This is a genomic window from Pseudomonas sp. E1BtOHC1 (assembly GCF_058744285.1).
In genome coordinates this window covers 5,794,271-5,851,033 of the sequence record NZ_CP196023.1, presented here as the reverse complement: position 1 = coordinate 5,851,033, position 56,763 = coordinate 5,794,271, and the positions used below count along the sequence as shown (strand labels likewise).

General features: G+C 62.8%; 48 protein-coding genes (2 of these 48 only partly in view). 17 read left to right on the top strand and 31 right to left on the bottom strand.

Translation table 11 applies throughout. From position 1 onward, the window contains the following. Positions 1-261: the 5' portion of a crotonase/enoyl-CoA hydratase family protein gene (locus tag ACSSVC_RS26235; protein WP_492611674.1), read on the bottom strand. It extends 531 nt beyond the left edge of the window; only the first 261 of its 792 coding nucleotides appear in the window; the start codon lies at positions 259-261; its stop codon lies off the left edge, out of view. A 420-nt stretch (positions 262-681) separates the two neighbouring features. On the opposite strand from ACSSVC_RS26235, the gene ACSSVC_RS26230 reads away from it, so the two are divergent. Beyond that, positions 682-2,355, top strand: coding sequence for a DEAD/DEAH box helicase (locus ACSSVC_RS26230; RefSeq protein ID WP_016968524.1), 1,674 nt, complete (start codon positions 682-684; stop codon positions 2,353-2,355). A 98-nt stretch (positions 2,356-2,453) separates the two neighbouring features. Here ACSSVC_RS26230 and ACSSVC_RS26225 read toward each other — a convergent pair whose 3' ends face one another. Continuing rightward, positions 2,454-3,221, bottom strand: coding sequence for a DODA-type extradiol aromatic ring-opening family dioxygenase (locus ACSSVC_RS26225; protein WP_346632160.1), 768 nt, complete (start codon positions 3,219-3,221; stop codon positions 2,454-2,456). 102 nt (positions 3,222-3,323) lie between these two features. Between ACSSVC_RS26225 and ACSSVC_RS26220 the strand changes: the two genes are divergently transcribed. Beyond that, on the top strand, positions 3,324-3,989 hold the full coding sequence (locus ACSSVC_RS26220) for a thiopurine S-methyltransferase (RefSeq protein WP_346632159.1): 666 nt from the start codon (positions 3,324-3,326) through the stop codon (positions 3,987-3,989). Between the two features lie 68 nt (positions 3,990-4,057). On the opposite strand, the gene htpX is transcribed toward ACSSVC_RS26220, so the two are convergent. Beyond that, a complete protein-coding gene (gene htpX / locus ACSSVC_RS26215; protein WP_016965069.1) occupies positions 4,058-4,945 on the bottom strand; it encodes a protease HtpX in 888 nt (295 codons plus the stop codon). 316 nt (positions 4,946-5,261) lie between these two features. After that, complete coding sequence (locus tag ACSSVC_RS26210) at positions 5,262-6,473, bottom strand: pyridoxal phosphate-dependent aminotransferase (protein ID WP_123727067.1); 1,212 nt, start codon at positions 6,471-6,473, stop codon at positions 5,262-5,264. Between the two features lie 224 nt (positions 6,474-6,697). Between ACSSVC_RS26210 and msrB the strand changes: the two genes are divergently transcribed. From msrB to ACSSVC_RS26195, 3 genes are all read left to right on the top strand, one after another. Then, complete coding sequence (gene msrB / locus ACSSVC_RS26205) at positions 6,698-7,090, top strand: peptide-methionine (R)-S-oxide reductase MsrB (protein WP_123727068.1); 393 nt, start codon at positions 6,698-6,700, stop codon at positions 7,088-7,090. A gap of 102 nt (positions 7,091-7,192) precedes the next feature. After that, the gene (locus tag ACSSVC_RS26200; RefSeq protein WP_492611673.1) at positions 7,193-7,678 is read left to right on the top strand and encodes a glutathione peroxidase; all 486 of its coding nucleotides are present in this window, start codon (positions 7,193-7,195) and stop codon (positions 7,676-7,678) included. After that, entirely contained in the window at positions 7,675-8,136 is a 462-nt protein-coding gene (locus ACSSVC_RS26195) for a MarR family winged helix-turn-helix transcriptional regulator (RefSeq protein WP_346632158.1), read from the top strand. Before ACSSVC_RS26200 ends, ACSSVC_RS26195 begins: the two co-directional genes overlap by 4 nt. Here ACSSVC_RS26195 and ACSSVC_RS26190 read toward each other — a convergent pair. After that, on the bottom strand, positions 8,120-10,441 hold the full coding sequence (locus ACSSVC_RS26190; RefSeq protein ID WP_346632157.1) for a hybrid sensor histidine kinase/response regulator: 2,322 nt from the start codon (positions 10,439-10,441) through the stop codon (positions 8,120-8,122). The two genes, ACSSVC_RS26195 and ACSSVC_RS26190, sit on opposite strands and share 17 nt — an antisense overlap. Positions 10,442-10,606: 165 nt before the next feature. Here ACSSVC_RS26190 and ACSSVC_RS26185 point away from each other — a divergent pair, with 165 nt between their 5' ends. Both ACSSVC_RS26185 and ACSSVC_RS26180 read left to right on the top strand, forming a co-directional pair. Next, on the top strand, positions 10,607-11,497 hold the full coding sequence (locus ACSSVC_RS26185; RefSeq protein WP_123727072.1) for an ATP-binding protein: 891 nt from the start codon (positions 10,607-10,609) through the stop codon (positions 11,495-11,497). Continuing rightward, positions 11,494-11,976 carry a GAF domain-containing protein gene (locus ACSSVC_RS26180; protein WP_346632156.1) on the top strand — a complete coding sequence of 161 codons (483 nt, stop codon included), beginning with the start codon at positions 11,494-11,496 and terminating at the stop codon, positions 11,974-11,976. Before ACSSVC_RS26185 ends, ACSSVC_RS26180 begins: the two co-directional genes overlap by 4 nt. Positions 11,977-11,979: 3 nt before the next feature. Here ACSSVC_RS26180 and ACSSVC_RS26175 read toward each other — a convergent pair whose 3' ends face one another. From ACSSVC_RS26175 to ACSSVC_RS26130, 10 genes are all read right to left on the bottom strand, one after another. Further along, positions 11,980-14,931, bottom strand: a complete 2,952-nt coding sequence (locus ACSSVC_RS26175; protein WP_492611672.1) for an HD domain-containing phosphohydrolase — start codon at positions 14,929-14,931, stop codon at positions 11,980-11,982. Between the two features lie 184 nt (positions 14,932-15,115). Further along, the gene (locus tag ACSSVC_RS26170) at positions 15,116-16,834 is read right to left on the bottom strand and encodes a response regulator (RefSeq protein WP_346632154.1); all 1,719 of its coding nucleotides are present in this window, start codon (positions 16,832-16,834) and stop codon (positions 15,116-15,118) included. A 43-nt stretch (positions 16,835-16,877) separates the two neighbouring features. Next, positions 16,878-17,504 carry a response regulator gene (locus tag ACSSVC_RS26165; protein ID WP_404937435.1) on the bottom strand — a complete coding sequence of 209 codons (627 nt, stop codon included), beginning with the start codon at positions 17,502-17,504 and terminating at the stop codon, positions 16,878-16,880. Positions 17,505-17,753: 249 nt separating this feature from the next. Beyond that, positions 17,754-22,712 carry a hemagglutinin repeat-containing protein gene (locus ACSSVC_RS26160; protein ID WP_492611671.1) on the bottom strand — a complete coding sequence of 1,653 codons (4,959 nt, stop codon included), beginning with the start codon at positions 22,710-22,712 and terminating at the stop codon, positions 17,754-17,756. Between the two features lie 101 nt (positions 22,713-22,813). Further along, the gene (locus ACSSVC_RS26155; protein WP_446439276.1) at positions 22,814-24,538 is read right to left on the bottom strand and encodes a ShlB/FhaC/HecB family hemolysin secretion/activation protein; all 1,725 of its coding nucleotides are present in this window, start codon (positions 24,536-24,538) and stop codon (positions 22,814-22,816) included. A 767-nt stretch (positions 24,539-25,305) separates the two neighbouring features. Next, on the bottom strand, positions 25,306-26,637 hold the full coding sequence (locus tag ACSSVC_RS26150) for a deoxyguanosinetriphosphate triphosphohydrolase (protein WP_492611670.1): 1,332 nt from the start codon (positions 26,635-26,637) through the stop codon (positions 25,306-25,308). 237 nt (positions 26,638-26,874) lie between these two features. Continuing rightward, positions 26,875-28,038 carry an EAL domain-containing protein gene (locus ACSSVC_RS26145; RefSeq protein ID WP_346632151.1) on the bottom strand — a complete coding sequence of 388 codons (1,164 nt, stop codon included), beginning with the start codon at positions 28,036-28,038 and terminating at the stop codon, positions 26,875-26,877. Between the two features lie 212 nt (positions 28,039-28,250). Beyond that, entirely contained in the window at positions 28,251-28,592 is a 342-nt protein-coding gene (locus ACSSVC_RS26140; protein WP_346632150.1) for a hypothetical protein, read from the bottom strand. Beyond that, positions 28,589-28,978, bottom strand: a complete 390-nt coding sequence (locus ACSSVC_RS26135; RefSeq protein WP_123727081.1) for a phage holin family protein — start codon at positions 28,976-28,978, stop codon at positions 28,589-28,591. The genes ACSSVC_RS26140 and ACSSVC_RS26135 overlap by 4 nt, the downstream gene beginning before the upstream one ends. 1 nt (position 28,979) lies before the next feature. After that, a complete protein-coding gene (locus tag ACSSVC_RS26130; protein WP_011062506.1) occupies positions 28,980-29,294 on the bottom strand; it encodes an ElaB/YgaM/YqjD family protein in 315 nt (104 codons plus the stop codon). Between the two features lie 333 nt (positions 29,295-29,627). On the opposite strand from ACSSVC_RS26130, the gene ACSSVC_RS26125 reads away from it, so the two are divergent. Next, a complete protein-coding gene (locus ACSSVC_RS26125) occupies positions 29,628-30,836 on the top strand; it encodes an ammonium transporter (RefSeq protein ID WP_346632555.1) in 1,209 nt (402 codons plus the stop codon). Positions 30,837-30,886: 50 nt separating this feature from the next. Here the strand turns inward: ACSSVC_RS26125 and ACSSVC_RS26120 are convergent, their stop codons facing one another. Further along, positions 30,887-32,842 carry a monovalent cation:proton antiporter-2 (CPA2) family protein gene (locus tag ACSSVC_RS26120; protein ID WP_346632149.1) on the bottom strand — a complete coding sequence of 652 codons (1,956 nt, stop codon included), beginning with the start codon at positions 32,840-32,842 and terminating at the stop codon, positions 30,887-30,889. A 212-nt stretch (positions 32,843-33,054) separates the two neighbouring features. Between ACSSVC_RS26120 and ACSSVC_RS26115 the strand changes: the two genes are divergently transcribed. From ACSSVC_RS26115 to ACSSVC_RS26090, 6 genes are all read left to right on the top strand, one after another. Beyond that, positions 33,055-34,149, top strand: a complete 1,095-nt coding sequence (locus tag ACSSVC_RS26115) for an acyltransferase family protein (RefSeq protein ID WP_492611669.1) — start codon at positions 33,055-33,057, stop codon at positions 34,147-34,149. 37 nt (positions 34,150-34,186) lie between these two features. Beyond that, positions 34,187-35,158, top strand: a complete 972-nt coding sequence (locus ACSSVC_RS26110) for an acyltransferase family protein (RefSeq protein ID WP_346632147.1) — start codon at positions 34,187-34,189, stop codon at positions 35,156-35,158. Positions 35,159-35,227: 69 nt separating this feature from the next. Further along, entirely contained in the window at positions 35,228-35,464 is a 237-nt protein-coding gene (locus ACSSVC_RS26105; RefSeq protein ID WP_102860924.1) for a glutaredoxin family protein, read from the top strand. Between the two features lie 111 nt (positions 35,465-35,575). Continuing rightward, complete coding sequence (locus ACSSVC_RS26100) at positions 35,576-36,022, top strand: S24 family peptidase (protein WP_404937430.1); 447 nt, start codon at positions 35,576-35,578, stop codon at positions 36,020-36,022. A gap of 40 nt (positions 36,023-36,062) precedes the next feature. Further along, on the top strand, positions 36,063-36,383 hold the full coding sequence (locus tag ACSSVC_RS26095; protein WP_102860926.1) for a transcriptional regulator: 321 nt from the start codon (positions 36,063-36,065) through the stop codon (positions 36,381-36,383). A gap of 77 nt (positions 36,384-36,460) precedes the next feature. Continuing rightward, entirely contained in the window at positions 36,461-37,351 is an 891-nt protein-coding gene (locus ACSSVC_RS26090) for a pseudouridine synthase (RefSeq protein WP_492611668.1), read from the top strand. 72 nt (positions 37,352-37,423) lie between these two features. On the opposite strand, the gene ACSSVC_RS26085 is transcribed toward ACSSVC_RS26090, so the two are convergent. Next, positions 37,424-37,645: a YgdI/YgdR family lipoprotein gene (locus ACSSVC_RS26085; RefSeq protein WP_015636515.1), complete on the bottom strand. Its 222-nt coding sequence runs from the start codon at positions 37,643-37,645 to the stop codon at positions 37,424-37,426. Between the two features lie 284 nt (positions 37,646-37,929). On the opposite strand from ACSSVC_RS26085, the gene moaB reads away from it, so the two are divergent. Together moaB and ACSSVC_RS26075 are read left to right on the top strand one after the other, a co-directional pair. Further along, positions 37,930-38,469, top strand: coding sequence for a molybdenum cofactor biosynthesis protein B (moaB, locus tag ACSSVC_RS26080; RefSeq protein ID WP_346632144.1), 540 nt, complete (start codon positions 37,930-37,932; stop codon positions 38,467-38,469). 22 nt (positions 38,470-38,491) lie between these two features. Continuing rightward, positions 38,492-39,679 carry a molybdopterin molybdotransferase MoeA gene (locus ACSSVC_RS26075; protein WP_346632554.1) on the top strand — a complete coding sequence of 396 codons (1,188 nt, stop codon included), beginning with the start codon at positions 38,492-38,494 and terminating at the stop codon, positions 39,677-39,679. 43 nt (positions 39,680-39,722) lie between these two features. Here the strand turns inward: ACSSVC_RS26075 and ACSSVC_RS26070 are convergent, their stop codons facing one another. The 13 genes from ACSSVC_RS26070 to ACSSVC_RS26010 all read right to left on the bottom strand — a co-directional run bounded on the left by ACSSVC_RS26070 (position 39,723) and on the right by ACSSVC_RS26010 (position 55,251). Beyond that, the gene (locus ACSSVC_RS26070) at positions 39,723-39,977 is read right to left on the bottom strand and encodes a hypothetical protein (protein WP_346632143.1); all 255 of its coding nucleotides are present in this window, start codon (positions 39,975-39,977) and stop codon (positions 39,723-39,725) included. A gap of 128 nt (positions 39,978-40,105) precedes the next feature. Then, a complete protein-coding gene (locus ACSSVC_RS26065; RefSeq protein WP_346632142.1) occupies positions 40,106-41,032 on the bottom strand; it encodes a glycosyltransferase family 2 protein in 927 nt (308 codons plus the stop codon). Between the two features lie 16 nt (positions 41,033-41,048). Beyond that, entirely contained in the window at positions 41,049-42,464 is a 1,416-nt protein-coding gene (locus ACSSVC_RS26060; RefSeq protein WP_346632141.1) for a lipid II flippase MurJ, read from the bottom strand. A 9-nt stretch (positions 42,465-42,473) separates the two neighbouring features. After that, positions 42,474-43,295: an acyltransferase gene (locus ACSSVC_RS26055; protein ID WP_346632140.1), complete on the bottom strand. Its 822-nt coding sequence runs from the start codon at positions 43,293-43,295 to the stop codon at positions 42,474-42,476. Next, the gene (locus ACSSVC_RS26050) at positions 43,292-44,710 is read right to left on the bottom strand and encodes an O-antigen ligase family protein (RefSeq protein WP_446439280.1); all 1,419 of its coding nucleotides are present in this window, start codon (positions 44,708-44,710) and stop codon (positions 43,292-43,294) included. The genes ACSSVC_RS26055 and ACSSVC_RS26050 overlap by 4 nt, the downstream gene beginning before the upstream one ends. Next, on the bottom strand, positions 44,710-45,810 hold the full coding sequence (locus tag ACSSVC_RS26045) for a glycosyltransferase family 4 protein (RefSeq protein WP_346632138.1): 1,101 nt from the start codon (positions 45,808-45,810) through the stop codon (positions 44,710-44,712). Before ACSSVC_RS26045 ends, ACSSVC_RS26050 begins: the two co-directional genes overlap by 1 nt. After that, positions 45,801-47,018: a glycosyltransferase family 4 protein gene (locus tag ACSSVC_RS26040; protein WP_492611667.1), complete on the bottom strand. Its 1,218-nt coding sequence runs from the start codon at positions 47,016-47,018 to the stop codon at positions 45,801-45,803. The genes ACSSVC_RS26045 and ACSSVC_RS26040 overlap by 10 nt, the downstream gene beginning before the upstream one ends. Positions 47,019-47,020: 2 nt before the next feature. After that, complete coding sequence (locus tag ACSSVC_RS26035) at positions 47,021-48,322, bottom strand: cellulase family glycosylhydrolase (protein WP_346632136.1); 1,302 nt, start codon at positions 48,320-48,322, stop codon at positions 47,021-47,023. Beyond that, the gene (locus ACSSVC_RS26030; RefSeq protein ID WP_346632135.1) at positions 48,306-49,502 is read right to left on the bottom strand and encodes a glycosyltransferase; all 1,197 of its coding nucleotides are present in this window, start codon (positions 49,500-49,502) and stop codon (positions 48,306-48,308) included. The genes ACSSVC_RS26035 and ACSSVC_RS26030 overlap by 17 nt, the downstream gene beginning before the upstream one ends. Then, positions 49,502-51,496: a GumC family protein gene (locus ACSSVC_RS26025; protein WP_346632134.1), complete on the bottom strand. Its 1,995-nt coding sequence runs from the start codon at positions 51,494-51,496 to the stop codon at positions 49,502-49,504. Before ACSSVC_RS26025 ends, ACSSVC_RS26030 begins: the two co-directional genes overlap by 1 nt. A gap of 18 nt (positions 51,497-51,514) precedes the next feature. Then, positions 51,515-52,291 (bottom strand): polysaccharide biosynthesis/export family protein, encoded by a 777-nt coding sequence (locus ACSSVC_RS26020; protein ID WP_346632133.1) that lies wholly within the window; start codon positions 52,289-52,291, stop codon positions 51,515-51,517. 68 nt (positions 52,292-52,359) lie between these two features. After that, positions 52,360-53,817 carry a mannose-1-phosphate guanylyltransferase/mannose-6-phosphate isomerase gene (locus ACSSVC_RS26015; protein WP_404937425.1) on the bottom strand — a complete coding sequence of 486 codons (1,458 nt, stop codon included), beginning with the start codon at positions 53,815-53,817 and terminating at the stop codon, positions 52,360-52,362. Next, entirely contained in the window at positions 53,818-55,251 is a 1,434-nt protein-coding gene (locus ACSSVC_RS26010) for an undecaprenyl-phosphate glucose phosphotransferase (RefSeq protein WP_404937424.1), read from the bottom strand. It lies immediately after the preceding gene. A 435-nt stretch (positions 55,252-55,686) separates the two neighbouring features. Between ACSSVC_RS26010 and yegS the strand changes: the two genes are divergently transcribed. Continuing rightward, positions 55,687-56,586, top strand: coding sequence for a lipid kinase YegS (gene yegS, locus ACSSVC_RS26005; protein ID WP_346632130.1), 900 nt, complete (start codon positions 55,687-55,689; stop codon positions 56,584-56,586). Between the two features lies 1 nt (position 56,587). Here the strand turns inward: yegS and ACSSVC_RS26000 are convergent, their stop codons facing one another. After that, positions 56,588-56,763, bottom strand: the 3' portion of a protein-coding gene (locus tag ACSSVC_RS26000) for a response regulator (RefSeq protein WP_346632129.1). It continues 484 nt past the right edge of the window; the window shows 176 of its 660 coding nt (coding positions 485-660); its start codon lies off the right edge, out of view; the stop codon is at positions 56,588-56,590.

Here is a 56,763-nt window from a genome sequence, read left to right as displayed (position 1 = left end):
GCCGCCGGGAGGTGCCTGCCAGCCCTGTGCCAGGGTGGCGCCGACATTGGCCAGGTCCAGCCCCGCGGTAAAGTGTTCGCCGTGGCCGAATACCACGGCGATGCGGGCTTCGCTGCTGGCTTCGAACTCACCATAGGCCAGGCTCAACTGGTTGAGCAGTTCAAGGTCGAAGGCATTGCGCTTGGCGACCCGGTCCAGGCCGATTAGAAACAGGTGACCGCGTTGTTCGCGGCTGACACGGCTGGCACTGGGCTGATTCATGGGCGCGATCCTCATGGGGGAAGCAGGGAATGTGCAGGAAGGCTTTCAAGCACAAAGGTGAATCGTTTTAGCGTTACGACCAACAGCTGCGGGCCTGAGCAAAATAGCGCGCCGTCCGAGTCTGCGCAAAGCCCGTGACCATCGGGCGTTCAGCGGAGTTTTCCGATAAAAAAAACTCCCTTTTTTGAGTAATTCCGGTATAGTGCGCGCCGGCCTTTAGCCGGGCCACGTTTAGGTAATGCAATTCCCCGAAGTCAGCTTCGGCTGCTTGTCCGCTGCGCGGACTATCCTTGACGATCCATTCATCCAATCGTTTTCGCAAATCCCCGCCGACAAAGCTGCCAGGGTGACTCTTGAGTCTTACACGGCATGCGCAGCTTTGGAGCATGGGTCTTTGCGGATGCACTTAGAGGCAGACCCATGACCCAGGAAATCGGCGGCTTCGCCGCTCTTGAACTTCATCCCAATATTGTCGCTGCAGTAGTCGCTACCGGCTATGAAGAGCCTTCGGCTATTCAGCAGCAGTCGATCCCGATCATCCTTGCCGGTCACGATATGATTGGTCAGGCGCAAACCGGTACCGGTAAAACCGCTGCCTTTGCCCTGCCTATCCTGCACCGCATTGATCCGTCCAAGCGCGAGCCGCAAGCTCTGATCCTGGCCCCAACCCGTGAGTTGGCGCTACAAGTTGCAACCGCTTTCGAAACCTACGCCAAGCAAATGCCGGGCGTGACTGTTGTGGCCGTCTACGGCGGTGCGCCGATGGGCCCACAATTGAAAGCAATCCGTAATGGCGCACAGATCGTTGTCGCCACTCCGGGCCGTCTGTGCGACCACCTGCGTCGCGACGAAAAAGTCCTGGCCACCGTGAACCACCTGGTTCTCGACGAAGCCGACGAAATGCTCAAGCTGGGCTTCATGGATGACCTGGAAGTCATCTTCAAGGCCATGCCTGAGTCACGCCAGACCGTACTGTTTTCGGCCACTCTGCCGCAGTCGATCCGGGCCATCGCCGAGCGTCACCTGAAGGACCCGAAACACGTCAAGATCCAGAGCAAGACCCAGACTGTCACCGCGATCGAGCAGGCTCACCTGCTGGTTCACGCTGACCAGAAGACCTCTGCTGTTCTGAGCTTGCTGGAAGTTGAAGATTTCGACGCCCTGATCATGTTCGTGCGCACCAAGCAAGCGACCCTGGATCTGGCCAGTGCCCTGGAAGCCAAAGGCTACAAGGCCGCTGCGCTGAACGGTGACATTGCCCAGAACCAGCGTGAGCGCGTCATCGACTCCCTCAAGGATGGCCGTCTGGACATCGTTGTCGCGACCGACGTAGCCGCTCGTGGTCTGGACGTACCGCGCATCACCCACGTATTCAACGTGGACATGCCATACGACCCGGAATCCTACGTGCACCGTATTGGCCGTACCGGCCGTGCCGGTCGCGAAGGTCGTGCGCTGCTGCTGGTGACTCCGCGTGAGCGCCGCATGCTGCAAGTGATCGAGCGTGTGACCGGTCAGAAGGTTGCCGAAGTTCGTCTGCCGGACGCCCAAGCTGTTCTTGATGCTCGCATCAAGAAGCTGACCAACAGCCTGTCGCCTCTGGTAGCTGACGCTGAAGCCACCCACGGTGAGCTGCTGGATCGCCTGACTGCCGATATCGGTTGCAGCCCGCGTGCCCTGGCCGCGGCCCTGCTGCGCAAGGCCACCAACGGTCAAGCGCTGAACCTGGCAGCCATCGAGAAAGAGCGTCCACTGGTGCCCAACAGCGCTCCACGTGGTGATCGTCCTGAGCGTTCCGGTGATCGTCCAGATCGTGGTGACCGTGAGCGTCGCGCGCCAATGCCTCTGGGCGAAGGTCGTGCGCGCTGCCGTACCGCACTGGGTGCTCGTGACGGTATCGCCGCCAAGAACCTCTTGGGCGCGATCCTCAACGAAGGTGGCCTGGCTCGTGAGGCTATCGGTCGCATCCAGGTGCGCGACAGCTTCAGTCTGGTAGAGCTGCCGGAAGACGGTCTGGACCGTCTGCTGACCAAGCTCAAAGACACTCGCGTTGCCGGCAAGCAGCTGAAGCTGCGTCGCTACCGCGAAGATTGATCCGCCCTCGGGCTGATTGATCAGGCATAAAAAATCCCCGACTGGTTCGGGGATTTTTTTTGCCTGGGATTTGCAGGCGTCGGCTTGCCGGAGAGCTATCAGCCGAAGCGATAGATATCCATGCCCAGCGCGCCCATGGTGAACCCCTGGTGGGCCACGCTGAATTCGCCACCGGCACCTCGGGCGAAGTACAGCGGCAGCAGGTGTTCATCGCTCGGGTGGCTGCGCACGGCATTCGGTGCCTGCTGCCGATAGTCGTGCAGGGCTGCTTCGTCGTTGGCCGCCAGTTTTTCGATCATCCAGTCACGAAAGACCTTGGCCCAGGGTTCGACACTTTCCGGGCCAGCGTGCCAGTCCAGTTCCCGCAGGTTGTGGGTAATGCTGCCGGAGCCGATCAGCAACACGCCTTGTTCCCGCAGGCTCGCCAAGGCACGGCCGATGCGGGTCTGCAGGGCGGGGCCCAGGCGACTGGGCAGCGACAATTGGATCACCGGGATGTCTGCTTGCGGGTACATCAGCGACAGCGGCACCCAGGCGCCGTGGTCGAAGGGGCGCTGGTTGTCCAGCTGCGCCGGCAGGCCGTCGGCCTTGAGCAGCTCCACCACTTGTGCCGCCAGTTCAGGATCGCCGGGAGCCGGGTATTGCACGGCAAACAGGGCGGCGGGGAAGCCGCCGAAGTCATGCCAGGTTTCCGGATGAGGGTGGGCGCTGACCCGCAGATCCTGGCTTTCCCAATGGGCTGAAACCACCAGGATCGCCTTGGGGCGTGGCAGCTGTGCCGCTAGGTTGGCCAGGGCGGGACCACTGGCACCGGGCTCCAGGGCCAGCATGGGGGAACCGTGGGAGATAAACAGGCTGGGAAGCATGAAGAAGGTCCTGAAGGTTAAGATGCGCCATCTTCAATCAGATCATTGATCTAAATCTAATATAAGTTTTAGCGCTTTTTGATCGAATTTTAAGGACTTCTCATGCACGCGGACTTTTGGCACAAGCGCTGGGAGCGCGATCAGATCGGCTTTCACCTGGCAGAGGTCAATCCCTACCTGCAACAGTACTGGCCGAGTTTGGGCCTGCCCACGGACGCGCGGGTGCTGGTGCCCCTGTGCGGCAAGAGCCTGGACCTGATCTGGCTTGCCAACCAGGGTTTTCAGGTGCTGGGCATCGAGTTGGCGGAGAAGGCCGTTGAGGACTTCTTTCGCGAGCACAATCTAGAACCGCAGCTCAGCCAGCAAGGCGGCTTCAAGGTCTATGCCCATGGTCCGATCCAGCTCTGGTGCGGCGACTTCTTTACCCTGGCTGCCGAGGATATGGCGGGTTGTACCGCACTGTACGACCGTGCCGCGATGATCGCCTTGCCCCCCGAAATGCGTCAGCGCTACGCCGCGCACCTCAATGCTCTGCTACCTGCGGGCTGCAAGGGGCTGTTGATTACCATGGATTACGATCAGTCCCAGTTGGACGGTCCGCCATTCGCGGTACTCGACGATGAAGTCCGTCAGCGGCTCGGGAGTACTTGGCAGCTGGAGGTAGAGGTTGAGCGCGATATTCTTGGGGAGAGCTGGAAGTTTCTCCAGAATGGAGTCACGCGGCTGGTGGAGCGAGTCTATCGTCTGGAAAAGCAGGGCGGACGCTGACAGGTATTTTCCCGCGCCATGCAAAAGGGCGACTCGCGTCGCCCTTTTGGGTGTTTCCGGTTGGCTGATCAGCCGCGACGACGCAGGGCGTCGATACGCTCTTCCAGCGGCGGGTGGCTCATGAACATACGAGCCAGGCCCTGCTTGATACCGCCGTTGATGCCGAAGGCGTTCAGGGTGTCGGGCATATGCACCGGCAGGCCCTGTTCCGAGCGCAGGCGCTGCAGGGCGCCGATCATGGCGTTGGTGCCGGCCAGGCGGGCACCGGCTTCGTCGGCACGGTATTCCCGCTTGCGCGAGAACCACATGACGATGGCGCTGGCGAGAAAGCCCAGAACCAGTTCGGCGAAGATGGTCGCCACGTAGTAGGCAATGCCCTGGCCTTCTTCGTTCTTGAAGATCACCTTGTCGACGAAGTTGCCGATGATCCGCGCGAAGAACATCACGAAGGTGTTCACCACGCCCTGGATCAGTGCCAGGGTCACCATGTCGCCGTTGGCAACGTGACCGATCTCGTGGGCCAGCACGGCCTTGACTTCATCGGGCGAGAAACGCTCCAGCAGGCCTTGGCTGACCGCCACTAGGGCGTCGTTCTTGTTCCAGCCGGTGGCGAAGGCGTTGGCCTCGTAGGCCGGGAAAATACCTACTTCGGGCATCTTGATCCCGGCTTCGCGGGATAGTTGCTCAACGGTTTGCAACAACCATTGCTCATGGCGGGTGCGCGGTTGAGTGATGATCTGCGTGCTGGTGCTCATCTTCGCCATCCACTTGGAGATGAACAGCGAGAACAGCGAACCGGCAAAACCAAAGACCGCACAGAAAATCAGCAGCTGATTGAGGTTCAGGTCAACCCCATTGGCCGCCATGAACCCGTTGAAGCCGAAAAGGCTCAGGGTGATGCTGGCAATCAGCACGACCGCAAGGTTAGTGGCCAAAAACAGCAGGATTCGCATCATGGTTGTAGAAATCTCCTCAAGCTAAAGATGTAGCGTACTGCGGGGTATATAAGGTGCAGCAACGGCCTATTCAATACGGCTTCTATTTCAAACTGTGTCGCTTGGCCCGGGGCTAGACGCTCGCCTTGCAACTTCATCGGGGATTGTCACAGGCGATTGTCAGGCACGGCCAACCCCCGACTTCGGCGCAGACCTTGTGACAGTGGGCAGGGTGGAAAGTGCAAGCTTATAGAAGGGGCGTGGAGCAGGGCAGTGAAGATGTGTTGCTGAATTAATCGCAGTGCGATCGGGTCAGGATCGCACTGCGTCGTACGGATTACTGGCGGTAGGACTTGAGGAAACTTCCGATCCGACCGATGGCCTGTTCCAGGTCATCTACCCGAGGCAGGGTCACCACGCGGAAGTGATCGGGCCAAGGCCAGTTGAACGCGGTGCCCTGGACTACCAGGAGCTTTTCCGAGAGCAGCAGGTCGAGGACGAACTTCTCGTCATTGTGGATCGGGCAGATCTTAGGATCGATCCGCGGGAAGGCGTACAGCGCGCCCATGGGTTTCACGCAGCTCACCCCGGGAATGTCGTTGAGCAGCTCCCAGGTGCGGTTGCGCTGTTCCAGCAGGCGGCCCGGCGGTAGCACCAGATCATTGATGCTCTGGTAACCGCCCAGGGCGGTCTGGATCGCATGCTGGCTGGGCACGTTGGCGCATAGGCGCATGTTGGCCAGCATGTCGATGCCTTCGATATAGCTCAGCGCATGCTGCTTGGGACCGGAAATGGCCACCCAGCCGGAACGGAAACCCGCCACCCGATAGGATTTGGACAATCCGTTGAAGGTCAGGCACAGCAGGTCCGGCGCCAGGGAGGCGGTGCAGATATGCACAGCGTCATCGTAGAGGATCTTGTCGTAGATCTCGTCCGAGAACACCACCAGGTTGTGCTGACGGGCCAGTTCCAGCATGCCCAGCAGCACTTCCTTGGGGTACACGGCGCCGGTGGGGTTGTTCGGGTTGATGATCACCAGGGCCTTGGTGTTCGGGGTGATCTTGGCCTTGATGTCGGCCAGGTCCGGCCACCAGTTGGCCTGCTCGTCGCACAGGTAGTGCACCGGGTTGCCGCCGGCCAGGCTCACCGCGGCGGTCCACAGCGGGTAATCGGGCGCCGGGACCAGCACTTCGTCGCCATTGTTGAGCAGGGCCTGCATGGCCATCACGATCAGCTCGGAGACGCCGTTGCCCAGGTAGATGTCTTCAATGCCAATGCCTTCCACCTGTTTCTGCTGGTAGTACTGCATCACCGCCTTGCGCGCACTGAACAGGCCCTTGGAGTCGCTGTAGCCCTGGGCGGTGGGCAGGTTGCGGATCACATCCTGAAGAATTTCGTCCGGCGCTTCGAAACCAAAGGGTGCCGGGTTGCCGATATTCAGCTTGAGGATGCGATGGCCTTCCTCTTCCAGGCGTTTGGCGTGCTTGAGCACTGGGCCGCGAATGTCATAACAGACGTTGGCGAGCTTGTTCGATTTGCTGACCTGCATGGCGATGTGTTCCCGAAAATGAACGATCCAGGCGGAGGATGAACTACCGTACTGGGAATCCTGCCGTGTCACACCGGCCTGTAGCCCGCACCGGCTGCGGCAAAATCCGTTTGAATGGGTGTAACGCGGCTGCCAGACTGGCGTCTGACGAGGCGCAATCATACGTGCCGCCCGATCCGTGGAAAAGATACAGATCGGGCTTTTTCCGTTGCAGAGGAAGGACCATGGAAAAGCTGGAAAAAACCCTGGAAGAGTGGCGGGCGATGCTCGATCCGGAGCAGTACAACGTCTGCCGGCTCAAGGGCACCGAACGCCCCTTCTCGGGCAAGTACAACGGCACCAAGACCGATGGGGTCTATCATTGCATCTGCTGCAATGAGCCGCTGTTCGACTCCACGGCCAAATTCGACTCCGGTTGTGGCTGGCCGAGTTTCTTTGAACCCATCGCCGACAGTGCCATGGTCGAGATTCGTGACGTGAGCCACGGCATGATCCGGACCGAAGTGGTCTGTGCCAAATGCGATGCCCACCTGGGCCATGTTTTCCCGGACGGTCCGCCGCCCACCGGCTTGCGTTATTGCATCAACTCGGTGTGCCTGGATCTGGTTCCGCGTTAAGTAACAGGGCGATTCTTCGGAGTCGCCTTTCGATTAATTAAATTGCGCACAATTTAATTGGGCGCTATTTTTCCGCCTCTTATCTTGAATGGAATTGCTGCCATGTCCGATTCGCTGCTGACTATTCCCTGCACCACCATCAAGGGTGAACAGAAGACCCTGGCGGACTTCGCCGGCAAGGCTGTGCTGGTGGTCAACACCGCCAGCAAGTGTGGTTTCACCCCCCAGTACAAGGGGCTGGAGGAGCTGTGGCAGACCTACAAGGACCAGGGCCTGGTGGTACTGGGCTTCCCGTGCAACCAGTTCGGCAAGCAGGAACCGGGCAATGAAGGGGCGATTTCCGAGTTCTGCGAGCTGAACTACGGCGTCAGCTTCCCGCTGTTCAAGAAGATCGAAGTCAATGGCGCCGCCGCCCACCCGCTGTTCGTCCAGTTGAAGAAACGTGCACCCGGGGTCCTGGGTTCCCAGGGCATCAAATGGAATTTCACCAAGTTCCTGATTGGTCAGGACGGCAAGCTGGTCAAGCGCTTCGCGCCAGCGACCAAGCCCCAGGACCTGAGCCGCGAGATTGAAGCCCTGCTCAAATGAACGACCTGTCGGTGGATTCACTGAAACTCGATTCCCAGCTGTGCTTCAAACTGTACGCTGCCTCGCGAGCGGTGGTTCGTGGCTACAAGCCGATGCTCGACTGTCTGGGCCTGACCTACCCGCAGTACCTGGTGATGCTGGTGCTGTGGGAGTGGCAGGCGGCGCCTGTGCCGCAGCCAACGGTGAAGGCCCTGGGGGAGCGTCTGTCCCTGGATTCCGGCACCCTGACCCCGCTGCTCAAGCGTCTTGAGCAGCTGCAACTGGTGCAGCGTCAACGCTCAGGGCGTGATGAGCGGGAAGTGCACCTGAGCTTGAGTGAAACAGGCCTGGCGCTGCGGGATCAGGTGCCGCCGCTCAAGGCGGCGCTGCTGTGCGACAGCGGGGTCGACCTCAACAGTCTGGACCAGTTGCGCGACGGCCTCGATCACCTGCTGCAGCAGATCAAAGCCTTGTCGTAGTGGGCACCCACAGATCCAGCAGGGCGATTAGTTCCTCGCGACGGAATGGCTTGGCCAGGTAGTCACTCATGCCCGCCACCCGGCAGCGTTCGCGCTCCTCGGGCATGGCATTGGCGGTCAGGGCAATGATCGGCAAGTCCGGCCAGCGTCCGCTGCGACGGATCTGTCGACTGGCCTCATAACCGTCCATGACTGGCATGTTGCAGTCCATCAGCACCAAGTCGAAGCGGTTGTGTTCCAGCTGGTTGAGGGCCTCGGCGCCATGGGCGGCCACGGTCACGGCGCAGCCGAGCTTGCTGAGCATGCCTTTGGCCACCAGCTGGTTCACCGGGTTGTCCTCCACCAGCAGGATGTCTGCCCGGCGGATCTGCGCCGGCATTTCCAGCTGGGCGTCATTGAGGGTAATGGTTTCCGCCAGCAACGAGCGGCGCAGGGTCTGATACAAGGCATTGCGCGCCAGGGGGCGAGCCTGTTGCTGCAGCGGCGCCAGGGCGCTGGCCTCTTCGCTGGGCAGGAAGCTGCCATAGGCGGTCACCAGCAGGATCGGCGCGGTAATGGCCGGGCGCAGGCCGAACAGGCATTCCGGGCAATCGGTGATCAGCAGGTCGGGGTCGAGCCCGGCCAGCGAGTCCTCGATGTCGTAGCGCTGGTAGTCGAGCCCCCAGGTCGGCAGCAGGGAACCCAGCAGTTCAGCCAGGCCGCTGCCGGCGTCGGTGATGGCGATGATCTTGCCGGACAGCGCCGGTGGCGCAACGGCCGGGGTGTGGCACGGCAGCGGCAGATCGGCGCAGAACTGACTGCCGAAGCCCACTTCCGAGCTGATGCTCAAGCGCCCGTTCATGGCCTCGCAGAGGTTGTAGGTCAGGGCCAGTCCCAACCCCGTGCCGCCGTATTGGCGAGTGATACCGGCGCCCGCTTGGGTATAGGGCTGGAAGATCCGCACCTGGGCTTCCTGGGCAATGCCGATGCCGGTGTCGCAGATCTCGATACGCACTCCGTCGCCCAGGGTGCTCAGGCGTACATCGACCCGGCCGAAGCGGGTGAACTTGAGGGCATTGGACAGCAGGTTGCTGACGATCTGCCGCACCCGCATCGGGTCCCCCAGCACCAGGGCCGGAAAGTCCGGGGCGATCAGGCAGGCCAGTTCCACGCTGGCTGCCGCGTTCTGCGACAACAGGTTGGCGGTGTCCTCCACCAGCACCCCGAGGTCGAAGGGGATGCGCTCCAGCTCCAACTGCCCAGCGTCGAACTTGGACATGTCGAGAATATCGTTGAGCAGCTCCACCAGGACTTTGCCGGAGTCGTGGGCGATGGACAGTTGCTGGCGCTGTTCGGGGTTCAGCGGGCTGTCCAGGGACAGGGCGATCATTCCCAGCAGGCCGTTGAGCGGTGTGCGGATCTCGTGGCTCATGTTGGCCAGGAACGCAGCGCGGGCCTGGGCCATGTCCAGGGCGGTGCGCCGGGCGACTTCCAGCTCCTCGTTGGACTGGCTGAGCCGGGCGTTGCTGGCCTTGAGTTCGGTGGTGCGTGCCGAGACGATGTTTTCCAGCTGTCCGAGGTATTCGGTCAGGCGGTTCTCGGCATTGCGTCGTTGCTGGATCTCGGTGGCCATGATCTCGAACTGCTGGTTGGCCACCTTGACCAAGACCCCGACTTCATCGTTCTCGTGGCCGTGGGGAAACTCCAGTCTGGTCTGTTGCGGGCTGCGTGGGTCACGGCTGCTGAGCTCGCGGATTACCCCCACCAGGGGTTTGGTCAGCATCACGTAGAACAGGGCCAGGAGAATCCCGGTGAGGATCAGGCTACGGGCGAAGCCGTTGATCAGGGTGACCTCGGCGCGGCGCAGGAAGCGGCTGCCGAAGGCGTAGGTGTCGACGTCCAGGTGCAGGGTGCCGAGAGACTCCTCGGGCAGGTGGCTGAGGTACAGACGGTCCTCGAACTGCCGGTCGGCACCGAACAGGAAGTCGCTGAGGGCCCGGTAACGGCTCTGTTGCGCGGGCCGTTCGACGTTGGCCAACAGGGTATTGTTGTTGTCGATGAGCTGCGCACGAATGATCGCCGGGGAACGCAGCAGGCCCAGGGTCAGTTCCTGGGCCAGTTCGGAGTCGATGTTGTAGGCAATACGTGAGGCCGGGTTGTGACTGATTTCCAGCAGTGACTGAATTTCACGATTGATGGAGGCATCTTCGCTGGCATAATCGATGCCGATTTGCAGCAGACTGAGCGCGGTCCCCAGAATGAAACCCACCAGCACGGTGAGCCGTGCCTGTTTATAGGACAGGCGGTTGGTGAACTTGATATCCATGGGGGGCTGAACCACTTTCGTTTCCCTTCGCTGCGCAAGCATAGCTGATCATCTTTGGTTGCCGGCCTGGCCTGGCAGCAGCTGATAAGGCGATAGACCCTTTGATCAGGACGGCGTTTGGTCTGTGTGACGCATCATTACCTTGAACGTGCCTGAGGAAAAGTCGTGGATGCCCGATTGAATGCATTTCTTGAACGTGCCGATGCTGTCCTGGCCCGGATCGAACCGCTGCTGCCCACCTTGCGCCAGAGCATCGACTGGAACCAATGTCTGGCAGCCCGTTGGCAGCGTGAAGGCCGCAGCGGCTTCCTGCTGCCCCTGGAAGTCAGCCTGGATATGCGCCTGAGCGATCTGATCGGGGTCGACAAGCAGCGCGAGCAGTTGGCACGCAATACCCAGCAGTTCCTCGACGGCCTGCCGGCCAACCATGCCTTGCTCTGGGGCTCCCGTGGCACCGGTAAATCCTCCCTGGTGCGTGCCTTGCTGGCCGAGCACGCCAAGGGCGGTCTGCGGCTGATCGAGATCGAGCGCGATCACCTGGCGGACCTGCCGCGGGTGGTGGAGCAACTGGTCAAGCTGCCCCAGCGTTTCGTGCTGTTCTGCGACGACCTGTCGTTCGAGGCCGGCGAGGGCGACTACCGGGTGCTCAAGAGCGTACTCGATGGCTCCCTGGAGCAGGCTCCGGAAAACGTGCTGTTGTACGCCACCTCGAACCGTCGGCACCTGGTGCCGGAAAAGGAAAGCGACAACGAGAACTGGAAGCGCGTCGACGGCGAACTGCACCCCAGCGAAGCGGTGGAGGACAAAATTGCCCTGTCGGACCGCTTTGGCCTGTGGCTGTCGTTCTACCCTTTCACCCAGGAACACTTCCTCAATGTGGTGGAGCACTGGATCGGCGAGCTGGCGAGCAAGGCGGGCCTGAAGTGGCAGCGCGACGAGGCCCTGGACATTCTGGCGGTGCGCTGGGCCACGGGCCGGGGCAACCGTAACGGCCGTTGTGCCTATCAATTTGCCCGCTATTGGGTGGGTTTGCAGTTGTTGGAGCAAAAAGCATGATCGATTTGCAAAGCGCCGGCCAAGGCCTCAATGGCTATGGGTTGCTGTGCGCACAGCTGGAGTCGCTGTTGGCCGATGAACGCGACTTTATCGCCAATGCGGCGCAGTTCTCGGCGTTCCTGTTCAGCCAGTTGGATGACCTGAACTGGGCGGGGTTCTACCTCAACCGCAACCAGGAATTGGTGCTCGGCCCGTTCCAGGGCCAGATCGCCTGCGTGCGGATTCCCTTTGGCCGTGGGGTGTGCGGCACTGCTGCGGCCACCCTGCAGACCCAACGAGTGGAAGACGTGCATGCCTTTGCCGGACACATCGCCTGTGACAGTGCTTCCAACAGCGAGTTGGTGGTGCCGTTGCTCAAGGATGGCCGGCTGATCGGCGTGCTCGACCTGGACAGCCCCAAGCTGGCCCGCTTCAGCGTGGCGGACCAGGCGGGGATCGAGCAACTGGCAGCGATCTTCCTGCGCCTGAGCGACTGCTGACGTCTAGCGGGCGCTCAAGCCCGCCTTCTGCAACAGTGCGTCCTGATCCACCGGGTCCACCTGCTGCGGCGCCAGGAAGCGTTCGGCGTAGCGCTGGTAGATCCGTTGCTGGATGAACAACTCGAACAATTCCGGGTCGATGTGGGCGTCGCGGCACATCATGGCCATGATGTTCAGCGCTTCACTCAGGGTCTTGCCCTTCTTGTAGGGACGGTCTGCCGCAGTCAGGGCCTCGAAAATATCGGCAATCGCCATCATCCGCGCCGGCAGGCTCATCTGCTCGCGCTTGAGCTGTTTGGGGTAGCCGCTGCCGTCCATTTTCTCGTGATGGCCGCCGGCGATCTCCGCCACGTTCTGCAAGTGGCTGGGGAAGGGCAGGTGCTCGAGCATGATGATGGTCTGCACGATGTGGTGGTTGATCACATAGCGCTCCTCGGCGGTCAGCGTGCCCCGGGGAATGCTCAGGTTGTACAGCTCGCCACGGTTGTACTTGTGGGCCGGCATCTGGAGCTTGAAGCCCCAGGGATTGTCCGCCGCCATGATCTCCACGGCACTGCGCTCCAGCAGATGTTCCGGCTTGTCCGCCAGCAGTCGCTCCTGCACCGGCAGGCTGGGCGCCGGTGTGCGCTCCTGGCGTTGCTGCTCTTCCCAGGAAACTCCCAGGCGATCATCCAGGGTCCGGCTCCAGGTGCGCTGGGCGATGTTCTGCAAGCGCTGCTGGTCGGCCTCGGCCATGAACTCGGCCCCCAGATTGCAGCGCGCGACAAAAGCGAAATCCTCATCCAGGACCTGCAGGCGGGCGTCGCGCTCGGCGGCCTGGGTGGATGCCTCGGCGCCTTCGGCCACGGCCCGCCAGTAGTCGATCCAGGCATCGCGCTTGAGCACTTCGAAGCGGGTGCGGATTTCATGAATCCGGTCATTCAGGGTTTCCAGCTTGGTGGCCTTGTCCACCACGTATTCCGGGGTCGTGACCTTGCCGCAGTCATGCAGCCAGGCGGCGATATGCAAGGCTTCCCACTCGTCGTCGCTGGGTTGGTAGGCGGCGAACCTCGGGTCCTGGCTGGCGGCAGCGGCTTCGGCCAGCATCAGGGTCAGGGCCGGCACGCGCTGGCAGTGGCCGCCGGTGTAGGGACTCTTGGCATCGATGGCACCGGCCAGCAACTGGATAAAAGCGTCCAGCAACTGCTTCTGCTTGTTCTGCAGGCGCTGGCTCTCGATGCACAGCGCGGCGGTGGCGGACACGGCCTGGATAAAGGCGATACGGTCTGGGCTGAGTTTGTCCAGGTCAGCCTCGGTGCCGCTGTCCACCAGAAACAGCAAGAGCATGCCCACCGTTTCGTTGTGCCGATTGCGCAAGCGGATGCCCACCAGATGGGCGCTGGGACTGTCCAGGGCCAGTAGCACGCTTTGCAGGCTGCCGGCCTGTTCGAAACCCAGGGTCGTGACCACATTGTCGTTGTCGGTCAATTGATGCAGCCAGTCCGGGAGTCTCGGGTCCGTCAGGTCCTTGGTGGCGATATTGAAGCGCGGCAGGTCCTGAAGTTGCCCATCGATGATCAGGCCATAGGGCTCCAGGCGCGAACCCTTGCTTTCCGAGAGGTAGATCAGCCCGGCCTGGGCCTGGGCGATCTTCACGGTCTCGAACAGCACCCGTTGCAACAGGGGATCGAAGCGGGTTTCGGCGGACAGACTGGCGTTGATCTCGAAGAAACTGGCCAGGGTCTCCTTCATCCTGGCCATGGACAGGCTCAGTTGGTCCACCTCCAGCACGGGCGAGCGCCGCGACACCGGGTAGTCGAAATTGAAGCTGCGGATGGCATCCGCCTCCTGTACCAGGGCGTGCAGTGGCCGCACCAGAATGCGCGAGATCAGCCAGCCCAGGGGCAGGCACAGCAGCAGGGTGGTCAGCGTGATCAAGGCCCCTTGCCAGCGCAGGCGGTAGGCATCGGCCAGCAGTTCGTCCTCGGGCACCAGCAACGCCAGTTGCAGCCCGCCGGGTCCGCCTTCGGCGATATGGCTGCTGGCGACTATCCAGTTGCGTCCCAGGGCCTGCAAGTGACCGTCAGTGGTCTGCCCCTGCAACAGGGCATTGAGCACCGGGTTCAGGTCGTTGCCCTTGATCAGGCGCGCGCTGCGTTGCTCCAGCAGCAGCTTGTGGCTTTCGGGGTAGGCCACGACGTTGCCCTGGTCATCCAGCAGCGCCACCTCGGTGGCCGGTGTGACCCGGTGCTTGGCCAGGGTCGACGACAGTTGTTCGAGGGTCAGATCGGCGGCGATCACCGCCATTCTGCCGCTGCGCCGGGCCAGGGTGGTGCCGACGTTGAGGGTGGAATAGAACACATAGGGTCGGGTGGTGATCTGGTCGGCATCGCTTCGGGCGCTGGAGAACCAGTCGCGGGTTCGCGGGTCGTAGCGCTCGTCGGAGTGTTCCAGGCGGTCGATCAGGGACAGCCCTGCGTCATAGAACAGCGACTGGGAGTGAACCTGGCCGCTGCTGGCATTGCGCTCGATGCTCCAGACTTCGTAGGCACTGTCCGGCGGGGCATGGAGCTTGTCCTTGATCTCGGCGTTGCGCAGTGGCCGCACCATGAAGAAGTCGCCATTGGCATATCCCAGGTACAGCGAGGCCAGGTCCGGGTTGTCCAGCAACGACTGGCTGAACGGTCTGAGCAGCGCCAGGCGCTGTTCCAGGTTCGAAGCCTGGGCCGCCGGACTGTCCGCCAGCAGGCTGAGCAGGTGGCGTATGGGGTTGTAGGTGGATTTCAGGTCGCTGCGCACATCCTGTTCGATGCGCTGGAAGAGCTTTTCACTGCTGCCCAGAATGATGCGGGTGGTCTGTTGGTAGTTGTAGATACCCAGCACTACGCCAGTCAGGAGCAGCAGCAGGGTGAACATCGCGCTGATATGGATATGAAGAGGAAAGCGACGTTGTGCAGGCGGTGGCGTGCTCGGCATTCCAATTCTCTCCAAGGGCACATCAGGCATGGCTCAGGAACCAAGCATAGTTAAGGCCGGTACTCTCTGCCTTGGCCCTGCCTGGAGATTAGGGTGTCGGGAAGTCCGTGGGCACGGACCTCGCGGAGGTGAATCATGGTGCTGGAATACTGGCCTTTTGATATGTGCCTGGCAAGAGGCTTGATCATCGACGATCCGCGAGGTCTGAGCCCCCTGGATTCGCGGCAGGGGAGGAAGCGGCCGGCGCCTGTTGCGGATGCTGATCCAGATGCTGCAGCAGGGACTGGGTAAAACGCAGCAGGGCCAGGTCCAGGGCGTTGATTGCAGCGCTGGCATCGATCCCGGCATTGTCCTGGCAGGCCCGCTCCAGGGCTTCGCAACGGGCCTGCAAAGAGGTGGCGCCGACCATTTGCGCCGAGCCCTTGACCTTGTGTGCCAGGGCCCGCAACGCCTGGGGATCGTCGGCCGGAATGAGCCCCAGGGCGAGGCGATCTTCGCGACAGCACTGCAGGAGCTCCTTGAGCATGCGCAAGACAAACAATGGCTGGTTGCGGGTCAGGGTGCGCAGGACCGACATGCTGAAACTGTCCGCCCTGGGCAGCGCCTTGAGTGTCTCCAGCTTCTGGCCCAGCAGGTTCAGGTCCAGGGGCTTGAGCAGGCAGTCGTGCATGCCGGCATTGCGGCAGCGCTGGATTGTCTGGGGATCGTCGCTGGCGCTGCAACCGAGCAGGGTCACCGCCGGCCGCTGTTGGCGCGCTTCGTTCCGGCGGATGGCCTCGGCCAGTTGATAGCCGTTCATCAAGGGCATGTTGCAATCGACGATCAGCAGGTCGAAATCGCCTTTTTGCCATTGCTCATAAGCCTGCCGCCCATCCCCGGCGCAGGTGACCCGGTGCCCGAGGTATTCCAGTTGTTCCTGCAGCAGTGTCAGGCTGGCGCGATGGTCGTCCGCCAGCAGGATGTCCAGAGGCAGCTGGTTGGCCTGGGGCACGTTGGCCGGGCTGGTCTCGGCAGCTCCCTCTCGTCCGGCCAGGGGCAACTCCACCCGGGCTTCGCTGCCGGGGCCGCTGCGCCCGTGCAGGCTCAGTTTGCCGCCCATCTGCCGGCACAGCTGATGGCTGATGGGCAGCCCGAGCCCGGTACTGTCCCGGGGCGACTGGCTGTGCGGGTCAACCTGGGCAAAGGGTTGCAACAGCCGTTGCCGTTCCTCCCGGGGAATGCCTATGCCGGTGTCCAGCACCTGCAGTTTCAGCTCGTAGTGCCCCGCACGCATCGCAGGTTGCAGTTGCAATCTGACCTGCACCGCACCCTGGTGGGTGAACTTGATCGCGTTGCTCAGCAGATTCGCCAGCACCTGCTTGAAACGCAGGGCGTCGATCAGCACCAGGGGTTCCGGCTCCGGTGCCTTGAACTCAAGGTTGAGGTCCAGGTGCTTCTGGAGAGCCAGGGCCTGGAACACTCCCATCACCCCATCGACGCTGCCCCGCAGGCTGCTCCAGGTTGGGTTCAGTTGCAGGTGGCCGGATTCGATCCGGCTGATGTCCAGCAGGTCCCCGAGCAGCTCGCGCAAATCCCTGGCGGCGCCCAGGGCCAGTTCCAGGGAGGCATGGTTTCGCGAATGGGCCCCGGTTCGTTGCAGCATCAGCTCCAGCAGCCCGATGAAGGCGTTCAGCGGAGTGCGGATTTCATGGCCCATGTGCCCCAGGAACTGGCTTTTGCGCCGGTTGGCTTCTTCAGCTTGGCGCTTGCCGGTGTCCAGGGCGGCCACTGACTGTTCCAGTGCCCCTGATTGTTGCCGCAGCCTGCGCAGTTGTCGGTGGAGTCGGGCCTGGTTCAGCCATGACGCGAGCAGCAGGACCAGCAGCGTGATAACGACCAATGGCGAGCACAGGACTTCGATCATCGCCGGGGCGCTCGGCAAGGCCAGGGCTTCAGGATCTGGCGCTTCATATCAGTTCATTGCGCTTGGCCATGTCCACCAGTTCATTCATGGAAGTGGTGGCGAGTTTTTGCATGATGCGCTTCTTGTAAGTACTGACAGTCTTGTTGCTGAGAAACATGCCCGTGGCAATTTCCTTATTGGTTTGGCCCATTGCAAAAAGTTTCAGCACCATCAACTCCCGATCATTCAGCGAATTGAACTGTGCCAACTCCAAAGTTGCACCAAGAGCGCTCCGATCAACTTGCAACGCCTGGCTGGGGAAGTAGTTGTAGCCACTGCAGATGGCCTTGATGGCACTGAGCAGTTCACTCAGATCTTCTTGTTTGCAGACATAGCCGCTGGCCCCGGCGCGCATGCAGCGATTGGCGAACAAGGCCGCTGACTGGGCTGTGAGGACCAGGATTCGCAAGGGCCTGGGCATGTTGCTCAAGCGCTCCAGCAGCTCCAGGCCATCGAGTTTTGGAATGCAGATATCGAGTATGACCAGATCCGGTTCGCATTCGCGGACCATTTGCAAGGCATCGACTCCATTATCGGTTTCCCCGAAGATTTTATAGCCCTCGTGTTCCAGCAGAATGCGAATGGCCAGGCGTATGACGGGGTGATCATCAACGATAAGTACTGAGCCCATGCTGGTCTCCTGCCGGTAAATGGAGGTTCGAACAGTAGCCCAGCTGAGGGAGTGGAAGTAGTTGCGAAAGTGTGGAAAAACCCAATCTAAGACGGGTCCTACAACGAATAAGGGGAGGTATTACAGCCAGTTGGCAGTGAAGGGAAGTTAAAGTCGGATAGATGTGCATCGGGCCGTAGGGGACGGCCGCTAAAAGGCGCTGGTGTATGCCATCGCAGGCCGCCCCCCGCGAGGAGGGCGGCCTGGGCCTCATGGAGTTTTCTGATCGATGCCGGCTTGCAGCAGCTGGCTGTCACTGTGGCCGCCGACACGCAGCGGGCCGAGGTTGAACAACTGGTCCTTCTGGGTGGCGTCGTCCTGTTTACGGGTCAGTTCGGCAGCGCTGCCCAGGGCAACATTGACCGGTGACTTGGACAGATTGGCGCCGACGTCCACGCGCAATTCCGAGCCGGCCAGGTCGGTGCTGGTGACCTTGGACCCCCCCAGTTCGACGCGACCTTCGCTGGCCCCGATGCGGGCACCGGTGAGCTGGGTTTCGCCGCCGACCTTCAGGTTGACGCCCTGTTGAGCGCTGATCCCCGAAGCCTGTTCCACGCGGTTCTTGCTCTCGTGGCTGACGTTCAGCTTCAAGCTCGGGGTATAGGAGGTCTTACCGCTCTTGTCGCCAAACAGCACGCCTTCAGCGGTATTGGCCACCTTGCTGCCGGCGGTGTTCTTCTCGCTGACCGAATAGCTGTCGCTGGTTTTTGGCCAGAAGCGCTCTTTCAGGCTGGAGAGACGGTTGCCCACGGCGTCGGCTTTGCCGGCCAGGTAGTTCTTGGCCTTGTCCACGCCGTTGCCAATGGCGCCGCGTGGTTCAGGGTTGACGTCGTAGCTGCCGCTGCGGCTGAGTTTCTCCCCCAGGCGCTCCTTGGCGTCGCTGGCCTTGGCGACCACGCTGTCCTTGGCCGAACTGACCTTTTCCACCCCTTTGTCGACGGCGTTTTCCAGCTTTTCGCGGTGCTTGTCGAAGCCTTTTTCGGCCTTGGCCTGCAGGCTGTCCTTGAGTGGGCCGGCGGGTTTGGCCAGCTTGCTCACCAGCCCCGGCTGGTTTTTCGCCACGTCCAGTTTGGCGTCGATGTTGACCTGGGTGTTACGCAGCCGGTCCTGACGGCTTTCGATGTTGAGGCCACCACCTATGGCCCCGTCGAGCCGCTGCGCCTCGATGTTGGCGCCGGCCAGATGCACGTTGCCGGCACTGTTGAGGGTCACCTGATCGGCCTTGATCAGGCTGTTGTGCTGAGTCGTGCTCTGACGCTGATCGACGTCGATCTTGACCCGGGCATTGATCCCGCGATCGACTTTCGGCGAGTCGTGCTCACTGGCGTCGGCCAGGGTGGTCTTGCCCATGCTGCCACCGGCGCCCAGGGTCAGGCCCCAGTTGTTGTGAGCCTGGGTGGATTGCGCCGACTCCTGGTAGATGCCGCCCTGGGCCGCATCCAGCACCACTTTGGCGGCGTCGATCCGCGTGCCCTGCAGGTGAATGGCGTTGTCGCCCTCGGCTGCGCTGCCCAGTAGTACCTGGCCTTGGCTGTAGAGCTGGGCGCCGCGCTGGCTCTGGTCGTTTTCAGAGACTCGGCCAATGTTGAAGTTGGCGCTGAGGTTGACGCTCTTGCCGCTGCTTTGCTCGCTGCTGGTCTTGCTGCCACCGGCCGTGAAGCCGCCACCGAGGTTGCTGCCCTGGCTATGGTGGGTGTCCACCGCCGCTTGCAGGTCGAGCTTGCCGCCGGCGTCCAGGGTGATGTCGCCGGCCGGACGTGCGGCGTTGCCGATCTGTGTGCCTTGCAGCGTCAGGTCGGTTGCACTCTTGAGGTTGACCGGTCCCTGGCCCTGGATGCTGGCGACCCGCGCCTGGCTGTCCTGCTGCTCGAGGCTCTTGTGATCCAGTTGCAACCCGGCCCCGACGTTGAGGTTGGTGCCGCTGGTACCCGGAGTGGTGCCCAGGGTCAGGGAGGCATCGCCACGCAGACTGGAGTTGCTGCTGCTCTGGCGGTCATTGGCCTGATTGAGTGCCAGCTTGCCGTCGGTCTTGATGTTGACGCCGCCCAGGCCGCCATTGAACTGGCTGCCTTCGAAGCTGGCATCGCCACCGACCTTGATGTCCACGCCCTGGCTGCCGGCGTAGCTGCCGACCTGGGCCTTCTCGGTGCTGCTGGTGACGTTGCTGCTGCCGCCGGCACCACTGGCGCGGATGTTCAGGTCTTCACCGGTGTTGGTGTAGACCCGCACGCCAACCTTGGCGTCCACGGCCTGTTCGCTGCTGCTGTGGGTATCGCTGGCGGCACTGGCTACCAGGCTGCCGGCACTGATCTGCACGGCACCGTCGGTGGCGCGGTACTGGGTGCCCTGGTCCTTGAGTTGCCCGTCGGCCTTGACCGCGACCTGGGCGCCGCTCAGCTGGCTGACCACTGCGGTGCTGGCGTTTTCGCTGCGTTGGCGGTTTTGGTGGCTGACATCCACATCGAGCCCGACATTGGGCTGTTCCAGGGCATCGAGCACCCCAGGCTGGTGGAACTTGCGCTGGGCCACGCCCTGGATGGCCTTTTCGATGGGGCGGGTGACGCCCTTGTATTCGACGTTGGCGCCGACATCCACCGCCCAGTTGTTCTCCTTGTGGCTGCTGCTTTCGCTGTTGTGCGCGGCCTGATTGTCGATCTCGGCGGCATTGACCTGCAATGCGCCGCCGGCCTTGACCTGGGCGCCTTCGGTGCTCAGGCGGTTGCCGGCATTGATGGTCAGGTTGCCGCTGGCAGCGATGTTGCTGGTCTGGGCAGTGCTCTTGCTGCTGCTGTCCTGGCTGCTGTTGTGGGCCACTTCCACGCCGTTGCCGGCGCGATCCAGGCCGCCGGTGTAGTAGAAGCCGCCACCGGTGGTGGTGCTGTCGCTGTGCTTCTGGGTTTTATTGTCCGCGGCCAGCAGCTGGACATTCTTGCCGCTCAGGCTGGCATCGCCGGCCGTGGCCGCAAGGTCGCTGCCTTGCACCTTGAGATCCTCGCCAGCAGTGACCGCCAGGGTGCCGCCAGTGAGGCTGGAGGCCTGTTGCCGGGTGCTGTCGCTGCTGTCGTTGCGCTGCTCATCCTGGTAGCGAACCCCAGCCCGGTACTGGCCGGTGCCCGGTGCGTTTTCCTTGGCGTAGGCGTCGAAGCCGCGCTTCTGGGTGCTGTTGCTGTCGTGCTGGGTGTCTTCGGCTGCGACGACCTTGATCGTGCCCTTGGCGCTGGCGTCCAGTGCTCCCGTAGCGGCGACCTGGGAGCCGCTGATGGTCAGGTCCTCGGCACTTTGCAGCTTGAGGTTGCTGTCCGAACGCACCTGGCTGCTGACGGTGGTGCTGTCCTTGTGCTGCTGACGGCTTTCATCCTTGGCGATACCGAAGAACTTGCTGTCCTTGCTGTGGCTGTTGCGGTGGGAGGTGTCCTGCACGCCGTCGATGGTCAGCGAACCCTTTTCACTGATGACGCTGGCCTGGGTGCCGCCCCGGGCCTGGCTGCCGCTGATGCGCACACTGTCGGCGCGCACGATCAGCTTGCCGTCGGCGTTGACCTTACTGCCCTGGTTCTCGGTCTTGCCCTGGTCGCCGTCGGCGTTCTTGCCGAAGAAACCACCGCCCACCAGGTCACCGGAGTACTGCTGGTTGCTTTGGCTCTGCCGACGGCTGGCGCTGTTGATGTCGACGTCCTTGGCGGCCAGCTGGATGTCGCCCTGGCTGTGCAGCTCGGCGCCCTCAAGGCGCAGTTTCTGCTGGCTGTCGAGTTGCAGTTGCTTGCCGCTCTTGAGCTGGCTGGTGACGCTGCGCTGCTGGCTGCTGGCGCTGTCCCAGTTTTCCTTCCACAGGTGCTTGCGGTGCTGGCCCTGGTCGCGCTGGGTCTGGGTTTCGGTGGCGGCAGTCAGTTGCATGTCGCCGCCGCTGCGGGCACTCAGGCGATTGCCGGCTTCGACGCTGCTGCCCTGGATCTGGGTATTGGCGCCGGAGTTCAGCTCGGCGTCATGCTGGGCCACTACCTTGTTACCGTGCTGGCGCGTATCGCTGTCGGTCTCGGTACGGTCATAGGTTTCCCAGGTGATGCCGATGGTGCTCTTGTCCCACTGCTGGCGTTTTTCCTGGAGCTTGCGGCTTTCGATACTGCTCAGGGTCAGGTTGCGCCCGGCATCGAGCTTGACGTTGCGGCCGCTGACGTCGGTGGCGGCCAGGGTCAGGTCCTTGGCACCGTGGAGTTCGATATCGCCCTGGCTGCGCACGCCGGCGCGCGTGGCGTCGAGGCTGTTGGCCACGGCCTCGCCGCGGATGTCCAGATCACCGGCGGAGCTCAGCTTGACTCCGTCGCGGCCATCCACCTGGACGGCGCCCACGCGGACTCCAGCACCTTCGGCGGTGCTGACGATGTTGATCCGTCCGGCCTGCATGGCGCCGAACAGGCTGGCATCGATGCGTTGATCCTGGGTGTGGCTGGTCGGGTCGACCTTCAGCACCTTGCCGCTGGGGTAGTCGAGCTGGTTGCGGCCCACGGTCACGTTCAACTGGTCCCGGGCGGCGAGGCTGCCCTTGCTGTCGATGCGCGGGGCGATCAGGTTGATCGAGCCTTCGGCATTGCGCAGGCCGCCGCCGTGGATATCCAGCTGGCCTCGGGCGCCCTGGGTGTCGAGACCCTGCAGCTTGCCGTCCTGCAGTTCCGGGCGGCCCACCACCAGGCTGGCGTTGGGGGTGTTGATGAAGCTGCCGCCATTGACCGAGATGCCATTGGGGTTGGCCAGTACGAAATCGGCGGCGCGGCCGAAGATTTCCTGGGCGCCATTGAGTTGCGAGGCGTTGCGACTGATCACTTCGTTGAGGATCACGCTGGCCGCCTGGCCCTGGAGCTGTGCGTTGGCTGCCAGTTGCCCGGCCAGTTGCGATTGCCCGGCCTGCAGGGCGTTGTTCAAGACCACGCCTTGTTGCCCGACGTTGTAGTCGAGGAACTGGTTGTGGGACAGGCCGCCGGCATTGGGCGCGACGATGTTGACGATGGGTACGCCACCCTGGTTTTGCAGCTGTGGGGTGCCGCCGGGGCCTTCGACCACGGTGATTCCGCCGGCCAGGGCCAGGGGCAGATGGGACACCAGCAGCAGGCCGGCGATGGTCCAGCGCAGTGTGCCCTGGGGTGAAAGGTTGAATCTATGAGTGTTGTCAGGCATGAGAACCTCGTGCTGAGTGGGTGAGCCGGGCGTTGCTTTCTTGGGTGCAACGGCGCGTGGTGCTCAGGTTCATCGGGTGTTTCAGGCTAATCGGCGGTTGATCAAATCTGCAGGCTGAACCTGGCCAGCCAGACTTCCGGCTCCGTGCGAAAGCCCTGCGGGGTGGTGAGGCTGCGTTGGTAATCCAGGTCGACCTGGAGTTTTTTCCACGCCAGGTTGAGGCCCAGGCTGGCACCGCCGAGATGGCGGCTCTGGGCACCGTGCTCGGCCTTGATCCAGCCATTGTCCAGGCCCAGGCGTGGGGTGATCTTGACCGGCAGGTCGCTGTTCAGGGGTAGGCGCAGGGTGTTGCGCCAGACCGCGCCGATGGCGCCGGAGGCGCTGTTGATGCGGTAGCCGCGCACCGCAGAATCGTCGGTGCCCAGCAGTTGCTCGATGGCCGGCAGCGGGTCCGGGCTGTACTGGGCCGAGAGCTGGCTCTGCCATTGCCAGCGCTGCTCGCCCCACTGGCCGTTGCGCCACTGGCTGAGGCCGGCGCGGTACTTGCGGAACTGCGCCTGGGGCAGGTTGCGTTGCAGCTGTTGCGAGTCGCGATCGGCGCCGAACCAGGTCAGGCCCTGGGCGTAATTGACATCCAGGTTCCATACCGCGCTGTTGAGCCAGAACAGGTTGAGCCCCGCCTCGGCCACGGTCAGGGTCGGGCTCTGGATCTGCAGGTGGGCTTTTTGCAGGTAGCTGTCCACATCCTTGTAGGCCAGTTGCAGGTTGGCGCTGAGCTGGTGGCTCTGGTCGCGCCACAGCACCCGGTCGGCGCGGCCGCTGACCATATCGGTGCGGCCGCTGTTGTACAGGGTGGTGCGGGCCAGCTTGAGCGGGGCGCGGTATTCGGCGTGGCTGGCGAACAGGCTGTAGGTCCAGTAACCGTAGGGCACCGAGTAGAACAGGCTGCTGCTGCGGCTGTAGCGCGGGCCGTGGTTGAGGGTGTCGCTGTAGTTCAGGTTCAGCGCGTCGTTGATCTGCAACGGGCTGTCCAGATTGAGGTTGATCGACTGCCGGTCGCGGCCGGTGCCGGCACTGCCGAGGTTATCCACACCCAGCCCAAGGCCCCAGCGCGCGGCGCTGCTGCGCGAACGCAGGATGATCCGCGAGGCACCGGGCTGGCTGCCTGGGGCGATGTCGGCGGTCAGGTCCAGGGAGCGCAGGCGGTTCAGTTGATCCAGGCCCTGCTCCAGGTCTCGCAGGTTCAGGGGCTTGCCGAGCATGCCCGGGAAAGCCCCGCCCAAGGAGACTGGCAGGCTCTGGTCGGCCAGTTCGATGGCTTCGACGTAGCCTTCTTCCACCAGGATATCCAGGCTGTGGCCGGCAGCCGGGGTGCTGGCCAGGTAGGGGCGGCTGGCGATGTAGCCGGCCTCGACGTAGAGACGGGTGATGGCTGCCAGCAGCTGGTTGATCTGATTGACCCCCATGCACGGCGCTACGTACGGCTTGATGTAGTCATTGAGCCGGGTCTTGGCGAACAGACTGACGCCACCGATGCGGGTGCCGCTCAGGGGCCAGCAGCGGCTGTCGCTGGCGGTCTGTTCCGGCAGGGTGGGCGTGGCCGGGGTGCTGCTGAAGCTGCCGCGCTGCATCTGCCGCTGGCGCTGCTCCAGTTGCAACTGCTGCAGGTCCCGTTGCTGTTGCTGCTGCAGGCGCAGGGCTTCCTGGCCTGGTTGCAGGTCGTCGGCCAAGGCCGGGGTCAGGCAGGTCAGACCCAGTACCAGTCCCAGGCACCAGTTGCCGGTGTGGGCGAGAAGGGAGCGGTCAGTGCGTGATGAATAGGGCACTTGGCATCCTTACTGTAAAAAGACCAAGTGACGAACAACAGAAAAGCCGATCGGTGAGGCTCAACTAGTGACGTCGCTTTAAGTTCTGCACTGTGAATATGAGGCGCCGTCGATATCTATATCGGGGGCCAATCTTCAAGTGCTCGAGAGTGACAAATCCTGAGTGAGAGCCGGGTGCTTCAGTGCAAATTCAGGTTATGACAAAAGGGTTGAGTGAGTGCTGGTCGAAACGTTACAGCGCAGTGTGAAATTAATTTTTCCGGGGGTGGTCAGCGGGGAAATTACTGGATGAAATTGAGACTATCCGAAAGCAAAAACTCGATTTGTACGTAAATTGTAAATGCATAGAAGGCTAACAAAATTTTCCTGTCGGCCTTGATCGGCAAGGGGTGCAGCGAATTATGAGGTTTTTTGAAAGGTAGGATGTTTGGTTGAATCCAGGTGAAGTGTGTAATTCTGTGATGACGGGGCAATAACGTTAACGACTGCGGTGAGTGTTTATGGCTAGTTGCTCTTTCTATTCGAGTAGTTGCTCTAGTCTCGCCTGTTTTTAATTGAAGTAATGATTGTCAGGGAATTCCTTATAGTGAAGCTCCAGAGTGAGATGCCCGGAATCACGAGTGTGCTGCCCCCTGTCTCGGCGCATATTCGAAGTTCACGGGTCGTTGTTGTGATGGCCCGTCTAGGGGAATCCCTTAGTTGTCGATTGGATGTTGCAGGTCATATCAAGTGCCTGGCGCCGCAGCCAGGCACTTGATGGAGGAGGGTCATTGCGGGCTTGAGCGCCCGGTCATTTCCCGGGCCATTTCACTGGCATAGCTGTCGGTCATGCCAGCGATGAAGTCGATCATCCGCAGGAACGACTTGTGCAGCGGCCAGTTCGGGTCCGGTGCATTGTTGCCCAGCAGATCGAGAGTCCGCCGGTTCTTGAACGACGGAGTCTTGCCGCCGTGCTGCTCCAGTGCGGCACCGCAGAAGGAGTTCAGGAGTATTTCCAGGGTGGTGTAGGCGCCGATCTCGTGCAGGGTCTTGCGCTTGTCCTGGAAGATCTTGCGCCGTGCTACGTCCTTGGCGTTGAGCACGCAGCGCTTGGCTGGGCCGTGCATGTGCTCCACCAGGTCGCCGTGCAGGGTGCCGGCCAGCAGGGCGTCCTGCTGTTCGACAAAGGCCCGGGCGGCGGCGTTGGTCAAATGCTCGATGGCCTTGCCCCGCAAGATCGCCAGGCGCCGTCGGCGAGAGTCCCCCGGGCCCAGCTGGCGATAGGTTTCTGGCAGGTCGTCGCCCACCAGCCCCAACAGCAGGGCCTCGACCTCCGCGTACTCCAGCAGGTCCATCTCCAGGCCGTCTTCGAGGTCGATCAGGGCGTAGCAGATGTCGTCCGCCGCTTCCATCAGGTACACCAGCGGATGCCGGGCCCAGCGCTGTTCCTCCAACTGCGGCAGGCCCAGCTTGTGGGCGATCTGTTCCAGCAGCGGCAGTTCGCTCTGGTAGCAGCCGAACTTGTGTTTCTTGTAGCCCAGGGAGTCGGCGTGGCGCGCGGTCCAGGGGTATTTGAGGTAGGTGCCGAGGGTGGCGTAGGTCAGCCGGGTGCCGCCGTCGAACTGGTGATACTCCAACTGAGTCAGGACCCGGAAACCCTGGGCATTGCCTTCGAAATTGAGGAAGTCCAGGCGCTCCGCCTCGCTCATGGCGTCAAGCCAGCCGCGTCCGGCGGCCTGCTGGAACCAGTGGCGGATGGCGTCTTCGCCGGAATGGCCGAAGGGCGGGTTGCCGATGTCGTGGGCCAGGCAGGCGGATTGCACCACCATCCCCAGGTCGCTGGGTTCGCACCAGTCGGGCAGGGCGCCACGTAGAGTCTCGCCCACGCGCATGCCCAGGGAACGACCGACGCAACTGACTTCCAGGGAGTGGGTCAGGCGGGTATGGATATGGTCGTTGCTGGACACCGGGTGCACCTGGGTCTTGCGCCCCAGGCGGCGGAAGGCGCCGGAGAAGATGATGCGGTCATGGTCTTTATGGAAAGGGCTACGGCCGAGTTCTTCTGGGCTGTGCACTGGCTTTCCGAGGCGTTCGCGGGTGAGCAGGGTCTGCCAATCCAAGGCGGGGTCTCTCCGAAAAAAAACTGAGGCGCCCAGCTTCCGGGTTCCCGGGCGTGGCCGCAAGAGGCGCATGGCCTGCGCTCATGTATCCATCTGGCGGACGCCTTCGCTGGCAAGCCAGCTCCTGCACGGCAATGGCCTGGCCTGCGCCTCACCTGTAGGAGCCGGCTGCCGGCGAAAGGGCCCGTAGGTCGTGCATCCATCACGTCGCCGCGCTCGCCGGCAGATGGGGTGGGGTTACAGGCCGGCAGCGTCGATATCGATCAGCAACAGGCGCTGGCCGTTGTCGAAGAACTGGCCGGCAGTCAGGCAATACTGGTTGCTGGTGGCGTCGCGGTAGGTGTTGGACAGGGTCAGGCGGCGCTCTTCCCAGCCTTCGGCCAGCAGGTGATAGAAGTACGGGCGCCAGGACCAGTTGTGGCCCACGTAGCTGCTGTCGGCCTGCCAGCGGTTGTGGCGCCATTCCAGGTTGGGCGTCAGTTGGGTGCCGTGACGGTCGCACTGGTAGAAACGCAGCAGCCAGGGAAAGGCCTCCACTGCGGGCAGTTGGCTGATGGGGGCCTGAGCCTGGGCCCAGGCCTGCAACAGGTTCATCAGCTCTGCCAGTTGCTGGCGCATGCGCATCAGGCGGTTGCGTTCGGCCAGCTTGTGCCGCACATAGCGCTCCCGCAGGCGGGCGAAGGGCTGGACAAAGGCATCGCTGGCGAACAGCTGTTCCTCGGCCCGGGCAAACAGGAAGCCCTGTACATAACGGGAACCGCACTCCAGGGCGAAATCCAGTTCGGCCTCGGTTTCCACTCCTTCGGCGATGATCCAGCAGCCGGTTTTTTCCGCCATCTGTGCCAGGGCCTTGACCACATCGCTGCTGGGCCCGCCCCGGGCAGCGGCCTGAAACAGGCGCATGTCGAGCTTGAGGATGTCCGGTTGCAGCGCCAGTACCCGGTCCAGTTGCGAGTAGCCGGCGCCGAAATCGTCGATGGCGATTCGCGCCCCCGCCTGGCGATAGCGCGCCACCACCTCCGTCAGGCGCTGGCTGTTGCCCCCCAGCTCGGTGATCTCGAAGACGATGCGCCGTGGATCGACATCGTTTTGCTGCAACTGCTTGAGGCTGGGCAATGGCTGGCCTGGCCGCAATCGACTGATCCAGCGTGGGGAAATGTTCAGGCTCAGGAACCAGTCCGCCGGGGCTTCGTGGAGGCGGCGCAAAGCGTCGTCGCGGACCAGGCGATCAAGACGGCGCAAGGCGCTGGAAGGGGTGCGGGGATCGGCGAACAGCGGCCCCACCGACGCCAGTTGCCCATTGCCCTGGCGCAGGCGGCCCAGGGCTTCGACCCCGGCGATGCGCCCGGTAGCGGTATCGATAAATGGCTGGAAGCAGGCGAGCGGTTGCCCGTCGATCACAGGGCCTCCTTATCAGAGTCTTGTTGGTAGGGAGCTGAGGCTGTCGGGTAGACAGACAGGCGTCCAGGCTGTGTGAACACTGCCGTTTTCGGCAATACGGCGTTTTCACACACCCTGGATCGGCCCCTGGGTAAGGGGGCCGATCCGGGTTGCTTAGCAAGAATGCAGCCAGATCAGCAGAGGCTGCTTGCAGGCCGGTTGCTGTTGGTCGCTCAGGGTTTGCGCGAGGTGCCTTGCAGCGCCAGCCTGATCAGTGGCAACAGGCTGGTGCCCAGGCGTATCAGACGGGTGAGGCTGCTGGTGCCGCCGCTCTTGGCACCCTTGCCGGTGATGAACCCCAACAGGGTCACCGCCGCCACGCCCCAAAGTGGCGCGTGCTTGATGCCAAAGCCTTCCTGCCAGCTTTGCCCAAGGCCGCGGACCCGTTGCAGGGGTTGCAGCAATTGCTGGGACTCGTGGCGGATTTCCTGGCGGTGCATTTCCATGCGCAGGCGGATCAGTACCTTGCGCATTTCCCGGCGTGAGGTGTTTTGCGGAATGTCCGGCAACTTCATGGCAGCAGGCGCTCCCGATCATTGGCCAGCTCTTCGAGCGTGGCGTGGAAGGGCGAGGATTCATCGAAGATCGCCGACTTCAGGCGCAGGCCGCAGAACAGTGCCGCCAGGGTATAGAACACGCACAGGCCGATGATCCCGGCCAGGCGGTAGCTGTCCCACAGCAGGATCAGCACCAGCGCCGACAACCCCACCAGCAACAGCAGGGCAAACACCAGGGCCAGGCCGGCGAACAGCAGCAGGCTTACGGTGCGCGCTTTCTGTTCCTGCAACTCGATGCCGAACAATTCGACGTGGCTGTGCAACAGGCCCAGGACAGCAGCCCCCAGGCGCCGCGAGGACGCGCTTGGACCGCTGCCGGACGAAGTGGATTCGCCGATAGCCATATCAGCGCCGCGTCGCCAGCAGGCCGATGAGAAAGCCGACGCCGGCAGCGATACCGACGGATTGCCAAGGGTTGCTCTGCACATAGTCCTCAGCGGCGGTGACTGCAGCCTGGCCACGCTGGCGCAGGGAGTCCTCCGTCAGTTGCAGGGTTTCCCGGGCCTTGAGCAGGCTGTCGTGGATCTGCTCGCGCAATTCATCGGCCTGGTCGCCGGCCAGGGTCGCGGTGTGTTCCAGCAGACGCTCCGTGTCACTGACCAGTGCCTGAAAATCCGCCATTAGTACTTCTTGAGCCGTCTTCGCCGTTTTGCTGGCCATGGTTGTTTCTCCGTTGATTGCGTGTGTGAGCTATGAGTGTGAGCCCCGAGCGAAGGTTCACTGTAATTGTCTGGTACAGCTTTTGCTTTGTCCTGGTGCGCAAGACGTGAGGCTTGCGCCGAAAACGAGCAAGGGTGGCGCTGCAGCCCGCGTAAACCCTGGGCAAAAAAATCACAACCTCAGGTCAATCGCCTTCCCGTGGTTTCGCGTACGGCCCCTGGCGCGCCAAAACGGTTCACCGATTACGCATGATGACGCGTCCCGGAGCCAACTTGGTGCAAGGCCGGCCGTGGAGCCGGGGAGATGATGGCCGATTTCGGATCTGCCTACTCCATGGAAAATCTGCAAAGCGCTGTGGACACCCTGGTCCACGGTTCCAACACCCTGTTCATTCTGCTCGGTGCGGTCATGGTCCTGGCCATGCACGCCGGTTTTGCCTTCCTTGAAGTGGGCACGGTCCGGCAGAAGAACCAAGTCAATGCACTGTCGAAAATCCTCAGCGACTTCGCCGTCTCGACCCTGGCCTATTTCTTTATAGGCTATTGGATCTCCTATGGCGTGAGCTTCCTGCAACCGGCGGCGGTGATCAGTGCCGACCACGGCTACGGTCTGGTGAAGTTCTTTTTCCTGCTGACCTTCGCCGCGGCGATTCCGGCGATTATCTCCGGTGGCATCGCCGAGCGTGCGCGTTTTGTGCCGCAATTGTGCGCCACGGTGCTGATCGTGGCGTTCGTCTATCCGTTCTTCGAGGGGCTGGTGTGGAACGGCAACTTCGGGGTGCAAGCCTGGTTGCAACAGCGCTTTGGCGCCAGCTTCCATGATTTTGCCGGGTCCGTGGTGGTGCACGCCATGGGCGGCTGGCTGGCGCTGGCGGCAGTGCTGTTGCTGGGGCCGCGCAACGGCCGTTATCGCGACGGCAAGCTGGTGGCGTTCGCGCCGTCGAGCATTCCCTTCCTGGCGTTGGGCTCGTGGATCCTGATTGTCGGCTGGTTCGGTTTCAACGTGATGAGCGCCCAGACTCTGCAAGGGGTGAGCGGGCTGGTGGCGGTGAACTCGCTGATGGCCATGGTCGGCGGCACCGTAGCGGCGTTGATCGTTGGGCGCAATGACCCGGGCTTCCTGCACAACGGGCCATTGGCCGGGTTGGTGGCGATCTGTGCCGGTTCGGACCTGATGCATCCGGTGGGCGCCTTGGTCACCGGGGCGATTGCCGGGGCCTTGTTCGTCTGGTGCTTCATCGCCGCCCAGAGCCGCTGGAAGATCGACGATGTGCTCGGGGTCTGGCCGCTGCATGGCCTGTGCGGTGTGTGGGGCGGGATTGCCTGCGGGATCTTTGGCCAGAGTGCATTGGGTGGATTGGGCGGTGTTAGCCTGGCCAGCCAGTTGATGGGCACCGGCCTCGGGGTACTGGTGGCGCTGCTGGGCGGATTCGCCGTGTATGGCGTGATCAAGGCCGTCTGCGGGCTGCGCCTGACCCAGGAGCAGGAGTACTACGGCGCTGACCTGTCGCTGCACAAGATCGGTGCCGTAAGCCAGGACTGAGCGGCCAAGGGCCCTGGCAACGAGCTGCTCGGGGCCAGGGCGGGACGGCCTCAACCGCCCAGCAGGCGTGCTTCGCAGGCCTCGATCGCGGCCTGGGTGCCGGACACCAGCACCCGGTCGCCGGCTTGCAGGCGCGAGGTCTGGCCCAGGGGCAGATCGCGGCCATCGCGCTGTATCCCGCGCACATCCACGCCCAGCGCTTCCAGCCCCAGCTCTTGCAGCACCCGGTTGCAGGCGTGGGCGTCGGCGTCGAGGTTCACGGCGTGCATCTGTACTGCGGGCGGTTCGTGATTGTCCTGGGTGCTGCTTTGCGCCCCATGGTAGAAGCCGTGCAGCAGGCGATAGCGGCTGTGCCGCACCTCGTCCACGGTGCGTTGTACCCGTTGCTCTGGCAGGCCAAGCATGATCAGGGCGTGGGAGGCCAGCATCAGGCTCGACTCCAACAGCTCGGGCACCACTTCATTGGCGCCGGCGGCCTTGAGTTCCGCCAACTGGCTGTCATCCCGGGTCCGTACCAGGATCGGCACGTTGCGGTCCAGGTGCCGCGCGGCCTTGAGTACATTCAGCGCGATGTCGGTCTTATCCACCGCAATCACCAGCAGTCGTGCCCGCTCCAGGCCAACCGCCGCCAGCAGGTCACTTCGCCGGCAGTCGCCGTAATGCACGCAGCTTTCCGCCGCCGAGGCTTCCTGGACCCGCACCGGATCATCGTCCAGGGCGATGTAGCGCAGTTGCTCATGGCGCAGGAAACGTCCGATGGATTGGCCGACCCGGCCATAACCGCAGATCAGGACGTGGCCCTGCAACTGGGCGTTCTGCGCGCTGATTTCCTCCAGTTGGGCGGCCTGGTTGGGCTTGCGGTGCAGGCGGGCAGTGATTACCGGGGCGGCGCGCAGCAGCAGCGGGGTCAGCAGCATGGAGCAGAAGGTGGCAGCCAGCAGCAGGCTGCTGATCTGCGACGGGATCATCTGGCTCAGTTGCATCTGCGCCATCAGGGCGAAGCAGAACTCACCACCCTGGGCCAGGGCCAGGCCGCTGCGCCAGGCGGTCTCGCCGTCACTGCCGCGCAGCTTGAGCAGGGCGGCCACTACCGAACCCTTGATCAGCAGCAGGGCCAGGGTCAGGCCGAGGATCAACAGGCTGTGGTCGATGAACAGTTGCAGGTCGATGAGCATGCCGATACTGACGAAGAACAGCCCGAGGAGAATGTCGCGGAACGGACGGATATCGGCTTCGATCTGGTGCCGGTAGTGGCTTTCTCCCAGCAGCATGCCGGCCAGGAAGGCCCCGAGGGCCGGCGACAGACCCAGCAAGTGGGTGAGCCAGGCGGTCAGTAGCACAATCACCAGGGCCAGCAGCACGAACAGCTCGGCAGAGTGGGAGGCGGCGACTTCGTGGAACAGCCGGGGCAGCAGCCAGCGGCTGGCCAGCAGCAGGCCGAAGAACAGCACCAGGGTCTTGCCCAGGGTGGCGGGCAGGGCCCAGTACCAGGCCTGGTCACTGTGGCCGGCGAAGACCGGGACCAGGGTCAGCAACAGCACCGCCACCACGTCCTGGAACAGCAGCACACCGATGGCGTTCTGTCCGTGGCTGCTGAAGATCTCGCCAAGGCTGGTCAGCTCTTTGCTGACGATGGCGGTGGACGATAGGGCCAGGCCGGTACCCAGCATCAGCGCCGAGGTCAGGGGCATGCCGAACAAGGCCAGGAGCACGCCGAGGATCAGGCCGCTGCACAGCACTTGCAGGCTGCCCAGGCCAAACACCACGCGGCGCAGGGCGAGCATTTTCGACAGGGAGAATTCCAGGCCCAGGGAAAACAGCAGGAAGACCACCCCCAGTTCCGCCAGGTCCGGCAGGTCCTCGCTGTCATTGACCCAGTCCAGGGCGGTGGGCCCGACCATCAGCCCCACCGACAGATAGCCCAGGACCGGTGGCAGGCTCAGGCGCCGGAACAGCGCAATGACCACCAGTGACGAAGCGAGAATAATCAGCAGATTGGCAAACAACGGGCATCTCCGGACAAGGGGGCGGGCAGGGCAAAGCCTAGAGGCAAAAAGGCGCGAGGATCGCCCGGCTGGCGGTAAACGATTCTGACTCACGTCATTCTTTATCGAGAATGTCTCATATTCATGAGCCTTCGCTATGCTCAAGGCCTGTTGAGAAAAGCTGCGCCCGGGCGGGTCTGCAGGTGCCTGCCAGTGAGGAGCCGGAGAGATTTATGGAGCGTCTGTATTCGCTGCAAGGGTTGCGGGGCATCGCGGTATTGGGCGTGGTGCTGTTTCACATGATGTCGGTGGAGAGCAAGTATTCCGGTGGCGACATCCTGTTGCCGGCATGGCTGGACTTCTTCCAGCTCGGGGTCGATCTGTTCTTTGTCATCAGCGGTTTCGTGATGGTCATTGTCAGCCGCGGACGCTTCCAGAAGAGCCTCGAGACCCAGCGCTTCCTGTTCAATCGCCTGTCACGGATCTACCCGACCTATTGGTTGTATTTCTTCATCACCCTGGGGGTGTACCTGTGGCAGCCGGGGCTGGTGAACAGCAGCCATGGCGGCTCGAACCTGTGGATGTCGTTCCTGCTGCTGCCCAATGACAAGGTGCTGCTGGTGATGGTGGCCTGGTCGCTGCTGTTCGAATTGTGGTTCTACCTGATGTTCACGGTGTTCCTGTTCTTCAAGGAGCGGCGCCTGCCGCTGATTCTGCTGCTGTGGGCATTGGCGCTGGTGGTCTTCAACCTGTTGCAGAGCTGGCAGGACTATTCCCCGGCGCTGAAGATCATGCTGCATCCCTATGCGCTGGAATTCATTGCCGGCAGTGCCCTGGCGCTGTTTTTCTATGGGCCCTACAGCACCAGGGTGCCCACGGTGCTGGTCTGGGGCGCGCTGGCCGCGGCGTTGCTGGTGGGGGTGCCGCTGATCCATGGCTATCAGCTGTTTTTCACCGAGGGGTTGCCAAGAGTACTGGCGGTAGGGCTGACGTTTGGCACGCTGGTGCTGTCCCTGGCGCTGCTGGAGCGGCGGCAGTTGATCCGGATGCCTGGGTTTCTGACGGCTACGGGTGATATGTCCTACACCATCTATCTATCTCATCTGCTGGTGTTGGGGGTGGTGGGCAGGGCCTGGCAGGTGATCGGCTCCTGGCCTGCCAGTTATGTGGACAACCTGGTTTTCTGTGTACTGATGATGACGGCGGTGGTCTGCTATGGCTGGGTGGGATACCAGTTCTACGAGAAGCCGATCCTCGATCGCGCCACGGCCTACTGCAAACGCCGCTTCAGCTCCGCGCCCCAGCGTAAACATTTCGATCCGGTGTAACGGCCAGGGTTGTTCCTGCTTATTCGGGTAGCCATCGATGCCGAAAGTCCTCAATGCAAATCTTGATGCCCTGAAAGTCCTGCTGGCGGTGATGGTGGTGGCGTTGCACTGCAAACTGTTGGGGGGCAACTACAACTGGGCGGGCTATGTGCTGTGCAACGGCCTGTTCCGGGTGGCGGTGCCGACCTTCTTCATCATCAACGGTTACTACCTGTACCAGACCCTTAGCGGCGGTCACTCCTTTGCCCAGTGGTTCAAGCGCGGTCTGTTGATCTACTTGTTCTGGATGCTGGTCTACAGCCCGCAATACGTCGATCCGGCGACCATCCTCAGCCTGGGCGGGATACTGGGAGTAGTGAAGAAGTTGCTGATCGGCTATTTCCACCTGTGGTACCTGCTGGGCATGCTCGGTGGCGGGGTGGTGTTGCTGTTGCTGCGTAACTGGCGTTCTGCGCCCCTGGCCGGCCTGGCGTTGCTGGCCTTCCTCAGCGGCCTGTGCCTGCAGTACGCACGGGTGTACTTCCAGTTGCCCAACGAGTTTGCCCAGCATTTCAACCAGAACGACTACACCGCGCGCAACTTCCTGTTCATGGGCTTTCCGTTCATGGCCATCGGCTTTCTCTGTGCCCGGCATCAGTTGGCGCAGCACCTCAGCCGGCGCGTCGTCTGGTGCTGGCTGATCCTGGGGCTGGGGGTGATCCTGGCCGAGGCCGGGGTGAACTTTGTCCTGCGGGCCGACGTCCAGCAGAACTTCGATTTTCTCCTGTCGTTGCTGGTGATCGCCCCGGCGCTGTTTTTGTTGCCGCTGGTGTACGTTCGGAGCAGTGAAAGCAATTTCGCCGCAAAGCTGTCTTCGGCGGTGTACTACGTGCACCCCTGGTTCATCTACGGTGCCCTGGCGCTGGGAATGGTTTACGGCAACCCGATGACGGGGCTGGTGCTGGTACTGGCTTTTGGCGTGGCGCCGCTGTTGATCCTGGCCAGCCGCCGGGTACGGTTCATTCTCTGAAGATGTCGGGTCGACGGCTTTTTCTACCGGGCCTAGAATAACGGCCTGTTCTTTTATGGTTGCACTGTCATGCCCCCTGAATGCCAATTGTTCGGCACCCTTGGTTGCCATCTGTGCGAGCTGGCCGAAGCCGAGTTGATGCCTCTGGTGGAGCACGGTCTGATGGTCGAGCTGGTGGACATTGCCGAGAGTCAGGAACTGTTCGAAAGCTATGGCCTGCGCATCCCGGTGCTGCGCCGGGTGGACAATGGCGCCGAGCTCGGCTGGCCCTTCGACGCTGAGCAGGTGGTGGCGTTCCTGCGCTGACGCTTGGCTTGCAACATCCGGGCTTCCGCCTGTCGCCCGTGGTCGGAATTCATTGGCGAGATCCGTCGATTCGTTTACTGTATGCATATACAGCTATCGAGGAGTCTCGCCATGTCTCTCACTTTCCTGACCGGTACCGAACGCTCACAGCCGTTGCCAGCCTGTTTTCTGGAACTGGGTGACAGCGGTTGCGCTTCCCTGGCCAATGAGCCCACCGGTAGCGGGTTTTCCCTGGATCGGACCCTGGGTCTGGGGGCTCCTCAGATCCACGGCCTGCTGGTGGACGACGACAACCTGCTGGGCTTTGGCATCTACCCTGGGGACCGGCTGATTGTTGATCGCTCGGCCACCCCGGTGGTGGACCAGTACCTTGTGGTACGTCCTCAAGGCGCCCATGAATATTCGCTGCGCCTGCTGGCCCCCGATCCTCGTGGTGGTCTGTTGCTCAAGGCGGCGCGTCCTTCAATCCCTTCTCTGGTGCTGGATGACCTGGGTTCGATCGAGATCTGGGGCGTGGTGTTGTGGGTGGTCAGTTATGTGGGGCGCAAGCAGCCCTGATGGATGTGGCGGACGCTTCAAACCGTTAAAGGAATAAATGATGGTCAATGTCGAACAACTGAAAAACAGCGTGAACAGCATGTCCACCGATGTGCTCCGTGAGGCGGTGCTTGAGTTGCGCCTGGATGGGTTGGTCACCGAGGGCAAGACACCTTTCAACAAGCTGCACTTCAATACCTGTTTTGCCGAGATCGAAGCGCTGTTCCAGCGCGCGGGTTACCACCGGCAGTTGGATGTGGTGGGTTATCAGGGTTTGCTCTATGCCCTCTATGATCCGGGCCGCTGGGAGGCGGTGGATGTGCTGCGCTGGCTCAAGGAGTTCACCGAGGCAGCGGCCCAGGCCAAGCACTCCTGTGCCTGAGGTGGGCAAACTGCTTCTAGGTTCCTGAGGGTCGCTGTTGGATAATGCCGCTTCGCATTGATCCTTTGAGCTTTTGTATGTCCTCCGCGAGCTTTTCCGCTGCACAGCACCAGGCCAGCACCTTGTACCTGCCCCCCGGCTCCTGGCCGACGGTGCTGGATTGCCTGTGTGATCACTTCAAGGCCATCAGTCGTGAGCAATGGCTGGATCGTATTGCCCGCGGCCGGGTGCTGGATGGGCAGGGCCAGCCCATCAGCCTGGACCTGGCCTATCGCGAAGGCTTGCGGATTCATTATTTTCGCGAGGTGCCGGATGAGAAGGTAATCCCGGTGCAGGAGACCATCCTCTATGCCGACGAGCATCTGGTGGTGGTGGATAAACCGCATTTTCTTCCGGTCACCCCTGCGGGCGAGTACGTCGAGCAGACCTTGCTGCGTCGCCTTATCCGCCACCTGGACAACCCGAGTCTGGTGCCCCTGCATCGCATTGACCGGCACACGGCGGGGCTGGTGCTTTTTTCTGCCCATCCCGGCAGTCGCTCGGCCTATCAGGCGTTGTTCCCCACCCGGCAGATCGAGAAACGCTATGAAGCCATTGCCGGTGCCTTGCCACACCTGACTTTCCCCCTGGTGCACAAAAGCCGATTGGTGGACGGGGAGCCCTTCTTCCGCATGCAGGAGGCAGAGGGGCCGAGCAATACCGAAACTGCCATCGACGTCAGGGAAAGGCAGGGCGACCTGTGGCGTTATGCCTTGTACCCGGTGACGGGCAAGAAGCACCAGTTGCGGGTACACATGAGTGCCCTTGGAGCGGCGATCTGCAATGACCCGTTCTATCCCGAGGTGCTCAAGGATGCCGAGGACGACTATGACAATCCACTGAAGCTGCTGGCCCAGGGCTTGCGCTTCATCGATCCGTTGACCGGGCAGGAGCGCGAGTTCGAAAGCCGCATCAGCCTGCAGTGGTGAAAAACCGTCTCGCAGAAACAATAAAACCCGCCAAAGGCGGGTTTTATGGAAGCAAAACAACCACTGTCGGACTTACAGCTCCTTGACAGTGCGCACCTGATCCTTGTTGATGCGAGTCTGTTTGCCGTCCAGTTGTTCAAACTCGTAGAAGCCGGAATCCTTGTCGTATTTAGGGGTATCGACGGCCTGGATTTCGCGACCGTCATTCAAGGTGATCACTGTCGGCGAGGCGCAACCGGCGAGAGTGGCCAGGCCCAGTGCGAGCATGAGAGTGGCGAGGGTCCGTTGAGTCATTGTGTGTCTCCGAAATGAGTACTTTTGAGTGCTGGTCTTCAGACGTATACAACGCCTGCAAGTTCCTTGGCCAGGGACATTCTGTCACGTTGCCGGGCGGATCGCAGGCGTTGGCGGCTGCAGCTTAACTCACAGTGTCTGATCGTCCGAGATCTGGCTTTCTCGATGCCTGGGCTGCTTGCGCTGGAAGTCCGGGGCAAGGTGAATGCCGGCCCCGCAGCGGCGTCGGAACAAAGGGCTGTGATATAACACCGGGCTGTGTCTCCTACCTCTGGATCGAGCCTATGAAAGCCAAGGCTGATGTACCTTTTGCTGCCCTGAACATTGCGGTGTTGACCGTCAGTGACACCCGCACCCTGGAAACCGACACCTCCGGCCAGGTCTTCGTCGAGCGCCTGGGCGCCGCGGGCCATCGTCTGGCTGCGCGGGTGTTGCTCAAGGACGATCTGTACAAGATCCGCGCCCAGGTCGCGACCTGGATCGCCGATGACGTGGTGCAGGTGGTGTTGATCACCGGCGGCACCGGTTTTACCGGTCGCGACAGCACTCCGGAAGCGGTGGCCTGCCTGCTGGACAAGCAGGTCGATGGTTTCGGCGAGCTGTTCCGGCAGATATCGGTGGCGGATATCGGCACCTCCACTGTGCAGTCCCGTGCCTTGGCCGGTCTGGCCAATGGCACCCTGGTGTGCTGCCTGCCGGGCTCCACCAATGCGGTGCGTACCGGCTGGGACGGGATACTGGCCGAGCAACTGGACTCGCGGCATCGGCCGTGCAACTTCGTCCCTCATCTGAAACAGGCGGCGCCCTGTGAATCCCGTGGGTAAGCCGGGCAAGCAGGGGGCCTTGATGCCAGTGGAGGAGGCCTTGGAGCGCCTGTTGGCCATGGCCGAGGCGGCGCCCATTGTCGAGCGTGAACGGCTGCCGTTGGCCGCCACCGAAGGCCGGGTACTGGCTGAGGCGCTGGTATCCAGTCTGGATCTGCCGCCTTGGCCCAACAGCGCCATGGATGGATACGCCTTGCGCCTTGAGGACTGGAAGGGTGAGCCCTTGCCGGTCAGCCAGCGAGTTTTCGCCGGACAGTCCCCCGAACCCTTGCAGTCTGGAACCTGTGCCCGGATCTTCACTGGCGCTCCGCTGCCGGCGGGTGCGGATTGCGTCGAGATGCAGGAAAACGCCCAGGTTCAGGACGATCAGCGAGTACGTTTTACCGAGCCACTGAAGGTCGGCCAGAACATCCGCCCCCAGGGCCAGGAAACCACCGTGGGTGAGCAGGTCCTGGCGGCCGGTACGCGCTTGGGGCCCATCGAGCAGGGCCTGGCGGCGTCCTTGGGATGTGCCGAGCTGGAGGTGCTGCGTCGAGTCCGGGTGGCGGTATTGTCCACCGGCGACGAACTGGTGGAGCCTGGCCGGCCTCTTGGTCCGGGGCAGATCTACAACAGCAATCGAGTGCTGCTGTGCAGTTGGTTGCAGCGTCTGGGTTGTGACGTGCTGGATGCGGGAATTCTCCCCGACGACCTGCCCGCGACCCGTCAGCGCCTGGCGGAGTTGGGGGATGTGGACCTGATCCTGTCCACCGGTGGGGTCTCGGTGGGGGAGGCGGACTTTCTCGGCATCGCCCTGCGGGAAGCCGGTGAGCTGGCCCTATGGAAACTGGCAATCAAGCCCGGTAAACCCCTGACCTTCGGACACTTTCGTGGGGTGCCGGTGATTGGCCTGCCGGGCAATCCGGCATCGACCCTGGTGACTTTCGCCCTGTTGGCGCGGCCTTATCTGTTGCGGCGCCAGGGCGTGCAGCAGGTGCAACCATTGAGCTTCCAGGTGCCGGCAGGTTTTGTCTGGCCCCAGCCTGGCAATCGTCGCGAATACTTGCGCGGACGCCTGGAGAATGGGCGGGCGATCATCTATCGCAACCAGAGTTCGGGCGTACTGCGTAGTGCGGCCTGGGCCGAAGGTTTGGTAGAGGTGCTGGAGGGGCGGACCCTGGAGGAAGGCGATTGGGTCAGCTTCATTCCCTTGAGTGAAGTGCTGGATTGAGCGGACCCGGGCCCGGTTCAGCACCGGGCCCGCACTCCGCGGTTCAGCGCAGTAGCAGTAACAGCAGCAGGCCGAAACGGCTGTGCAAACCCCAGGTCACCAGGCCGGCCAGTATCGAGGCCGTGAGCGTCAGCCAGGCCAGGCGCTTGAGTATCGATAACAGCCTGGAGTGAGTCGGGCAGGCCTCGGACGAGTGCGGCAAGTCGAAGTCCCGAGCCGGTGGGTCCGCCAGCCAGGAACTGCCCTTGATGCGATTGAGCGGTGATTGCCCTCGTGGATAAAACCCCTTGTCGTTCATGACCGTGCACTTCCCTGTGTAAGGCGTCAGCGCCTGGCATCCACAGTCACTGATTGGCTCTGCAGGGTCAATTCAGGCAATTCTCATTCTTCGGTCAGGAAATTCGCTTTAAAACTCGGACCTGCAGTTCAGGCGTAGGGGCTGTCCCAGTAGCGCTTGTACATGCCGAGTCTTTTCTTCAGGCCCAGGGGCAGATAGCGTTCCTGCTGGCTGAGTTTGTAGGCGATCAGTTTCACCCCGTTGCGCAGCAGCGACCCCGGCCATTGCAGCAGGCGCCGCGGACCGAGGAACTGCAGCTCGGACTTGACGTAGCGCAGGCCCTCGCCGCCGGCACCGCCGAATGCCTGGCGAATCCAAGGCTCCCGGGCGTGGAACACGCCGATGTCGAAGTAGCGGCGAAACTCTTCCTTGAGGCTGTAGTTATGGGAGTGGCGGCAACAGGCTCGACCTTCGTAGGCAACCTTCCAGCCCGCCAGGAGCATCCTGGCGCCCACGTACATGTCCTCGGACAGGATCACATGCTTGGGAAAGCCGCCGACCTGCATCAGGGCCTCGCGCCGGTAGGCGGAGAAAGAGTTGGACATGAAGGCGGTCTTGATTCCCAGCGTCGGCACGTCAGCCAGGCTTTTCACCTGGGAGGTCGGCGGGTAGTTGAACAGCCGCGCGTGGGTGGCCAGGGGACTGGCATTCAAGTGTGGCAGCTGGCGACCGCACACCGCCCCCACTTGCGGGTCGGCGAAGGGCGCGACGATGCGGGCGATGCCCTCGGCATCCTCCAGGTAGGCGTCCTGGGTCATGAACACGTACACGTCGTAGTCGGCGTTGCGCTCTACCATCAGTTGCCGGGTGCCGCCATGGTTGAAGTCGCGGCTGTCGATGCGTAGCACGCTGGGGCCGCGTGCCAGCGCCAGCTCGTAGCTGCCGTCGCTGGAGCTGGAGTCGACGATCAGGGTATCGAACGCCGCGCTCTGGATGTCCAGGGAGTCCAGTAGCCGGGACAGGTCCTGACGGCCGTTGTAGGTCGGGATCACACAGGCCACGCGCAGTGTCGACATTGTCCATCCCTCCGGTTCAGATCAGGTTCGGGCGCCAGGGCCGCAGCCAGGCCGCGAGGGTCAGCAACAGCAGCAGGCCACAGGCGCTGCTCAATCCCAGTTGCCACCAGGTCGAGGTCAGCGGATGGAGGAACAGCGCGGCCAGTGCCATACCGCCGATACCGATCAGCCAATGGCTGCGCCAAGGCACCAGTCCCAGCAGTTGCTGGCGTCGCATCAGCAGCAACCCGGTGAGGATCACGCCGCAGATGGCCGCCAGGGCGATGCCGATCAAGCCGAAGAAGTACGGCAGCAAGGCCAGCAGCAAGGCGTTGAGCAGGCTGCCGGCGAGCTCGCAAGCCAGTGGCATGCGTGTATCCCCCGCTGCGTAGGCGTAGCGGGCCAGCAGCGCGTTCCAGGCGCCGAACATCAGCGGCACCGAAAACCATGCCAGCAGTTCCGGCAGGGGACTGCCGGCGGCCTGGCTGGGCAGCAGCAGATGCACCAGTGCCGCCGCTGCGCCGATCAACCCTACCACCGCCGGAATCGTCAACAGGGTGGCGCTGCTCAGGCCCTTGCGCAGCAGGCCCAGGCGCTGTTCGCCGGCGCTGCCGCTCATCAGTCCGAGCAGCACCTGGTTGAGGCTCATCAGGGCAATCAGCGGCAGGTTGATCAACTTGCGCGCCAGGTTGATCCAGGTGACCGCCCCTTCCCCCAGCAGCGATGCGGCCATGCGCTCCAGCAGGGCCAGGCCCTGGCTGGCCAGGTTGCTGCTCAGCAGTGGGCCGATCCGTTGCAGCAGTTCGCGACCGGCGCCGGGAGCGCCCTGAATCCGCCAGGGGCGCCAGCCATCCCGCAGCAGGCTCGGCAGCAGCACCGTGGGCATCAGCACGCTGCCCAGCACGCAGGCGCCCGCCAGCCCGACGGGGGTCGAGTCATGATGAAAGCTGGCCAGGTAGATCACCGGCGGCACGTTGAAAAGCAGCGAGCCCAGGCCGGCCAGGACGAAGCGCGATCGGGCTTGCAGCGGCACACAGAACAGGCTGTGCAGGACAAACCCCGGAGCGCACCAGGCCAGCCAGCGCAAGCCACCGCTGGCCAGGGCGTAGCCGTCGCTGCCCAGTCCGGGGCCGATCAGGCGGACCCACAACGGCGCGCCGAGGCTCAGGAGCGCAGCCAGTGACAGCCCGCACAGCAGCAGGCGCGGGGTCAGGGCACTGAGCCAGGCCTGCTGTTCCGGGGCCGAGCGTTGCTGATACAGGGGTAATGCGGCGGCGCTGAGCAGGCCTGCGGCCAGGGCCATGCGCAAGGCTTCGGGCAGGAACATCGCCACCAGGAATCCGTCGCTCTGCCCCCCGGCGCCCCAGGCCGCCACCAGCAGCCATTCCCGGGCAAAGCCGGCGGCCAGTCCGGTCAGCGTTGCCAGAGTCAGCCACAGCGTCGCGCCGAACATGGGCGTGGCCTAGTGGAACAAAGTGAACAGGCCTTTGCCGCCCACTTTGTAGTTGAGGTTGCGGCAGCGCTCGCCTTTGATGACCGCGTCCGGGCCACTGACGATGGCATAGGGCGGCACTGGCTTGGACACCACCGACTGCCCGCCGACCACCGCGCCCTCACCGATCTCGGCACCGAAGGACAGCAGGGCCCGGCTGGCGATCCAGGCGTAGTCATGGATATAGATCGGCCCGCCCACGGCCCAGAATTCCGGCTCCTTGAGGTCATGGCCGCCGGCGATGATCAGTACATGGGAGGCGATGGTCACATGGTCGCCGATGATCAGCCCGCCTCGGGCATCCAGCTGGCAGTGCCAGGCCACGGTGCTGTCCTGGCCGATGCGCAGGCTGTCGACCCCAAGCACCTCGGTGTTGCGCCAGACGGTGGAGCCCTTGCCGATCTTCGCGCCGCCCATGCGCAGCCAGAACAGACGCAGGGTGTGGCTGGGGATCTTGCAGATGAGGATGTTGTAGACCTGTTCCCAGACTCGCAGCATGCGGTCGCGCAGGGTCGGCCAGTTGATGCCATACATGGGGATCAATGCGCCTTTGAGCTCGCGGCCCAGCAAGGCATAGAAGCGCCGGGGCAAGGGCGGCTCGATCTTCGACTCGATGTTCAGGTAGCTGATGTAGGTCAGCACGTTGCCCTTGAGCGGTTGTTCGAACACCACGTCGTTTTCCAGCATCCACTGATAGGCCGCCTCCAGTTCCTCAAGGCTCACGCCCATCTTGTGCGCATATTCAGGCAGTGCCTGCTTCAGGTTCTGCGAGTGGAAAAGGCGATGTTTCATGGGCGGATTCCTGAGGGAAGGGAGTCTGAAGTAACCCGTGGCATGGGTACCCCGGCCTTGAGCCGCAAACGCCTGGCTTCATGCAGATTGAGGCCCAGCAGCAGCCAGAACAGAGCGATCAGCACCTGGGTAAAGCTGAAATAGTGGTCGAACAGGCCGCTGATCAGGGCGGCGCTGAGACCGGCGCCGCTGCCGAGCCAGAGAGCGTTGTCGCGGTTCAAGCGGACCTGCAGCCCGGTGCCGCGGGTTTCCCGCCACCAGCTCCAGATCACCGCGACGAATAGCAGCATGCCGGGTACGCCGATCTTGTAGATGAAGTTCAGCCACAGGTTGGAGATGCCCCACAGGCCAGTGCCCGGCACGGGAGGGTCGACCTTGAAGCCGATGCCGAAGGGGAACATCGCCATGGCCGCGGGGAAGTGCGAGTACTCGTCGACCCGCACGCTGGTACTGGCATCGTTGGAGGAGAACAGGGTCAGCAAGCGATCCTGCAGCGGTGGGTAGGACATCAGCAGCAAGGCGCCGAGGACCAAGCCGCCCATCAGCATGCGCCCGGTATAGGGCACGCGCTGACGGGCCATCCAGATCAGTACGATCAACAGACTCAGCAAGGCGCCCCGGGAGCCGGAAAGCAAGAGCCCGGCCGCTCCAAGCAGGGCCACGGCCAGCCCCAGGTTGCGCTGCCAGCCGCTGCGGGTCAGGCCGAAGCAGAAGGCCAGGGGCAGAAGCAGCGCCATGGCGCCGCCGGTGACGTTGGGGTGCATCCAGGGCGAGCCCATGCGATTGGCCAGGGCGCTGAGGCTGTCCCCCAGCACCTCGATACCGCCGTAGCCGAGCTTTTCCAGGATCGGGGTCATGGCGGTGGCGCTGCCGTTTTTCAGAAACATCGGAATCGACAGCAGCAGAAGCAACAGAGTGCCCAGCAGCAAGCCGCCGACCAACTGCTCCCGAGCCTTGGGTTCCTGCAGCAGGCGCCGTACCAGGAACAGCGCCGACAGGTTGAGCAGCCAGCGCACCCAGTTCACCGGCCCGTTGCCGTCGGCATGCACCGTCAGTTGACCGATGACAAACGGCAAGGCGCTGAAGGCCATCAGCGCCAGCAGCAGCTTTTCGGTGCGCAGCAGCCTGGGGGCAGGCGGCAGATTGGAGAGCAGGCTCTGCAGCAGAATACTGGCCCAGACCAATAGCAGCAGGGCTTCGGAGATCGTCGTGCGCAGGCCGATCTGTACCGTCGAGTAAGGCAGGAAAGTCGCCAGCACGGCGAACAGCAGCAGCCCGCGCATGGGCTGGCGGAGTACCGTCACCGCTGCCGCGATGCCGACCATCAGCACCAGTACCTTCAACGGTGGCAGCAGCCAGATCAGCACGCCGAAGACCAGGCTGAAGGTCAGCGCCACTGGCAGAGCGATGGGCATTACTTGAGTTCCTCGAGCAGTTCATCGAAGCGCTGGCGATAGGCGCTCTCGGCGTAACCGTCGGCCCAGGCCTTGAGTGTCTCGGGATCTTCCGTTGAGGCGCTGGCCAGTTGCACCATCAGCTGGCTCAAGGCGTTGCTGTCGGTGGGGGAGAAGCGCGGGCTGGTGGCCGGGGTGATTTCGTCCAGGGCCGAGCCGCTGGCCACCGCCACCGGGGTGCCGACGCTCAGGGCCTCGATCACCGGCAGCCCGAAGCCCTCGGCGTAGGAGGGCTGCCACAGTCGCAGAGCCTTGAGGTAGACGGCATGTAGCTGGCGGTCGCTGATATCGCTGAGAAAGTGCAGGCCATGCAGCGTTCGCAGCTCGCCGGGCAGGTGCTCCGGAGCGCCGATCAGCACCAGTTCGGGCACTTCGGGGGACTGCTGGCGGGCGGCCTGCCAGGCACCGACGAACCAGGGAATGTTCTTGCGCGGTTCGCGGGTGCCGACTGCCAGCCAGTAGCGCTCGGGAAGCTGCAGGTCGCTGATGTCAGCGGCTTCACCGTGAAAGCCGGTGACCAGATTGGGCAATACCCGGACCTTGTCCCGGGCTCCCGGGAAGCGTTTCACCAATGCGTCGGCGGTGTACTGCGAAGGCGTCCAGATCCGATCCGCCTGCTTCACCGAATGAGCGATGGACAGCGCGTCGCTGAGCCCGTAGATCCGCTCCTTGAGCCGGGAACCGTGGCTGTTGCTCAGGGTCAGCTGGAACAGGTCATGCAGCTGCAGCACATAGCGCAGTTCCTGGGGTTTCTTGCCCAGGGGCAGGCCCATGTTGAAGTTGCAGATGTACAGCTCGATGCCAGCCTCCCGCAGCGCGCCGGGGAGAAAGCCGCCCTCGAAGCGCAGTCGCCCCGGCAGCCGATGGATCCCCTGCAAAGGCGCGCCCCAGCGGGGGCAGTGCACGCGACGGCGCAGGGGATGCTCCTCGGGGGCCACGCCGAACAATTGCAGGCTGACCTCGGGGTTGGCTCGCAGGGCCTCTTCCAGTGCCAGGTTCTGCCGGCCGATTCCAGTGTTGCTGTAGCCCGCGGCGGGGCGGTAATCCAGACCTATGCGCATACGGACACTTCTTCCTTGGCTGAGGGGAGTTGCTGGTAGACCGCTTCCAGTTGGGCGGCGGCAACGGTCCAGTCGTGTTCGGCCAACACGTAGCCGCGTCCGGCGTCGCCTATGCGTTGCAGGCGCTCGGGGTCGGCGAGGGCTTCGGCGAGGATCTGCGCCAGGGCGCCGGGGTCTTCGCTGCCCAGGTAGTGCCGGCCGTTTTCCACCTGCAACCCCGAGCTGCCCTGGGCTGTGGTGACCACCGGCAAGCCGGCGGCCATGGCTTCCAGCACCTTGAGCTTGGAGCCGCCGCCCTGGCGCAGGGGCGCGAAGAACAGCGTCGAGCGTCGTTGCAGGTCCCGCAGGTCGGGGACGAAGCCTTGCCACTCGATGCGCGGGTCTGGCCAGCGCTGGCGAAAACTGTCCGGCAGGGCGTAGCCACAGATGGCGAAGCGTACGTCCGGGTTGAGCACCCAGAGGCGCGGCAGGATCTCCTCCAGGGCCCATTCCACGGCGTCCAGGTTGGGGCTGTATTCGTAGTTGCCGATAAACAGCAGGCGCTGGCTGGTCAGGTCCGGCTGGACTGAGGCGTAGTGTTCGCAGTCGACGCCATTGACCACCACTGCGGCAGGCTTGCCGCTGAGTCGGGCCAGGGTCAGGGCATCCTGTTCGGTGACCGCGATGACCTGGGTCGCCTGTTGGAACACCCGACGCTCCCAGCGTCGGTAGCGCCACTGGTCATACAGGGTGAAGGGTTTCGACCAGGCCGGCAGGCGGTCATAGCTGGCGGCGCCCAGGGCCGATTCGACATTGTGCTCGGTGAGGACGAAGTCCCGCTGCAGTTGCTGCAGCGGTTGTTCAAAGGGCTGGAAACTGTAGCTGTGCTCGATCTGGATCACGTCCCAGTGCTCGTCCAGCAGTTGGCGAAAGCGCTGTTGCAGCGGCCCCGCCAGGCCATTGATATCGGCCAGCATCGGATAGGGCGCGAACAGTACCGAGAACAGGGTCTTGAGGCTGCGCAAGGGGCGCCGGGGCAGCACGATCAGGCGTTCCAGCCAGGGCTCCAGGGCGGCGCGGGTGGCCTCGTCCAGCGGGGTTTTCGACTGCACCAGCAAAGTAATGCGATGACCTCGGGCCGCGAGGGCTCGCAGCAGGTGGTATTGCCGGGTCTTGCCGCCGCTGGTGGCGGGCCAGGGCAGGTAGGGCAGGGTCCAGAGGATCTTCATGTTCACCACACCAGGAGTTGCAGGCTGGTTTTCAACGGCACACTGAGGCCTTGCTGCCCGCTCAAGTCGGTGCGGGTTGCGGCCAGCGGGTCGTACAGGGCAGCAGCATTGAGCCCGGGGATCTGCAGGCTGGCGCCGCTGGCACTCCAGAACATCCAGACATGGGAGCCGTCGGGCCGGGTCCAGGCGATGCTGTACAGATCGCTCGGGGCATTGTTCAACTGCGGAGGGTCGGCCGGGGCCAGGCTGGGTCCGGTGACGTCGAAAAAGTGCTTGAGGGCGGCATACACCGGCTTGGGATCGCTCGCCAGGTCCACCAGGCCGTAGGACTGGTCACGGTTGCTGGCGCGGGCATCGAGGTCACTGAGGTTGAACAGGAAGATTCGCTGATAGTCCATGGTCGCCATCAGCGCCAGGCGTCGTAGGGTGTAGTCGGCCTGGCCATTGACGCCGATCATCGCCTGCATCTCGCGCTCGCCGCTGGTGTAGCTCGACCAGCCCCATTCGGTGGCCCAGACCTGTTGCACGCCCTGGCTGTGCAGGCCGCTATTGAGGAAGTTGCCGCGCACCAGGAAGTCCTTGGCCGTGGCGTCATCGCCTTCCGGATACTCGGAATAGGGGTGGTAGGCGGCGATCAGGTTTTCGTTACCCAGGCCCTGCTCCAGCAGGTCCTCGAGCATCAGTCCCGGGGTGTTGCGCATCTGGCTGTAATAGGCCATGCCGGCGGTGGCCACGGGCTTGCCGGGAATGGCCGAGCGGATTGCGCTGGTGGTGGTTTCGAGCAGGCGGTCGTAGGCAGCCGGGTCTTCCTTGGGCAGCCAGACGATGTTGGGCTCGTTCCACACTTGCCAGGTGTTCACCTGGGGATAGCGCTGGGCGAGCATGCGCATGCGCTGGGCGAAGACATTGAAGTCCTTGGGCGGGTACTGGTCGGAAGGGGCGGCGCCAGGGGGAATGTTGGCGGCGAAGGGGGCCGAGCCCACCATGTAGGCCAGGATGTTGTAGTGGCGGCTCTGCATGGCCGTCATCGCGCCATCCAGGGCGTTGAGTTGCAGGTCGTTCTCGCTGGGCTCGATCATTGCCCAGTGAATCGACAGGCGGACCCAGTTCAGGCCGAGGGCATCGAGACGGTCCATCTGTTTCTGATAGACGCTGGGAGAGAAGTACTGGAACTGGGCGTTGACCCCGAGAAAGTCCTTCCACACCACCGGCCGCGGTGCTCGCAGGTTATTGTCCGCCAGGGCCGGCCAGGCCAGGCAGGCCAGTACCAGCAGCAAGCTGCGCGATCTACGTAGCGTATACATGTGCAGCGCCTCCACAGGCATCCGTGAACACTCGGGCAAAGCGTTCGGCGGTATGGCTCCAGACCCGTCGGGCACCGATCACCCCGGCGTGTTCGGCCCAGCGCTCCACCCGCTCGGGGCTGGTGCACAAATGGCTGAGCTCGGCGGCCAGGGCCGCGACGTTGCCCTGGGGAAAGATCACACCGTTGTCCTGGGCCACTTCTTCGGCGAAGGAGCGGGCGTCGGAGGTGATGGCCCCGCGTCCGCATGCCACCGCCCAGGACAAGGCGCCGCTGGTGCCGCGCAGCTTGCCCAGGACCTTCAGCTTGCTCGACTCCCGATAGGGCAGGACCATCACATGGTGGGCCTGGATCACCTTGGGGATATCCGTGGCCGGCAGGTCCAGCTGCCAATCGATGTTGTCCTGCAGGTTCAGGCGCTGGATGTGCTGGCGCAGTTGTTCGAGGTAGCTGCCGGCACTGCCGAAGGCCATTTCCGGCTCACTGCCGCCGGCCAGGGTCAGGCGCAGGCGCTGGCGCATCCCGGGTTGCTGGGCGAAGGCCATGGCCAGTGCGTCCAGCAGGTCCTCGATGCCCTTGCCGCGATAGATGAAACCGAAATACAGCAGCTTCAAGGGCGACAGCGGTGGCAGCGGCTGGGCGGGGATCGCCAGGTTGCCGTGGGGGATGACCACCATCTGCTCCGCTCGCAGCCCCATGCGCTGGCGCAGGCACTCGCCACCGGCGTGGGTCAGGGTAATGAGCCGGTTGAGGCTGCGGGCCAGTTGCTGTTCCTCGTACAGGCAGATCGGATCGGTCAGTACCGTGGCAATCTGCGGCAGGGGCGAGGGCAGCCGTGTCGCCAGTGACAGTGGCCAGGGCAGGCGGGCCCGACGCCAGACCAGGCGCTCGGGGTCGTGCACCGTGGCGCTCAACGGCAGGCTGGGAAAGCGCTGGCGCAAGGCCTTGAGGGCGTGAAACTCCGCCAGCCGGCCACCCCCCAGTTCGGCGTGGACCAGATCAATGCCCTGCCAGTCCGTTTGCGCCACACGTTCCACCGCCCGATCCGGGTCGTTGCCCACTCCCGCCAGGGGCGTGCTGACCCGCAGTCCCAGGCCCTCCAAGGCGGCGCGCAGGTGTGCGGCGTAGTCGGCGATGCCGTTCTGTTCGGGAGGCATGGGAGCCAGCAGGGCGATATGCATCAGCTTGGACTCCTGATCCGCGCCATGAAATTCAGCACGTTCTCCGGGATGCCGAAGCGTCGACGGTTGATGATGATGCCGTCGACCCGCTTGAACGCGGTATTGAGGATCGACAGGGCGTTCTGCAGCACCGGCACTGTGGTGGTTTCGGCTTCGACGATCAGAGCGATCAGGTTGGCCTCCCGCAGGCTGACAAAGGCCTCCTGGTTGGAAAAGAAGCCGGAGGCTTCCAGCAGCACGATTTCCCCGGGAGCGGCCTTGGCCGGGCCGTTGACCCGGACCTGATGGCCGCGCTCCTGCAGCAGGTCCCGCAGGTGGCCGGTGACGAAACTCACCCCTTCGCCGTGGCGTGCCGAGGTCAGGCCGATCACCAGCCCCTGTTCCGCGACCCGCTCCAGGGGCAGTACGCCGTACAGCCGATAGAGGCTCGCGGTAAAGGCGCTGTTGCGTTGCGGCAGGTGGCTGTCCAGGTCCTGCAGGCTGCTCCAGACCTTGACCCCGAAGCGCTCTTCGATCTGGTCGCCGTCATGGATGCGCTGATCCAGCAGATAGAAGAAGTACAGCGCCAGCAGGCCCACGGCCAGACTCAGGGGAATGGCCGCCAGCAGCATGCTCAGGCTCTTGGGAAAGACCCGGCTGGGCTTGAAAGTGGCTTCTTCGATCACCGCGATATTGCTGATCTGGCTCTGGTCCAGTTCGCGGTCGATCCGCGCTTTCTCGGTGCTGTCGCTGTACAGCGCAAAGCTCTTTTCCGCCGCGCTGAGTTCGCGTTGCAGGCGTGCCAGTTCCGGCTCCAGGGCCAGGGCCTGGCGCCGGTCCTGTTCCAGCTTGAGCAACTGGGTCTGTTGCTGGGCGGCCTGGGTCTGCAGGCGGCTGAGGCTCGCCTGTTGGTCAGCGAAGCTGTTCTGCAGGCGGGTATAGACCGGATTTGGCGCCAGGTTCTCGCTGCGCTGCACTGTGCTGTTTTCCGATTTCAGCAAGGCTTGCAGGTTGGCAATGGCGGTATCCATGGCCCGCACCGGCGGCGCACCTTCCTTGAAGGTGCGGAGCATTTCCTGGCGTTCGATCTGTTTGGCGTTGATCCGCTGCTGCAGATCCTGGCGATCGGGGTTGAGACTCATCTGGCGGCCGATGCTGATCTCTTTCTTCATGCTGTTGAGCTGTTTCTGGATGGTGTCCAGGCCGCTCTTGGTGGACGCCACCGCCCGGGTGGTATTGAGGTGCTCGCCCTTGAGGTTATTGAGGTTGCGCGAGATGTCGTTGAGGCGCTCGTCGATGCTCACCGCCCCCAGTTGGTTCAAGTAGTCGGCGATCTGCGTCTTGTAGCCGAGGATGCGCTGGTTGGTGCTGGCGCTTTCGGTTTCATAGAAGGCGTACAGGCTTTTGCGGCCGAGGGTTTGCGCACGCTCCTGCTGGTAATGCTCGATCCAGCTCTTGACCACCGTCTGGGCCACTTGCGGATCGTTCCAGGTGAAGCTCACTTCCATCACCGAAGAGCCTGTGGCGTGGGTCACGCTGAAGTTTTTCAGCATGCGTTCGGTCAGGCGTTCGACCGGAGTCTGCTTTTCCACAAGACCGACCAACTGCAGGGTGCCTCGCAGCAGATCAACCAGGCCTTCCAGCGCGCCTTTCACGGCATTCTTCACACTGCCCAGGAACCCGCCGGGCTGGGGCTGGCGGGACAGGTCGTCGAGGTACTGCTGCGCCACTTTGCGGGCAATGGGCTCGCCGGCGAGGATGCGCTCTTCATCGATGATCGGGTCGCGCTGGGCGCTGGGAACCACTACTGCCTGGCGGTCGGCAATCTCGATCGGCAGGGTGCTGGTGTCGCGTCCGGGCTTGACCAGCAGCAGGGCGGTGGATTCGAAGCGGTTGGGCAGCAAGAAAGCCCCCAGCACGATGATGATGAAGGTCACCAGAACGGTGATCTTGACCTCGCGCTTGAAGATGAAGAACAACCGCAGCAGATCGCGAAAGGAACGGATATTGATCATGAGTGCTGTCCTTGGCGATCAGTTGGCCGACTGGCGATTGATTTCGTAACTCGCCCCGATACCGATCGACTTGGTGAACGGAATCAACTGGTTGAGGTACACATCCACCCATTCAATGCCGTTGCCTACGCTGGACTTGGGCACGAAGACCACGTCGCCGCGTTGCAGCAGTACCGGCGCGGCTCCGGCGTTGCCGGCGATCATGAATTTTCGGTAGTCGAAAAAGTAGGTCTTGTAGCGGCCGTCCTCGCCCTCGCGCAGCAGCGCGATGTTGCGGCTGTCGCCCACCGACAGCAGGCCGCCAGCGCCCACAATCGCCTGTTCCAGGGTGGTGGTCACGGTCACCGGCAGGGACGCCGGATTGCGCACCGAGCCGCCGACGAACACCGTGTTGCCCGGCGCCTGGTTGATGTTCACCGTCAGGGCCGAGTCCTGGTAGATGTTCTTCAGCTTGTTTTCCAGGACCTGGGTCAGCTGTTGCGGGGTCAGCCCCGCAGCTTTTATCTGCCCGGCGTAGGGATAGGCAAAGGTGCCGTCGTTGAGCACGGTGAACAGGGTCAGTTCGTAGATCGAGTTGGCGGTGAAGGCCGAGATCGACGGCGCCTCGCCGGTGTTGCGGACGATGCGCAGGGTGTCTCCCGGGCGAATCCGCTGGGGCGGCAGCGGCTGGCCGGCCAGGGCATCGCCGGCGCGGTGTGCAGCCTGCAGATCCTGACTGGGAGGCAATTCCACCTTCGCGGGTATGGAGCAGGCACAGAGCATGAAAATACTGGAAATCAGCAGCAGTCTCTTCATTGAGCGATCTTCCTGGCGTGCATAGTCACAACTCCCTGTCGGGCCAGATTCACGGGTCAAGCGCTGTTTCAGGTTTTGCCGGGTTCGGCGGGGGCGCGTCCATAAATGTCGTTGAAGCGCACGATGTCGTCTTCACCGAGGTACTCCCCGCTCTGCACTTCGATCATCACCAGATCAATCACTCCGGGATTGACCAGCCGATGGGTGCGACCGGGCTTGATGAAGGTCGACTCGTTGGTGTTGAGCAGGAACTCATCCTCGCCATTGGTCACCCGGGCCATGCCGCTGACCACTATCCAGTGCTCGCTGCGATGGTGGTGCATCTGCAGGGACAGGGAGGCTTCGGGCTTGACCATGATGCGTTTGATCTTGAAGCGTGGTCCCTCCTCGAGCACGGTGTAGGTGCCCCAGGGCCGGGTCACGGTGCGGTGCAGTTTGTAGGCGTCATGGCCCAGGCGCTTGAGTTCCTGGGCGATCAGCTTGACGTCCTGGCTGCGGTTGCCATCGGCCACCAGCAGTGCATCCGGGGTGTCGATGATGATCAGGTTGTTCAGGCCGACCCCGCCCACCAGACGCTTGCGCGAATCGATGTAGCAGTTGCTGACATCGTGCAGCACGGTCTCGCCGTTGCACTGATTGCCGTGTTCGTCCGCCGGGGTCAGTTCTCGCACCGCCTGCCATGAGCCGATGTCGCTCCAGCCCAGCTGGCAAGGCACCACCGCCACTTTCTTCGAGCGCTCCATCACCGCGTAGTCGATGGAGATGTCGGGGGCCAGGGCGAAGCTTTCGCCGTCCAGTTCCACTTGCAGTTCGTGCTTGCCTTCCTTGCGATGGCTCAGCTCCAGGCAGTGCTCGACGGCGCTGACCACCTCCGGGACAAATTCCCGCAGCTCCTGGAGGATCACGTCGGTGCGCATGCAGAACATCCCGCCGTTCCACAGGTGCAGGCCGCCATCGACGTAACGCTGGGCCGTCGCGGCATCGGGCTTTTCGACGAAGCGACTGACCTGGAAGCTCTCGCTGTTCAGGCCCTGGCCTTTCTCGATGTAGCCGAAGCCGGTTTCAGCATGGGTCGGCACTATGCCGAAGGTCACCAGCCAACCTTGTTCGGCCAGTTGTCGGGCGCTGTCCACCGCCGCGGCAAAGGCCTGGACGTCCTTGATCAGGTGGTCGGCGGGCAGCACCAGCAGCTGCGCATCATCGCCGTACAGGCGGCTGACATGCAGGGCCGCTGCGGCAATGGCCGGCGCAGTGTTGCGCCCGAAGGGTTCGAGGATGAAATCCAGATCGACTCGGGTTTTGTTCAGCAGGCGGTAATCATCCAGGGTGCGAAAGAACACTTCGCGGTTGGTTACCGTCAGCAGGCGGCCGACGTCCTTGAGCGCCGTGGCGCGCACGAAGGTCTTCTGCAGCAGGCTCTCGCCGTCCGGTAGGCGCATGAAGGGTTTGGGCATCGCCTCGCGGGATACCGGCCACAGGCGTGTGCCGGCGCCGCCAGCAATGATGCAGGGAATGAGTGTGCTCATTCAGAAGGCCTCACGGGTCATGATGACGGACGGAATAGTGCGGAACAGGATGTACAGGTCAAACCAGACTGACCAGTTTTCGATGTATTCCAGGTCGAATTCGACACGTTTTTCGATCTTTTCCAGGGTGTCGGTTTCGCCGCGGTAACCATTGATCTGCGCCAGCCCGGTGATGCCCGGCTTCACCCTGTGGCGGGAGGTGTATTCCTTGACCGCCTCTTCGAAGAGGATGCCGGCAGCCTTGGTTGCCGTAGCGTGGGGCCGCGGGCCAACCATGGACATGCTGCCGGCGAACACATTGAACAGTTGGGGCAGCTCGTCGAGGCTGGTCTTGCGGATGACTCGTCCGACCCGGGTGATGCGCGGGTCGCCACGGGTGGTCTGTTTCTCGGCGTTGGCGTCGCTCAAATGCTGGTGCATCGAGCGGAACTTGTAGACCTCGATCAGCCGGTTGTTGTAGCCGTAGCGCTTCTGCTTGAACAGCACCGGGCCCTTGGAGTCCAGCTTGATCGCCAGGGCCACCAACAACATCACAGGAGACAGCAGCACCAGGGCCAGAGTGGACAGCAGCATGTCTTCCAGGCGCTTGAAGACGGGTGACCAGCCTCGCAGAGGTACTTCGGAAGCGTTGAACATCGGCAGGTTGGCGACTTCAGTGATGCGGTTGTGGGCATGTCGGAAGGCCACCATGTCGGGCACCAGCAGCACGTTCACCGGCAGTCGGCGCAGCTCGCGGATGACATAGGCCATGCGGTTTTCCGCCGACCAGGGCAGGGCCACCAGGACCTGGGTGACCTTTTCCTCGCGGATCAAGCGCTCCAGGTCGCTGGAGTTGCCCAGCAGCGGCAGATTGCACAGGGTCTTGGGCAGACGGCCGATGCGGTCATCGATGAAGCCGATGACGCCCGAGCGGATGTCCTGGTGCTGGGCCAGGTATTCCGCCAGGCGCTGGCCGTTTTCCGTGGCGCCGAGAATCACCGCGTTCTGCAGGAATACCCCCCGTAGCATCAGTTGCTGGAACAGGGTCAGGAGAACCAGGCGCTCGATTCCGAACAACACAAAGCTGCCGATGAACCAGGCGAGCAATTGGGGGCTATTGATGGCCTTGAACATCTGCATCGAGTGATGCATGAACAGCAGCACACAAAACGAAGAGGCCCAGGCAAACAGGGTGAGTTGGAAGCGCAGTCGGTTGCTGAAAATCGACTCGGCGTAGACTCCCAGGGCCTGGAAGATCAGGACACTGATGACGCCGAAGAACAGCAGGATGGTCAGGTCGCTTTTCAGTACGGTGAGGTCCGTGTTCGACAGCAGGAGCAGCAACAGTCCCGGAATGATCGCGGTTGCGCCATGGACCACGCGTATGCCGAACAGGAAGTACTCGACCATGCTGGGACGAGTCAATAACAGGCTGTCTACAGGTTGCAACCGCATAAGATCAATTCCCTCGATCCAAGGCAAACCGGTTGACTGGAAGGACCGTCAGGAAGTTCGAAACTATTTCTTGCTTCCCGTTGTGCTTCCCGACACCGAAAAAACCACACCGACTCATCCATGGTCGTGGCAGGTGTTCATTGGCGCAGGCAGGGTTTTCGGCGTACTCGGGTGGGCCTCTGGGCACCGGTAAGCGCGATGGCCTGCACTTCATCATCTAAACGACCTGGCTGAGTAAAGCTCATGAAACAGCGGCTGGCTAATCGAAAGCAGGCTAGCGATGGAAGATTTCCCTCGTTGTCAGGCTAACCTCGGTCATGAGCGGGAGGCACGAACCAGACTGGCTTAGGCAAAAAAATAATCAATGGAACAGACTTTTTTCGCTGTGCCCAAGGTCAACATCCTTCAAGGAACCCATAACCGGAGTCATGGCTGATGAGTGAGCGCAAGGCACTGTTGATACTGCACGGCAAACAAGCTCTCAACGATGAGGTGCGCGCTGCGGTCGAGGCCAAGCGCGCTGCCGGTTGGGAAGTTGCGGTGCGCCTGACCTGGGAGGCGGGAGATGCCCAGCGGCTGGTGAACGAGGCGCTGGACGCGGGGCATACCCGGCTGATTGCCGGAGGCGGCGACGGTACGTTGCGGGACATTGCCGAAGCTCTGGCCAATGCCTCGGCCCCGGCCAGTCTGGTGCTGCTGCCATTGGGCACGGCCAATGACTTTGCCCGGGCTGCGGGTGTTCCCCTTGACCCGGCAGCGGCCCTGGACCTGCTGGAAGTCCCGGCCCGGGCGGTCGACCTGGGGGAGGTTGGCGGGCAGATTTTCCTCAATATGGCCACCGGCGGCTTTGGTAGCCAGGTCACCGCCAACACCTCTGAGGACTTGAAGAAAGTCCTTGGCGGTGCCGCTTATCTGTTCACCGGGCTGTCGCGCTTTGCCGAGTTGAGTGCGGCCTATGGCGAGTTGCAGGGGCCGGATTTCCATTGGCGTGGTGAGTTGCTGGCTCTGGGCATCGGCAATGGCCGGCAGGCGGGGGGCGGGCATGAGCTTTGCCCGGGAGCTCTGGCCGACGACGGCTTGCTGGATATCAGCATTCTGCCGGCGCCTCAGGAACTGGTAGGTACCCTGAAGAACCTGCTGGCCGGTGGCTTGGGGATCGACAATATGTTTGTCCGCGCGCGCCTGCCCTGGGTCGAGATCAAGGCCTCAAGAGGCCTGGACATCAATCTCGACGGCGAGCCGCTGCAGGGCGACACCTTGCGTTTCACTGCTCGCCCTGCGGCTTTGCAGGTGCATTTGCCCGCAGATTCGCCTTTGCTCGGCGGCGCTCGCTGAGTCAGTCGTCGAGGCTGATGATGCGCTCGCGCACGGCGAACAGCACCAGCCCGGCGACGTCGAAGATCTGCAGGCGCTTCATGATCTGTGAGCGGTGGGTTTCCACGGTCTTGATGCTCAAACCCAGGCCCAGGGCGATCTCCCGGGTGGATTTTCCGCGCACGATCAGCCGCAGGA

Bases quoted from the DNA above. Each gene is read 5' to 3' on its own strand.
- ACSSVC_RS26100 (WP_404937430.1), top strand. From the start codon at position 35,576: ATGTCTCTCACTTTCCTGACCGGTACCGAACGCTCACAGCCGTTGCCA.
- moaB (WP_346632144.1), top strand. From the start codon at position 37,930: ATGAAAGCCAAGGCTGATGTACCTTTTGCTGCCCTGAACATTGCGGTG.
- ACSSVC_RS26160 (WP_492611671.1), bottom strand. From the start codon at position 22,712: ATGCCTGACAACACTCATAGATTCAACCTTTCACCCCAGGGCACACTG.
- ACSSVC_RS26015 (WP_404937425.1), bottom strand. From the start codon at position 53,817: ATGAGCACACTCATTCCCTGCATCATTGCTGGCGGCGCCGGCACACGC.
- ACSSVC_RS26135 (WP_123727081.1), bottom strand. From the start codon at position 28,978: ATGGCTATCGGCGAATCCACTTCGTCCGGCAGCGGTCCAAGCGCGTCC.
- ACSSVC_RS26140 (WP_346632150.1), bottom strand. From the start codon at position 28,592: ATGAAGTTGCCGGACATTCCGCAAAACACCTCACGCCGGGAAATGCGC.
- ACSSVC_RS26010 (WP_404937424.1), bottom strand. From the start codon at position 55,251: ATGCGGTTGCAACCTGTAGACAGCCTGTTATTGACTCGTCCCAGCATG.
- ACSSVC_RS26035 (WP_346632136.1), bottom strand. From the start codon at position 48,322: ATGTATACGCTACGTAGATCGCGCAGCTTGCTGCTGGTACTGGCCTGC.
- htpX (WP_016965069.1), bottom strand. From the start codon at position 4,945: ATGATGCGAATCCTGCTGTTTTTGGCCACTAACCTTGCGGTCGTGCTG.
- msrB (WP_123727068.1), top strand. From the start codon at position 6,698: ATGGAAAAGCTGGAAAAAACCCTGGAAGAGTGGCGGGCGATGCTCGAT.
- ACSSVC_RS26210 (WP_123727067.1), bottom strand. From the start codon at position 6,473: ATGCAGGTCAGCAAATCGAACAAGCTCGCCAACGTCTGTTATGACATT.
- ACSSVC_RS26030 (WP_346632135.1), bottom strand. From the start codon at position 49,502: ATGCATATCGCCCTGCTGGCTCCCATGCCTCCCGAACAGAACGGCATC.
- ACSSVC_RS26115 (WP_492611669.1), top strand. From the start codon at position 33,055: ATGGAGCGTCTGTATTCGCTGCAAGGGTTGCGGGGCATCGCGGTATTG.
- ACSSVC_RS26175 (WP_492611672.1), bottom strand. From the start codon at position 14,931: ATGCCGAGCACGCCACCGCCTGCACAACGTCGCTTTCCTCTTCATATC.
- ACSSVC_RS26125 (WP_346632555.1), top strand. From the start codon at position 29,628: ATGGAAAATCTGCAAAGCGCTGTGGACACCCTGGTCCACGGTTCCAAC.
- ACSSVC_RS26065 (WP_346632142.1), bottom strand. From the start codon at position 41,032: ATGTCGACACTGCGCGTGGCCTGTGTGATCCCGACCTACAACGGCCGT.
- ACSSVC_RS26130 (WP_011062506.1), bottom strand. From the start codon at position 29,294: ATGGCCAGCAAAACGGCGAAGACGGCTCAAGAAGTACTAATGGCGGAT.
- ACSSVC_RS26190 (WP_346632157.1), bottom strand. From the start codon at position 10,441: ATGGATATCAAGTTCACCAACCGCCTGTCCTATAAACAGGCACGGCTC.
- ACSSVC_RS26165 (WP_404937435.1), bottom strand. From the start codon at position 17,504: ATGGGCTCAGTACTTATCGTTGATGATCACCCCGTCATACGCCTGGCC.
- ACSSVC_RS26180 (WP_346632156.1), top strand. From the start codon at position 11,494: ATGATCGATTTGCAAAGCGCCGGCCAAGGCCTCAATGGCTATGGGTTG.
- ACSSVC_RS26110 (WP_346632147.1), top strand. From the start codon at position 34,187: ATGCCGAAAGTCCTCAATGCAAATCTTGATGCCCTGAAAGTCCTGCTG.
- ACSSVC_RS26225 (WP_346632160.1), bottom strand. From the start codon at position 3,221: ATGCTTCCCAGCCTGTTTATCTCCCACGGTTCCCCCATGCTGGCCCTG.
- ACSSVC_RS26095 (WP_102860926.1), top strand. From the start codon at position 36,063: ATGGTCAATGTCGAACAACTGAAAAACAGCGTGAACAGCATGTCCACC.
- ACSSVC_RS26075 (WP_346632554.1), top strand. From the start codon at position 38,492: ATGCCAGTGGAGGAGGCCTTGGAGCGCCTGTTGGCCATGGCCGAGGCG.
- ACSSVC_RS26220 (WP_346632159.1), top strand. From the start codon at position 3,324: ATGCACGCGGACTTTTGGCACAAGCGCTGGGAGCGCGATCAGATCGGC.
- ACSSVC_RS26025 (WP_346632134.1), bottom strand. From the start codon at position 51,496: ATGATCAATATCCGTTCCTTTCGCGATCTGCTGCGGTTGTTCTTCATC.
- ACSSVC_RS26105 (WP_102860924.1), top strand. From the start codon at position 35,228: ATGCCCCCTGAATGCCAATTGTTCGGCACCCTTGGTTGCCATCTGTGC.
- ACSSVC_RS26195 (WP_346632158.1), top strand. From the start codon at position 7,675: ATGAACGACCTGTCGGTGGATTCACTGAAACTCGATTCCCAGCTGTGC.
- ACSSVC_RS26055 (WP_346632140.1), bottom strand. From the start codon at position 43,295: ATGAAACATCGCCTTTTCCACTCGCAGAACCTGAAGCAGGCACTGCCT.
- ACSSVC_RS26040 (WP_492611667.1), bottom strand. From the start codon at position 47,018: ATGAAGATCCTCTGGACCCTGCCCTACCTGCCCTGGCCCGCCACCAGC.
- ACSSVC_RS26020 (WP_346632133.1), bottom strand. From the start codon at position 52,291: ATGAAGAGACTGCTGCTGATTTCCAGTATTTTCATGCTCTGTGCCTGC.
- ACSSVC_RS26230 (WP_016968524.1), top strand. From the start codon at position 682: ATGACCCAGGAAATCGGCGGCTTCGCCGCTCTTGAACTTCATCCCAAT.
- yegS (WP_346632130.1), top strand. From the start codon at position 55,687: ATGAGTGAGCGCAAGGCACTGTTGATACTGCACGGCAAACAAGCTCTC.
- ACSSVC_RS26045 (WP_346632138.1), bottom strand. From the start codon at position 45,810: ATGCGCATAGGTCTGGATTACCGCCCCGCCGCGGGCTACAGCAACACT.
- ACSSVC_RS26060 (WP_346632141.1), bottom strand. From the start codon at position 42,464: ATGTTCGGCGCGACGCTGTGGCTGACTCTGGCAACGCTGACCGGACTG.
- ACSSVC_RS26090 (WP_492611668.1), top strand. From the start codon at position 36,461: ATGTCCTCCGCGAGCTTTTCCGCTGCACAGCACCAGGCCAGCACCTTG.
- ACSSVC_RS26050 (WP_446439280.1), bottom strand. From the start codon at position 44,710: ATGCCCATCGCTCTGCCAGTGGCGCTGACCTTCAGCCTGGTCTTCGGC.
- ACSSVC_RS26070 (WP_346632143.1), bottom strand. From the start codon at position 39,977: ATGAACGACAAGGGGTTTTATCCACGAGGGCAATCACCGCTCAATCGC.
- ACSSVC_RS26085 (WP_015636515.1), bottom strand. From the start codon at position 37,645: ATGACTCAACGGACCCTCGCCACTCTCATGCTCGCACTGGGCCTGGCC.
- ACSSVC_RS26170 (WP_346632154.1), bottom strand. From the start codon at position 16,834: ATGATCGAAGTCCTGTGCTCGCCATTGGTCGTTATCACGCTGCTGGTC.
- ACSSVC_RS26200 (WP_492611673.1), top strand. From the start codon at position 7,193: ATGTCCGATTCGCTGCTGACTATTCCCTGCACCACCATCAAGGGTGAA.